Origin of the sequence: Sphingomonas sp. R-74633 (genome assembly GCF_013416555.1) — a bacterium.
In the GTDB taxonomy this organism is placed as follows: domain Bacteria; phylum Pseudomonadota; class Alphaproteobacteria; order Sphingomonadales; family Sphingomonadaceae; genus Sphingomonas.
Genome location: NZ_JACCFG010000006.1, coordinates 277056 through 330618, shown reverse-complemented (window position 1 = coordinate 330618; position 53563 = coordinate 277056). Strand labels below are relative to the sequence as shown.

General features: G+C 65.8%; 64 protein-coding genes (2 of these 64 only partly in view). 50 read left to right on the top strand and 14 right to left on the bottom strand.

What is annotated here, in order from left to right:
• The 3 genes from HZY97_RS20350 to HZY97_RS20340 form a co-directional block, all read right to left on the bottom strand.
• A protein-coding gene (locus HZY97_RS20350; protein ID WP_180147916.1) for a hypothetical protein crosses the window boundary here: on the bottom strand, positions 1-107 show its 5' end (the start). It extends 184 nt beyond the left edge of the window; 107 of the gene's 291 nt are visible here — the first part of the coding sequence; the start codon lies at positions 105-107; its stop codon lies beyond the left edge, outside the window.
• On the bottom strand, positions 107-298 hold the full coding sequence (locus tag HZY97_RS20345) for a hypothetical protein (RefSeq protein ID WP_180147915.1): 192 nt from the start codon (positions 296-298) through the stop codon (positions 107-109). The genes HZY97_RS20350 and HZY97_RS20345 overlap by 1 nt, the downstream gene beginning before the upstream one ends.
• Before the next feature lie 312 nt (positions 299-610).
• The gene (locus HZY97_RS20340; RefSeq protein WP_180147914.1) at positions 611-1414 is read right to left on the bottom strand and encodes a LexA family transcriptional regulator; all 804 of its coding nucleotides are present in this window, start codon (positions 1412-1414) and stop codon (positions 611-613) included.
• Between HZY97_RS20340 and HZY97_RS20335 the strand changes: the two genes are divergently transcribed.
• The 9 genes from HZY97_RS20335 to HZY97_RS20295 all read left to right on the top strand — a co-directional run bounded on the left by HZY97_RS20335 (position 1409) and on the right by HZY97_RS20295 (position 5594).
• Positions 1409-1645, top strand: coding sequence for an XRE family transcriptional regulator (locus HZY97_RS20335; RefSeq protein WP_180147913.1), 237 nt, complete (start codon positions 1409-1411; stop codon positions 1643-1645). The genes HZY97_RS20340 and HZY97_RS20335 overlap by 6 nt on opposite strands.
• Positions 1642-2103 carry a phage regulatory CII family protein gene (locus HZY97_RS20330; protein ID WP_180147912.1) on the top strand — a complete coding sequence of 154 codons (462 nt, stop codon included), beginning with the start codon at positions 1642-1644 and terminating at the stop codon, positions 2101-2103. The genes HZY97_RS20335 and HZY97_RS20330 overlap by 4 nt, the downstream gene beginning before the upstream one ends.
• On the top strand, positions 2103-2477 hold the full coding sequence (locus HZY97_RS20325; RefSeq protein ID WP_180147911.1) for a hypothetical protein: 375 nt from the start codon (positions 2103-2105) through the stop codon (positions 2475-2477). The genes HZY97_RS20330 and HZY97_RS20325 overlap by 1 nt, the downstream gene beginning before the upstream one ends.
• A gap of 231 nt (positions 2478-2708) precedes the next feature.
• On the top strand, positions 2709-3191 hold the full coding sequence (locus tag HZY97_RS20320; protein WP_180147910.1) for a hypothetical protein: 483 nt from the start codon (positions 2709-2711) through the stop codon (positions 3189-3191).
• Positions 3191-3715 (top strand): hypothetical protein, encoded by a 525-nt coding sequence (locus HZY97_RS20315; protein ID WP_180147909.1) that lies wholly within the window; start codon positions 3191-3193, stop codon positions 3713-3715. The genes HZY97_RS20320 and HZY97_RS20315 overlap by 1 nt, the downstream gene beginning before the upstream one ends.
• Positions 3712-3885, top strand: coding sequence for a hypothetical protein (locus HZY97_RS20310; protein ID WP_180147908.1), 174 nt, complete (start codon positions 3712-3714; stop codon positions 3883-3885). Before HZY97_RS20315 ends, HZY97_RS20310 begins: the two co-directional genes overlap by 4 nt.
• On the top strand, positions 3878-4072 hold the full coding sequence (locus HZY97_RS20305; protein ID WP_180147556.1) for a conjugal transfer protein TraR: 195 nt from the start codon (positions 3878-3880) through the stop codon (positions 4070-4072). Before HZY97_RS20310 ends, HZY97_RS20305 begins: the two co-directional genes overlap by 8 nt.
• Positions 4033-5100 carry a hypothetical protein gene (locus HZY97_RS20300; RefSeq protein ID WP_180147907.1) on the top strand — a complete coding sequence of 356 codons (1068 nt, stop codon included), beginning with the start codon at positions 4033-4035 and terminating at the stop codon, positions 5098-5100. The genes HZY97_RS20305 and HZY97_RS20300 overlap by 40 nt, the downstream gene beginning before the upstream one ends.
• Entirely contained in the window at positions 5097-5594 is a 498-nt protein-coding gene (locus HZY97_RS20295) for a hypothetical protein (protein ID WP_180147906.1), read from the top strand. Before HZY97_RS20300 ends, HZY97_RS20295 begins: the two co-directional genes overlap by 4 nt.
• Here HZY97_RS20295 and HZY97_RS20290 read toward each other — a convergent pair.
• On the bottom strand, positions 5591-5806 hold the full coding sequence (locus tag HZY97_RS20290) for a hypothetical protein (protein ID WP_180147905.1): 216 nt from the start codon (positions 5804-5806) through the stop codon (positions 5591-5593). The two genes, HZY97_RS20295 and HZY97_RS20290, sit on opposite strands and share 4 nt — an antisense overlap.
• 12 nt (positions 5807-5818) lie before the next feature.
• On the bottom strand, positions 5819-6391 hold the full coding sequence (locus tag HZY97_RS20285; RefSeq protein ID WP_180147904.1) for a hypothetical protein: 573 nt from the start codon (positions 6389-6391) through the stop codon (positions 5819-5821).
• Positions 6392-6562: 171 nt separating this feature from the next.
• Between HZY97_RS20285 and HZY97_RS20280 the strand changes: the two genes are divergently transcribed.
• The 29 genes from HZY97_RS20280 (at position 6563) to HZY97_RS20140 (ending at position 35772) form a co-directional block, all read left to right on the top strand.
• Positions 6563-9694, top strand: a complete 3132-nt coding sequence (locus HZY97_RS20280; RefSeq protein ID WP_180147903.1) for a phage/plasmid primase, P4 family — start codon at positions 6563-6565, stop codon at positions 9692-9694.
• A gap of 211 nt (positions 9695-9905) precedes the next feature.
• On the top strand, positions 9906-10430 hold the full coding sequence (locus HZY97_RS20275; RefSeq protein WP_180147902.1) for a DUF6362 family protein: 525 nt from the start codon (positions 9906-9908) through the stop codon (positions 10428-10430).
• 212 nt (positions 10431-10642) lie between these two features.
• Positions 10643-10990 (top strand): HNH endonuclease, encoded by a 348-nt coding sequence (locus HZY97_RS20270; RefSeq protein ID WP_180147901.1) that lies wholly within the window; start codon positions 10643-10645, stop codon positions 10988-10990.
• 76 nt (positions 10991-11066) lie between these two features.
• Complete coding sequence (locus tag HZY97_RS20265; RefSeq protein WP_180147900.1) at positions 11067-11531, top strand: hypothetical protein; 465 nt, start codon at positions 11067-11069, stop codon at positions 11529-11531.
• Positions 11531-13294, top strand: coding sequence for a terminase large subunit (locus tag HZY97_RS20260; protein ID WP_180147899.1), 1764 nt, complete (start codon positions 11531-11533; stop codon positions 13292-13294). The genes HZY97_RS20265 and HZY97_RS20260 overlap by 1 nt, the downstream gene beginning before the upstream one ends.
• A complete protein-coding gene (locus HZY97_RS20255; RefSeq protein WP_180147898.1) occupies positions 13294-14658 on the top strand; it encodes a phage portal protein in 1365 nt (454 codons plus the stop codon). Before HZY97_RS20260 ends, HZY97_RS20255 begins: the two co-directional genes overlap by 1 nt.
• 1 nt (position 14659) lies before the next feature.
• Positions 14660-15373: an HK97 family phage prohead protease gene (locus HZY97_RS20250; RefSeq protein ID WP_306670088.1), complete on the top strand. Its 714-nt coding sequence runs from the start codon at positions 14660-14662 to the stop codon at positions 15371-15373.
• A 13-nt stretch (positions 15374-15386) separates the two neighbouring features.
• Positions 15387-16655 (top strand): phage major capsid protein, encoded by a 1269-nt coding sequence (locus HZY97_RS20245; RefSeq protein ID WP_180147897.1) that lies wholly within the window; start codon positions 15387-15389, stop codon positions 16653-16655.
• A gap of 67 nt (positions 16656-16722) precedes the next feature.
• Positions 16723-17223: a hypothetical protein gene (locus tag HZY97_RS20240; RefSeq protein WP_180147896.1), complete on the top strand. Its 501-nt coding sequence runs from the start codon at positions 16723-16725 to the stop codon at positions 17221-17223.
• A 3-nt stretch (positions 17224-17226) separates the two neighbouring features.
• Positions 17227-17541 (top strand): hypothetical protein, encoded by a 315-nt coding sequence (locus tag HZY97_RS20235; protein ID WP_180147895.1) that lies wholly within the window; start codon positions 17227-17229, stop codon positions 17539-17541.
• Between the two features lie 4 nt (positions 17542-17545).
• The gene (locus HZY97_RS20230; RefSeq protein ID WP_180147894.1) at positions 17546-17836 is read left to right on the top strand and encodes a hypothetical protein; all 291 of its coding nucleotides are present in this window, start codon (positions 17546-17548) and stop codon (positions 17834-17836) included.
• Positions 17836-18417: a head-tail connector protein gene (locus tag HZY97_RS20225; RefSeq protein ID WP_180147893.1), complete on the top strand. Its 582-nt coding sequence runs from the start codon at positions 17836-17838 to the stop codon at positions 18415-18417. Before HZY97_RS20230 ends, HZY97_RS20225 begins: the two co-directional genes overlap by 1 nt.
• 17 nt (positions 18418-18434) lie before the next feature.
• Positions 18435-18800 carry a head-tail adaptor protein gene (locus HZY97_RS20220; RefSeq protein ID WP_257215186.1) on the top strand — a complete coding sequence of 122 codons (366 nt, stop codon included), beginning with the start codon at positions 18435-18437 and terminating at the stop codon, positions 18798-18800.
• A complete protein-coding gene (locus HZY97_RS20215) occupies positions 18800-19330 on the top strand; it encodes an HK97-gp10 family putative phage morphogenesis protein (RefSeq protein WP_180147891.1) in 531 nt (176 codons plus the stop codon). Before HZY97_RS20220 ends, HZY97_RS20215 begins: the two co-directional genes overlap by 1 nt.
• Positions 19327-19722 carry a hypothetical protein gene (locus HZY97_RS20210; RefSeq protein ID WP_180147890.1) on the top strand — a complete coding sequence of 132 codons (396 nt, stop codon included), beginning with the start codon at positions 19327-19329 and terminating at the stop codon, positions 19720-19722. The genes HZY97_RS20215 and HZY97_RS20210 overlap by 4 nt, the downstream gene beginning before the upstream one ends.
• Before the next feature lie 13 nt (positions 19723-19735).
• A complete protein-coding gene (locus HZY97_RS20205; protein WP_180147889.1) occupies positions 19736-19930 on the top strand; it encodes a hypothetical protein in 195 nt (64 codons plus the stop codon).
• Between the two features lie 67 nt (positions 19931-19997).
• A complete protein-coding gene (locus HZY97_RS20200; RefSeq protein ID WP_180147888.1) occupies positions 19998-20447 on the top strand; it encodes a hypothetical protein in 450 nt (149 codons plus the stop codon).
• A gap of 99 nt (positions 20448-20546) precedes the next feature.
• Complete coding sequence (locus tag HZY97_RS20195) at positions 20547-20987, top strand: hypothetical protein (protein WP_180147887.1); 441 nt, start codon at positions 20547-20549, stop codon at positions 20985-20987.
• Between the two features lie 35 nt (positions 20988-21022).
• The gene (locus tag HZY97_RS20190; RefSeq protein WP_257215185.1) at positions 21023-21427 is read left to right on the top strand and encodes a hypothetical protein; all 405 of its coding nucleotides are present in this window, start codon (positions 21023-21025) and stop codon (positions 21425-21427) included.
• Between the two features lie 591 nt (positions 21428-22018).
• On the top strand, positions 22019-27112 hold the full coding sequence (locus HZY97_RS20185; protein ID WP_180147886.1) for a hypothetical protein: 5094 nt from the start codon (positions 22019-22021) through the stop codon (positions 27110-27112).
• Positions 27109-27951 carry a hypothetical protein gene (locus HZY97_RS20180; RefSeq protein ID WP_180147885.1) on the top strand — a complete coding sequence of 281 codons (843 nt, stop codon included), beginning with the start codon at positions 27109-27111 and terminating at the stop codon, positions 27949-27951. Before HZY97_RS20185 ends, HZY97_RS20180 begins: the two co-directional genes overlap by 4 nt.
• On the top strand, positions 27948-32684 hold the full coding sequence (locus HZY97_RS20175; protein WP_180147884.1) for a hypothetical protein: 4737 nt from the start codon (positions 27948-27950) through the stop codon (positions 32682-32684). Before HZY97_RS20180 ends, HZY97_RS20175 begins: the two co-directional genes overlap by 4 nt.
• Before the next feature lie 9 nt (positions 32685-32693).
• The gene (locus HZY97_RS20170; RefSeq protein ID WP_180147883.1) at positions 32694-33308 is read left to right on the top strand and encodes a hypothetical protein; all 615 of its coding nucleotides are present in this window, start codon (positions 32694-32696) and stop codon (positions 33306-33308) included.
• A gap of 24 nt (positions 33309-33332) precedes the next feature.
• Positions 33333-33554 carry a hypothetical protein gene (locus HZY97_RS20165; RefSeq protein WP_180147882.1) on the top strand — a complete coding sequence of 74 codons (222 nt, stop codon included), beginning with the start codon at positions 33333-33335 and terminating at the stop codon, positions 33552-33554.
• Between the two features lie 5 nt (positions 33555-33559).
• Positions 33560-34009, top strand: a complete 450-nt coding sequence (locus HZY97_RS20160; RefSeq protein WP_180147881.1) for a hypothetical protein — start codon at positions 33560-33562, stop codon at positions 34007-34009.
• A gap of 17 nt (positions 34010-34026) precedes the next feature.
• Complete coding sequence (locus HZY97_RS20155) at positions 34027-34716, top strand: N-acetylmuramidase family protein (protein ID WP_180147880.1); 690 nt, start codon at positions 34027-34029, stop codon at positions 34714-34716.
• Complete coding sequence (locus HZY97_RS20150) at positions 34713-34952, top strand: hypothetical protein (protein WP_180147879.1); 240 nt, start codon at positions 34713-34715, stop codon at positions 34950-34952. Before HZY97_RS20155 ends, HZY97_RS20150 begins: the two co-directional genes overlap by 4 nt.
• Before the next feature lie 40 nt (positions 34953-34992).
• On the top strand, positions 34993-35352 hold the full coding sequence (locus tag HZY97_RS20145; RefSeq protein WP_180147878.1) for a hypothetical protein: 360 nt from the start codon (positions 34993-34995) through the stop codon (positions 35350-35352).
• Between the two features lie 129 nt (positions 35353-35481).
• Positions 35482-35772, top strand: a complete 291-nt coding sequence (locus HZY97_RS20140; RefSeq protein ID WP_180147877.1) for a hypothetical protein — start codon at positions 35482-35484, stop codon at positions 35770-35772.
• 11 nt (positions 35773-35783) lie between these two features.
• On the opposite strand, the gene HZY97_RS20135 is transcribed toward HZY97_RS20140, so the two are convergent.
• The 4 genes from HZY97_RS20135 to HZY97_RS20120 all read right to left on the bottom strand — a co-directional run bounded on the left by HZY97_RS20135 (position 35784) and on the right by HZY97_RS20120 (position 38620).
• Positions 35784-36011 carry a hypothetical protein gene (locus tag HZY97_RS20135; RefSeq protein ID WP_180147876.1) on the bottom strand — a complete coding sequence of 76 codons (228 nt, stop codon included), beginning with the start codon at positions 36009-36011 and terminating at the stop codon, positions 35784-35786.
• Positions 36012-36023: 12 nt separating this feature from the next.
• On the bottom strand, positions 36024-36263 hold the full coding sequence (locus HZY97_RS20130; RefSeq protein ID WP_180147875.1) for a hypothetical protein: 240 nt from the start codon (positions 36261-36263) through the stop codon (positions 36024-36026).
• 36 nt (positions 36264-36299) lie between these two features.
• Positions 36300-36494 (bottom strand): hypothetical protein, encoded by a 195-nt coding sequence (locus HZY97_RS20125; RefSeq protein ID WP_180147874.1) that lies wholly within the window; start codon positions 36492-36494, stop codon positions 36300-36302.
• Between the two features lie 170 nt (positions 36495-36664).
• Positions 36665-38620 carry an ATP-binding protein gene (locus HZY97_RS20120; RefSeq protein ID WP_180147873.1) on the bottom strand — a complete coding sequence of 652 codons (1956 nt, stop codon included), beginning with the start codon at positions 38618-38620 and terminating at the stop codon, positions 36665-36667.
• A 331-nt stretch (positions 38621-38951) separates the two neighbouring features.
• Here HZY97_RS20120 and HZY97_RS20115 point away from each other — a divergent pair, with 331 nt between their 5' ends.
• Both HZY97_RS20115 and HZY97_RS20110 read left to right on the top strand, forming a co-directional pair.
• A complete protein-coding gene (locus HZY97_RS20115; protein WP_180147872.1) occupies positions 38952-40337 on the top strand; it encodes a M20/M25/M40 family metallo-hydrolase in 1386 nt (461 codons plus the stop codon).
• An 8-nt stretch (positions 40338-40345) separates the two neighbouring features.
• Entirely contained in the window at positions 40346-40822 is a 477-nt protein-coding gene (locus HZY97_RS20110) for a cytochrome c family protein (RefSeq protein ID WP_180147871.1), read from the top strand.
• On the opposite strand, the gene HZY97_RS20105 is transcribed toward HZY97_RS20110, so the two are convergent.
• Together HZY97_RS20105 and lspA are read right to left on the bottom strand one after the other, a co-directional pair.
• Positions 40752-41114 (bottom strand): hypothetical protein, encoded by a 363-nt coding sequence (locus HZY97_RS20105; protein ID WP_180147870.1) that lies wholly within the window; start codon positions 41112-41114, stop codon positions 40752-40754. The genes HZY97_RS20110 and HZY97_RS20105 overlap by 71 nt on opposite strands.
• 90 nt (positions 41115-41204) lie before the next feature.
• Positions 41205-41705 carry a signal peptidase II gene (lspA, locus tag HZY97_RS20100; RefSeq protein WP_180147869.1) on the bottom strand — a complete coding sequence of 167 codons (501 nt, stop codon included), beginning with the start codon at positions 41703-41705 and terminating at the stop codon, positions 41205-41207.
• 96 nt (positions 41706-41801) lie between these two features.
• On the opposite strand from lspA, the gene HZY97_RS20095 reads away from it, so the two are divergent.
• From HZY97_RS20095 to HZY97_RS20080, 4 genes are all read left to right on the top strand, one after another.
• Positions 41802-42722: an ABC transporter ATP-binding protein gene (locus HZY97_RS20095; RefSeq protein WP_218943172.1), complete on the top strand. Its 921-nt coding sequence runs from the start codon at positions 41802-41804 to the stop codon at positions 42720-42722.
• Positions 42715-43560 carry an ABC transporter permease gene (locus HZY97_RS20090; protein WP_180147868.1) on the top strand — a complete coding sequence of 282 codons (846 nt, stop codon included), beginning with the start codon at positions 42715-42717 and terminating at the stop codon, positions 43558-43560. The genes HZY97_RS20095 and HZY97_RS20090 overlap by 8 nt, the downstream gene beginning before the upstream one ends.
• Positions 43561-43651: 91 nt before the next feature.
• On the top strand, positions 43652-44221 hold the full coding sequence (locus tag HZY97_RS20085; RefSeq protein WP_180147867.1) for a hypothetical protein: 570 nt from the start codon (positions 43652-43654) through the stop codon (positions 44219-44221).
• A gap of 43 nt (positions 44222-44264) precedes the next feature.
• Complete coding sequence (locus HZY97_RS20080) at positions 44265-45854, top strand: NAD(P)/FAD-dependent oxidoreductase (RefSeq protein WP_180147866.1); 1590 nt, start codon at positions 44265-44267, stop codon at positions 45852-45854.
• On the opposite strand, the gene HZY97_RS20075 is transcribed toward HZY97_RS20080, so the two are convergent.
• Both HZY97_RS20075 and HZY97_RS20070 read right to left on the bottom strand, forming a co-directional pair.
• The gene (locus HZY97_RS20075) at positions 45816-47108 is read right to left on the bottom strand and encodes an APC family permease (RefSeq protein ID WP_180147865.1); all 1293 of its coding nucleotides are present in this window, start codon (positions 47106-47108) and stop codon (positions 45816-45818) included. The genes HZY97_RS20080 and HZY97_RS20075 overlap by 39 nt on opposite strands.
• 17 nt (positions 47109-47125) lie before the next feature.
• A complete protein-coding gene (locus HZY97_RS20070; RefSeq protein ID WP_180147864.1) occupies positions 47126-47881 on the bottom strand; it encodes a molybdopterin-binding protein in 756 nt (251 codons plus the stop codon).
• Between the two features lie 83 nt (positions 47882-47964).
• On the opposite strand from HZY97_RS20070, the gene map reads away from it, so the two are divergent.
• Positions 47965-48789, top strand: a complete 825-nt coding sequence (map, locus tag HZY97_RS20065; RefSeq protein WP_180147863.1) for a type I methionyl aminopeptidase — start codon at positions 47965-47967, stop codon at positions 48787-48789.
• A gap of 323 nt (positions 48790-49112) precedes the next feature.
• Here the strand turns inward: map and HZY97_RS20060 are convergent, their stop codons facing one another.
• Complete coding sequence (locus HZY97_RS20060; protein ID WP_180147862.1) at positions 49113-49346, bottom strand: hypothetical protein; 234 nt, start codon at positions 49344-49346, stop codon at positions 49113-49115.
• 251 nt (positions 49347-49597) lie between these two features.
• Between HZY97_RS20060 and HZY97_RS20055 the strand changes: the two genes are divergently transcribed.
• From HZY97_RS20055 to HZY97_RS20035, 5 genes are all read left to right on the top strand, one after another.
• A complete protein-coding gene (locus tag HZY97_RS20055; RefSeq protein ID WP_180147861.1) occupies positions 49598-49936 on the top strand; it encodes a P-II family nitrogen regulator in 339 nt (112 codons plus the stop codon).
• Between the two features lie 93 nt (positions 49937-50029).
• Positions 50030-51442, top strand: coding sequence for a type I glutamate--ammonia ligase (glnA, locus tag HZY97_RS20050; RefSeq protein ID WP_180147860.1), 1413 nt, complete (start codon positions 50030-50032; stop codon positions 51440-51442).
• A 152-nt stretch (positions 51443-51594) separates the two neighbouring features.
• The gene (locus tag HZY97_RS20045; RefSeq protein WP_373684454.1) at positions 51595-52374 is read left to right on the top strand and encodes an SDR family NAD(P)-dependent oxidoreductase; all 780 of its coding nucleotides are present in this window, start codon (positions 51595-51597) and stop codon (positions 52372-52374) included.
• Positions 52371-53273 (top strand): glycosidase, encoded by a 903-nt coding sequence (locus HZY97_RS20040; RefSeq protein WP_180147859.1) that lies wholly within the window; start codon positions 52371-52373, stop codon positions 53271-53273. The genes HZY97_RS20045 and HZY97_RS20040 overlap by 4 nt, the downstream gene beginning before the upstream one ends.
• Before the next feature lie 65 nt (positions 53274-53338).
• Positions 53339-53563, top strand: the 5' portion of a protein-coding gene (locus tag HZY97_RS20035) for a M13 family metallopeptidase (RefSeq protein WP_180147858.1). 1803 nt of this gene lie beyond the right edge of the window; 225 of the gene's 2028 nt are visible here — the first part of the coding sequence; its start codon is at positions 53339-53341; the stop codon falls past the right edge of the window.

The following is a 53563-nucleotide window of genomic DNA, read 5'->3' as shown; positions in this document are numbered from 1 at the left end:
CGGTCTGCGGCCGGGATCTCGCCCCAGCACGGCGAGCAGACGAACTGCTTGCGCAGGCGGGTGGCTTCGCAGCCGCGCCGTTTGCAGAACTGGATCTTGCCTTTCATCAGCAGACTCTCCCGGTGAGAGCCCACGTGATGAGGGCGCCGACGATCAGGCCGAGCAGCATCATCAGGCATGCGCGGCTGGCCGAGCGCCTGGCCACCTCGGGCGCGCGCGGGTTGACCACGGCGAACGGACGACGGCGATCGGCCTCGATGTGGACGGCGCGATGATCGCGGAAGCGGCGGCCGGTCACCGGAAGACCCCCGACGTCACCTGATGCCTAGCGTTCCAGGCCGCGTCTGCCGCAAGCCATCCGGCTAGCCACCCCCGTCGAGACATGTACGGGATCACGGCGGCGTCCGTGTTGGACTGCCGCGCGGCCCAGCCTGCGTCGAAGTCGGCAGCATCGTTGCGACAGCCTAGCTCCCAAGTGGGATCGTCAGCTGCGCGGACGCGCAGTGTTAGTTTGGAGAGTTTGCGCCTGGCCATTGCTGCCTCCGTTCAGTTCGGAGGCGAGTAACACCATATTGGTGTCGGTGGTGTCAACACCAATATGGTGTTGCGGTTAGCTCAGTAGATCGGCGAAGGTCAAAACGCGATCGATCCGGAGTACCATGGAGCGGGGCAGGCGGAATGTGATGGCTGGGTTGAACTGCTCGAACTCGTAATATTCGGCGGTGCGTCGGACGAGCCGCTTGACGATTACGGCGCGGGCGCGCTCGCCATCGTCTTCCTCGTTCTCGGGCCGGAGGTAGGCGACTACGTCGTCGCCGATGCGTGCGGGCCGCTTGCCCTCGGCGACGATCGTTGAGCCCTCGGGGTAGACTGGCCACATCGAGTTGCTGACCACATAGAGCCCGTACACATCGCCACGGCCATTGAGCAGCGGCGGACGTTTCAAATAGCCGACGACGTCTCCGCTATTGAGGGTCGTCTGCTCGATCGCTTCGCCTTCGAAGAACTTCGGCGCGCCGAGGACGGTGCCGTAAATCGGCAGATCCTCATGCGGGCGATCAGCCGAAGAGCCCTCGTATCGGAATGTCTGAGCATCGGATTTCACGCGCGCGCTGGTGCCGCCCATAATATCGCTCGGGTCCACCCCGAGCGCCTCACCGGCGCGGATCATCCAGTCTTGGGTTAGCTTGCGCTGCCCCTTTTCCAGGCGCTCGACCTGCTGAGGGCTGGTGTTCATCAGCTCGGCCAGCTTGGGTCGCGACCAGCCCTTCTCTTCGCGTAGGGCAGCAAGATTGTTCGGAGCGTCCACTCCGGCATTAACACCAATACGGTGATTTGAGGCCACCCGCCAAATTGGTGTTGACACCACCAATCCGGCGACACCATTATGGTGTTGTTGGAGGTCGGAATGCATTTACGCGATTGGCTCAAGCGCGAAGAGATCAATTTCCCCGAGTTCGGGGCGAAGATCGAGCGCACGGCGCAGGCCGTACAGCGCTACGCATCGGGCGAGAGGATTCCGGATCGCGAGACGATGCCGCGCATCGTCCTGGCCACGCGTGGCGAGGTCACCGCGAACGACTTCTATGATCTCGGCTCCGTTCATGCCGATACCGTTACGACGGCACAGGCCGCACTGTCATGACGAAGTGCGGCCTGATCACGCATTCCCGTACGAAGCGGGTGACCGCCGGCGCACTCGCTGACGCGAAAACCCGGAACGACTGGTCCAACGGCGACATGGGCGATGCCATGGGCTGCGGTGAAGGCACCGTGCGCCATCGGCTGAACGCCGATGATCCCAGCCACCAGATGACCGTGCACGAGCTGCTGCGCCTGACGCAGGCCGATGGGCCGCGCGTGGCGAACGCGATCTTCGCGGACATTCAGCACGCTTTGGTGCCGGACGTGCACGACACCGTGCCGGACGCGCTTGCGGCGGCGAGCGGTGCCGCGCTCTGCGCTTCTGCGCTGATCGAAGCGGCGCCGGGTGGCATCGACCTGGTCGAATGGCGGCGCCTGCTGCCGACGCTCGAAGCCCATGACGCCGTCATTTCCAGATTGATCCAGATCGGGCGCGCAGCGCTCGCGGAGGTGCGCTGATGTCCCTGATGTACCTGATCGCCCGCGTGCCAAATGATGGCGCACACCGGCTTGCCTGGGAAATCGGCACGCGCCCGATCCCCGGCAACGCGATCCGCGAGCTGGAGCTGCTGATCGGCATCAACGCAGTCGATCGCCTGCTCGGCGGCTCGCTAACCCCGAGCCGCTCTGAGGGCGCGAAGATCGAGCGGTGGAGCGACGGCGCTGTCCGGGCCAACGACTTCTATCAGCCGACCGCATTGCGCTGGGGCGACAAGCCGTCCGAGCGCAAGCCGAGCGGCTGGCGCATGCCCATGCCAGGGCGCACGGCCCAGCGCGACGCTTCGCGCTTCCGCAGGCCGTTGCCCAGCGAGCCCCTTCCGAGGCTCGCCTGACCATGTTCGGGGGGACCGTCACCATCGACGACGCGGCCAGCGGCGGGAGCGATCCCGGCGCCTGGCTGACGCATATCGCCCACACCCCGGCACTGCGCGCGCAGTGCCGCGAAGAGTTTCCCGCGCGCTCCCCCTCGGGTCGCACTGAGCGAGCGCGCGTGTCCGGCGAGGTGCCCACGGCACCCCCCTCCGCCCCCGAAGCCTCGCCGGCGAAATCTGGAGGTGCCATCAATGCTTGACGCCCCCGCGATGTACGAATGGGTCCGTGAGGCCAAGGCCGGCGACGCCGCCGTCTATGTGCGCGGCGAAGCGCTGCCCCGTGAGATAGCGGCCATGGCGACCACACTGGCGAGCCAGGGGCTGGTAGATCTCACCCAGCGGCGCGAGGGTCGCGGCTGGTCCTACATCATCCAGCGCCGTTCCAAGCGGTTCGAGCCGATCGACGGCCGGCGGCCGGCGCGACGCTGCGCGCGCGCCACGCCTGAGACGATGATCCTGCGGATGATCCGGCACGCGATCCGCTTCAAGCAGCCGTGCCCGACGAACATCGAGTTCGCAGACGGCGCCTACCTCTCGGGCCGCGAGGCGGCCTCCTATCGGCTGCGCAAGCTCGTCGCGGCCGGCAAGATCGCGCTGATCGACCACGGGCCTTTCGAGCACCGCGTCGCGGTGGATCTTGAAACCGGGCAGGCGACGGTCAGGGCCAAGCTCTGATGGGCGCGCTCGTCACCCTGACCGACAGCACGCAGGGGCAATCGATCCGCAGCCAGCGGGCCGAGATCCGGCGACTGGAGCGCCTGGACGAAGACGGCGGACTCTCGCGCGAAGAGCGCAAGCGGCTGACCCTGCTGCGCAAGCGCGACTATGTCCGCGGTTATCACAAGGCCACCCGCAAGACGGTGCGGCGCAAGCGCAAGTCGACCCTCTCGCCCAATGCGCAGATGGCGGAAATGCTCGCGCTTCAGGCGCTGGCGGCCGAGCGCTCGCTTAGCCACGCGGAGAGCGAGCGCCTCGGCGAGCTGATCCTGCTGGAGCAGCAGCGCGCCCGGTATCGGGGCGAGAAGATGGCGCGCCTTCGGGCGCGGATCGCTCGCGCGAGCGCCGAGCTGGAGCTGCTCGAAACCCTCGAAATGGCCGAGCGCGGTGCCGTCGCCGAAGGCTGCGCCAAGGGCGCGCCCGTCGACCTGACGCCCTCGATCGACGGCACCTGGACCACAACCGAAAGGCAAGCGGCATGAGCGCCGATGGCAAGAACTGCGAGTGCGGCCGGCTGGCAATTGCGACCTTACGCCGGCGGGACGAGCGCCCCGGCGAACCGATCTGCGGGGTGTGCGTCAAGCAGCTCGCGCCCGGCTTCGTGCAGATGATGCCGCGCGACAGCGGCAAGGCGGAGGTGGCCGGTGGCTGATCAGATCGACCTTGCCCAGCACTACGAAGACATGATGCGCGCGAACGCGATCCGCGCCGCGCGCCAGCCTGTGCCCGCCGGCGTGCCCGGCGAATGCGGCGACTGCGGCGACGATAGCCCGCGCCTTGTCGGCGGCCGCTGCGCGCCGTGCCGCGAGCCCAACCCCCGCCTGCCAAGGAGGTTCTGACCATGGCTTACCATTTGCAGATGCCCCCCACGTCCGGCCCGTTGCACCTCCGCAAAGAGGCGCGGCGGGAGCTGGGCGAAGCGATCGAGCGCATGTCGCGGGACACCGGCTATAAGTTCGGGCCTCGCGGCTGGGCCTATTATGCCGAAGGCCTTGGTCTGATCACCAAGGGCGAGTTCGACCGGTTCGAGAAGCTCCTTGCCGACATGCGCAAGGAGGGCGACCTTGATCCGGACGTGATCGAGCCCGATGCGTCTCGAATGGCGACCGAGGTCGAAGACTTCGACGCGAGCCCGAACACCCCGGAACAGATGGCGCAATATGCGGTCAACGAAATCAGCGAGCGCTTACGCGAGTGGGCGGGCATCTTCCACACGCGCGGCTATTGGGATGATCTCGAATACTATGTCGAGATGATCGTTGAGAAGAAGGATCTCGTGCAGATCTTTCGGTCAATCGCTGACGAGTACAATATCCGGATCACGAACGGGAAGGGCGACACCGACATTCACACCCGGCTGGCGCTTCTCAAGCGCTTCCGGGATCGCAGCGAGGCTGGCCGGCGCTGCATCCTGCTCGCGATCGGCGATCACGATCCCAAGGGCCTGCACATCGTTGAGGGCCTGCATCGCACGATCATGTCGTGCTGCAACATCAAGGGGCTCGATTGGGACTATCCCGATTTCGAGGTGGTCAATATCGGCCTGACCGAGACGCAGATTGATGACCTTGGTCTGATGAAGATCGGCAACCTGGAAACCGGCGGCGGTCGCGACCTGTCGGACCCGCGCCACCCTGACCACAACAAGCCATACGTGCAGGATTACCTCGCGCAGTTCGGCGTGTGGAAGTGCGAGGCGAACGCGCTGGTCGGCAACCCGCGCGGCGCGAAGGATCTGCTCGAAAGCGCCATCAACCGCTTCATTCCGGCGAGCCATCCGGGCGATGTCGAGCAGGAGAATGAGCCCGGCCAGGAAGAGGTGCGGCAGGAGATCGCCCGGCTCGTGCAGGGGTGGACGTTCGAATGAGCGTGGCGAAACCGGAAGCGCGGGCGCTGGAGGCGCTGATCGGCAAGGCGACGGATGATGATCTCTCCGATGGAGGGCGGTACTTCAGTGAGAGCTGCGACGATCTCACGCGTTGCCGGCATGACGAGATCGGCGAGTATCAGCACGCGGCAGATGGCCAGCTGATCGAATGGCTTTGGAACCACCGGCGCGCCATCCTCGCCGCCCTCGATCCTTCTGCGTTGCAGCTAGGCGACGTTCGAGCTGACGCGGTGATTGCGGAGCGCTCGGGCCTGCTCGCGCAGGTCGCGCGGCACCGCGCGGGCGTGGCGATCGCCGTGCGGGCTGGCCGGCTTGCCGAGGCCGACGCGGATCTGGTCAATCGCCATGTGGCGGCATTCGCCGAGGGCTGCGCGATCGGCCTGCACGTCGACGGTGAGACTCCGGCTGCCGTGCGCGATGCCATGCGGCCGCTCGTCCAAGCGCTGAATGATGGTGGTCGAGCGTGCCGCTAGGCCAGATCTCGCCCCAGCTCGGCTATCTCAGCGCCTTCCCAACTGGCGGAGCCATCGTCCAAGCGGATGATGTAGCCGTCGCCGCGCTCGTTCGCCTGGGAGAGGGTGAAGATCACCGCGTCTCGGAGCGTGCCGGTAAAGGCGGCTCGCTGCCGATCGAGGCCAAGAACGTACAAGTCGACCGTGGCGGGTTCGTCCCAAGGCGTAGCCATGGTATGACCTTTCTAGAGCGCCGAGCGCAGGGTTGCGAGTTTCATCCGGAGGCCGTCTACGGTCGCGCCTATAACAGCTCCGCTGACCGGAACCGCCGGATTTCCGAGCTGCTCTATCAAGTCCTTCAGGCGGGGCTCTCCCTCCTTCAGCGCGGCCATGGCAGCGTTGAAGGCAATCCGCGCCCTGATGTTCTTCGAGTCGATCAGGTAGCCGATGCTCTGAAACTCGTTGATCTCGTGCGGGAGCCGATCAACCAGCGTGTTCGCGTAAGACAGATCGGCCTGGGTAAAACCGAACAGGGTATCGTTCACGGTATCGATCAGCGCGCGCGTCTCGCTCAAGTACGCCTGCCGAGTGCGACGCTCGCTCGCCCTAGCCGACAGGTTGGTCACTATCTGGGAGCCGGCGATCGTAATGGCAGCGCCCAGCGTCGCGCCGATCGTATCGGAGTTCACGAGCAAATCGCCGCCAGACCGGCCAATGAAGTTCCAGAACGCTCCCGCAAGCACTCCGCCCGCGATCGAGGTGGCGAAACAAATCGTGCCGAAGGCTGCGTAGCGCGTGATCGTAGCTCGGTTGGTCATCGACCAAATGTAACGCACGCGCATCGACTTTCAATTGTCGCCATTTCTCGAAGAAGAAGCACGCCGCCCGGCTGAACGCTGGTGCCGCCATTCAACGTTGCCGAGTTGACTTTAACCCGTGTTTTCCGGGGGGATTACGTGTCACCGCCATCTACCGCGCAGCTCTCGCCCATGGGGCAGGCTGCACTTCAATATGTTCGGCGGGGGTGGCCTGTCTTCCCGTGCCACGAGCGAGACAAGCCCTGGACGAATGCCGCCGGCAAGGAAGGTCTGAACCGCGCCAAGGCGCCGTACATCGGCAACGGGCTGAAGGATGCGACGCGCGACGAGCAGCGCGTGCTGGCGTGGTGGCGGCGCAATCCCGAGGCGATGATCGGCGTCCCGCTGGGCGTGAACGGCTGCTTCGTCGTCGACTTCGATCCGCGCTTCGAAGAGCAGTACGACGAAGCCACGGGCGAGGTGCTGCTCGATGCGGACACCGGCGCGCCTGTGCTGCGCGAGTGGACGCTTGCCGAGCTGAAGGCCGAGCTTGAGGCGATGATGGGGGTGGAGCTGCCGCCCTCGCTCACCTCGCGTACGCCCTCAGGCGGCGTGCATGTGTGGTTCCGCCAGCCCAGCGATGGCGGCCCCGAGATCCGCAACAGCGTCGGCGGCAAGCGGCTCAACGATCACGTCGATGTGCGCGGAGGCGGCGGCTACGTGATCGCGCCGCCAAGCGCTTGCCTGGATGGAAGTCTGTCGGGCGCGGCCGAGGGGCCGTATTCGTGGCTGGAGCGGCGCGGCGACTGGCGCGACGATGCCTCGATCATGGAAGCTCCCGCCGAGCTGATCGCGTTGCTGCGGGCGCCGAGGGAAAAACGCGCGGCCGAGCCCCGCGATACCATGGTCGACAATTCCGCGGTGCCCTCGCCGGCGAAGGTGGCGACCGATGTTGACGACGATATTCGCCGCTATTGCCTCCGCGCGCTCGATGGCGAGTGCAAGGAGATCCGCGACGCCCAATCCGGCAAGCGCAATCAGCAGCTGTTCACCAGCGCGCTCAAGATCTCGTCGCTCGTCGCGGCCGGCGCCCTGGACGCCGGCGTTGCGCGTGCGTCGATCGAGGCGGCCGCGCGGGCCAATCCCGGACGTGATGATGACGGCCAGTTGCTCGCCACAATTGCTTCAGGCTGGTCCGCCGGATCAGACAGCCCTCGCGATCTCTCTGAGATCGCGGCCGCATCGCGCTCCCGCAGGGAGCGCGCGTCCCAACCCTTCCGAGGTTCCGCGCCTCGCGGCGGTGGAGGCGCGCCCGCGCCGTCCGCCCCGCCCGCGCCCCCGCGCGCAGCGGCGGGCGATCACGAACCCTTCCAAGGTGGAAGGCTGGAAGGCCTATCAGCGTTGGCGGAGGGGGATGCGGCGCGATTGGTGCGGATCTCGGCGAAGTGGCTGACGCGGCGCCTGGAGAACGTCGAGCGCACCAAGGATGCGGTGACCAAGCTCGCCTTCAGCATCGGCCGCAGGATCTCGGCGGGGCTGGTCGAGGAAGGCGCGGCCAAGGAGCTGCTATGGGATGTCTATGAAGGCATCGCTGACGTGCAGCACGCCGACATCGATCGCGCGATCGCGGACGGCATCAATCGCGGGTTCGATGTAGATCCGCTGCTGCTGACCATGAAGTGCAGCCGCTATCCGCTGACCGACTTCGGGATCGCCGAGCGCTTCCGCGATCGCTTCGGCCGGGACTTCCGCTTCACCACGGCCAAGGGCTGGCTGGGCTGGGACGGGCGCCGCTGGAAGGTGCTCGATCAGGATGAAAAGACGCCGCCGAGCGAGGTGATCGCGGCCGTATTCGACACGGTGCGCGCGATCCAGGACGAAGGCCGATTTATCGCCGATACGGGCGTGAAGGTGACCGAGGACGATCTGCCGGACGGGGAACTGTTCAGCGAGCGGCTCAATCCGCACGGGCTCGACTGGACGTTCCTGAAGGGCAAGCAGCTCGTCTACTACTCCACGACGGTAAAGGCGTTCGGGCGCACTTCCGAGACCACGGGCAAGCCCGCCGCCGTCGCCCAGCTCGCGCGGCGCTGGCTGACCGTGCCGATCGGCGCGTTCGATACGGACAAGTTCGCCTTCAACGTGATGAACGGCACGCTGCGCTTCCGGCGCGAGACGATGCCCGATGGCAAGATCGTGGCCATGGTCACGCGCGGCGATCACAGCCGCGAGGATATGCTCACCAAGCTATCGCCGGTCGATTATGACCCCGCCGCGAGCTGCCCGCTTTACGACGGCATGTTCGAGTGGGCGCAGCCGGACAAGGCGATGCGGCGCTACCTGCATCAGGTCGGCGGCTACAGCCTCAGCGCGGATGCCGGCGAGCAGAAGCTCTGGTTCTGGTACGGGCGCGGCCGCAACGGCAAGGGCGTCACGATCGAGAGCTGGACGCACGTTGGCGGCGATCTGGCCGACACGGTGCCGATCGCGTCGCTGCTCGATCAGAGCGTGAAGAAGCGCGGCGATCAGGCCTCGCCGGATCTGGCGAAGCTCGCCGGCGTGCGTCTGCTGCGCTCGTCCGAGCCGGGCCGAAATCAGAAGCTCGATACTGGCCTGATCAAGCTGGTGACCGGCGGCGAGCCGGTGCCGGTGCGAATGCTCAATCGCGGGTTCTTCAACCTTGAGCCGCAGTTCAAGCTGATCATCAGCGGCAACAGCAAGTTCGAGATCCCCGACACCGATGACGGGATCTGGGATCGCCTCAAGCTCGTGTCCTGGCTGCGCCATATCGACAAGCCGCCGCCCGACGCCGTCAACTGGCCGAAGAAAGACCCGCATCTGGTCGACAAGATCAAGGCGCAGGAAGGCTCCGGCGTGCTGAACCGGCTGATCGCGGGCCTGCTCGATTGGATGGAGAACGGCCTTGTAGAGCCGGCTGCGGTGACCGAGGCCACCAGCGCCTACCGCGACGCCAGCGATCCGCTGTCGCGCTTCCTGCGCCTGTGCGCGGCCGAAGATCCGCAGAGCAAGGTCCAGTCCTCGCGCCTCTACGACGTGTTCGTCGCCTGGATGAAGGCGGCGGGTGAGCAGGGCAAGACCGAGTGGTCCAACAAGGGCTTTTCCTCGGCCATGGTCGAGAAAGGTTACGAGAAGAAAGCGTCCAACGGGATGCAGTGGCTCGGCCTCCGCCTCACCAAGGATGTGTCCGACTTCGTGGATGAACACGGCCGCGCTCGCTCGATCGGCGACGGCGATGGCGATCATGCGCGATCGCCTCCGGAAGACATCGAGCCGGGCGGGTTCGACGACGGCGTCGCGCCGTGATGCCCTGCCACCCTTCCGCCTTGGAAGGATCGCGGAAGCTTACCGGAAGGGGGAAAGCGCGGATTTCTGCGCCTTTGGAAGGGTTGGAAGGATAATCGCTGACTTTCCCCATAGGGGCGGGCGCATGCGCATGTGCGCAAGGCAATACATCTTACGATCCTTCCAATCCTTCCAACTCTTCCAAAGAGATCTAGAAAGTTAGGGTAATTCAATGGGTTCGGATTTCAGCAATGCCGGAAGGGTTCGCGGCAACGGTTCCGAGGCCGGAAGGGTGATGGCTGGCGCCGTCGAGCAGCTCGATCGCGAGTTCGCTTCCTTCGAGCTGGTGGAGGCGCGCCTTGTCGAAGCGTGGGGCTTCCTGCTGCGCATGCCGGACCGCGAGCGTGGATGGCTGCGGGTCAAGGCCTTGTGGCCGGACATCAGGCGGACGCGCGAGGACTTCCGCAACTGGGATGCGAAGCTCGATCAGGGGATCGAGCCGCGTAAGCCAGGGCTCCGCACGGCCGAGGTGGATAAGATGGAGGAAGCGTTGGGCTGGCTCCGCGTCGTCAAAGAGCGGGACCGGAAGCTGATCGGCGTCGTGCTTGGCCAGCTCCAGCGGGCAGATGATCCTGAATGGTCGGCTGTCGCGCACGCTTTTGGCGGGGAAGCCAGTTCGGACGCCTATCGCAAGCGCTATGGGCGGGCGATCACGGCGATTTGCAACAGCCTCAATACCGCAGAAATCCGAGGGTAGAGGCGGTCAAGGGGTAGAATGTGCACGCCGCGACATATTGTTTGTCCGTCTAGCGCCCCTTTTGAGCTATCTGAGCGATATCGTTGGGGCAGTCCCATGCCGATAGGCGCCGCTGCCCCTCCCCTCACCTTCGGTGACACTGCGAAACGCGATCACGGGCTGCGAAAGCCGTTCCGTCATGCGCGCTTCCTGCGAAAAGCGTTCACAGGATCATGGCGAAGCTCACGTCGATCAGGCCGCGTGTCGGCCGACTGCGGACCGCGCTGGCGAGCGTCGCGGTCAATCGGCAAGAGCGCGACCGCCAGCGCGACGAGCGGCCTTGGCGCCGCTGGTACAAGACGGCGCGGTGGCAGGCGCTGCGGTGGCAAGTGCTCGTCCGCGACCTATTCACCTGCCAGATGTGTGGGCTGCTCGTCGCCGACACGTCCAAGCTCGTCGCCGATCATCGCAAGCCGCATCGCGGGCTCGCCGCTCTGTTCTGGGACTTCGCCAACCTCTGGACGCTCTGCGACCACTGCCATTCGAGCGTGAAGCAGCGCGAGGAAGGCCGGGACGCCTGACCGGGAGGGGGGGGTCTAAAGTCGGCGGGGGTGTCAGCCCCTAGACCACCCATGCTCTCACGTAGGGATTTTTTTCTTGGGCGATTGGGATTTTGACCTGCTCGGCGATCCGATGCCGGACGGCCAGCGCGGTCGCGGGCGGCCGCCCCACGTCCCGACGCTCGAAAGTCGGCAGAAATGCGTGCTTCTGGCGGCTGTCGGCAAGTCGCCCGACGAGATCGCCGCCGCGCTGTCCATCACCGCGAAGACGCTGAGGAAGCATTATTCCCGCGAGCTGCGCGAGCATGAAGCGGCCAAATTGAAGGTCGAGGGCAAGCTGTTGGTCGGCTTGGTGCGCGAGGTCGACAAGGGTAACGTCTCGGCAAACAAGGAATTGGCGAAGCGCCTCGACAAGGCCGGGCTAAAGGCGCTGGCCGAAAAGGTCGGCGGACGAGCTGCGCCGCAGAAGGCGGCCCCATTGGGCAAGAAGGAAGCGGCGCAGATCGCGGCGAATGAAGCGGTGGATCGCTTCAAGCCGAGGCGCGGGCCGCTGATGCACTGATGGCCGCACTGACGTGGTCCACCGCCTGCCCGGACTGGCGGGAAAGGATTGTCGCAGGCGAAAGTCTTGTCCCGTTCGAGCCGCTGTTCCCGGACGAAGCGGAGCAAGCTCTTGAGATCTTCAAGGGCCTCAAGATCGTCGACGTGCCAGGCCAGCCCACGTTCGGCGAGGCGTGCGAGCAATACGTGTTCGACTTCGTCGGCGCGATCTTCGGCGCGTATGACGCCGTCCAAGGCCGGCAGCTGATCAACGAGTTCCTCCTGCTGATCAGCAAGAAGAACATCAAATCCACACTGGCGGCGGGGATCATGGTCACCGCCTTGGTGCTGAACTGGCGCCACGCCAATGAACTATTGGTGCTGGCGCCGACGAAGGAGATCGCGAACAACGTCTTCACGCCTGCCATGGGCATGGTTCGCGCCGACGAGCATCTCTCGAAGCTGCTGAAGGTCATCGAGCACCAGCGCACGATCAAGCATCTCGTGAACGAGTCCGAGCTCAAGGTTGTCGCGGCCGACAGCGAGACGCTGGGCGGCACGAAAGCCGGTTTCGTGTTGGTCGAAGAGCTGTGGCTGTTCGGCAAGAACCCGAAGGCCGCCGCGATGCTGATGGAAGCGACGGGGGGCCTGATCAGCCGTCCTGAGGGCTTCGTCGTCTATCTGACGACGCATAGCGACGAAGCGCCGCGAGGGGTGCTCAAGAGCAAGCTCGACTTGTTCCGGGGCATTCGCGACGGCCAGATCGTCGATAAGCGCAAGCTGGGGATGCTCTACGAGTTCCCCGAGGACATGGTGCTGAGCGAGGCCTATCTCGACCCGGCAAACTTCTACGTCACGAACCCGAATATCGGCCGATCCGTCGACGCGGAATGGTTGGAAGAAAAGCTGGGCGAAGCCCTGCGAGGGGATGCGGGCGAGTTGCAGATCTTCCTCGCGAAGCATCTGAACGTGGAGATCGGCACACGCTTGAGCCGCGATCGGTGGTCCGGCGCCGACTTCTGGGACCGCTGCGCCGAGCCGGTGCTTAGCCTGGAAGATCTGATCCGCCGCAGCGAGGTGATCGTTGCCGGGATCGACGGCGGCGGCCTGGATGACTTGCTCGGGCTCTGCCTGATCGGTCGCGAGAAGGGCTCGCGGCGCTGGCTGATCTGGGCGCAGGCGTGGGCCTGGGAGATCGTCTGGAAGCGGCGCACAGACATCGCGACCAAGCTCGATGAGTTCGTATCGGAAGGCTCGCTGGTCAAGCTGGCTATGCCGGACGAAGAGCAGCTGGAGCAGCTGCCCGAGGGGATCGAGGACGAGAGCGAGGATCTCACCGCCGACATTCTCGGCGTTGTCGAGGTGTTGCTGCGCGTGAAGGAAGCGGGCCTGTTCCCGGCGGCCGAGGCGATCGGCCTCGATCCGGCAGGCGTGGCGACCTTGGTCGACGAACTGGCGAAGCGCGAGTTCGCGGACGAGCAGCTCAAGGCGATCCCGCAGGGCTGGCGCCTCGCCAGCGCGATCAAGGGCATGGCCCGTAAGGCCGCCGCGCGAACGCTGCGGCACGGGGGCAGCAAGCTGATGTCGTGGTGCATCGGCAACGTGAAACAGGAACCGAAGGGAGCGAGCGGCGTGGCCATCACCAAACAGTCTCCCAGCGCGAAGATCGACCCCGTCGCGGCGATGTTCTCCGCAGGCATGCTCATGAGCCTCAATCCCGAGGCAGCGAACGACAACTCGCTCGATGAATTCATCGCGCAGATGAAAAAGAAGGCGTCCGCCTGATGGGTATGTGGAGTTGGGTCGGATCGACCGTCGCACGATTTGGGACCGGCCAGCAAGGCAAGCTCAGCGGGGCGCCCGAAGACGAGCCGACCCGCAAGGCGATCTCCTATGGGTCGCGCCTGGACTCGGCCGGGCAGACGGTTACCCAAAAGACCACGCTCGGGCTCCCCGCCGCCTGGGCGTGCGTGCGCCTGAAGTCCGATGTGGTCGGCTCAATGGGGATGGGCGTCTTCGAAAAGTCGAAGGATGGCGGCCGCGTCGATCGGGGCGACCACTGGCTTTACGATCTCGTCCACGAGCAGCCGAACCTCGATCAGACGGCCAGCGAGTTCTGGTCCGGGATGGTCGCTTGTCGAGATCTGTGGGGCAACGGGTACGCGCTGAAGGAAACGCTGGGAGGCCGGACCACCACGTTGACGCCCTTGGCGCCCGACACCACGCGGGTTTTCCGCAACAGCGACAATCAGCGCATGTATCGCTTCATGGAGCGCGGCAAGGTCGAGACCGTGCCGGCGGAGAAAATGTTCCACCTGCGCGGCCTGACGTTGGGTGGCGACGAAGGCCTGTCGGTGGTCGAATTTGGCCGGCGCACGCTTGGATCGTCGATCGCTGCGAACCGTGTTGCCGCAGACACCTTCAAGGGCGGCATGCAGCTTGCCGGCTTCATGGAAGTCGGATCGCACTCGAAGCTGTCCGCCGAGCAGCGTGCCGATCTGCTCGACATCTTCGATGCCTTCGTTGGCGACGCGATGCGGGGCCGCATCGTGCCGCTGGAAAAGGACTTCAAGTTTCAGCCGCTCAAGATGAACCCGGCTGAGGTGCAGCTCCTGGAGTCCCGTGGCTGGGATGTCGAAGAAATCTGCCGCTGGTTTGACGTGTTCCCGATCCTGATCGGGCACGCCGTCAAGGGCCAGACGATGTTCGGCAGCGGCGTCGAGCAGACCCTGCTCGGGTGGCAGACGCTGAAGCTCAACCCGCTGTGCTGCAACATCGAGCAATCGGTAAAAATGCAGCTGCTTGGCCCCGCCGAGCGCAAGCAGATCTATCCGGAGATCAATCGCTTCGCGCTAATGGCGGCGGACAGCGCCGCCCGCGCAGCGCTCTACTCAGCGTTCGGCCAGAATGGCGTGATGACGCGCGGCGAAATGCGTCGCCGTGAAAATCTGCCCTCGATGCCCGGTGACGACTTCCTGACCGTCCAGTCCAACCTCGTGCCGCTCGATCAGCTCGGCAAGCTACCGAACGCTGAGCAGGGCGCGCGATCGGCCCTTCTAAACCTGCTTGGCGGGGACATCGACGCCCTGATCGACGCCCGCCTGAAAGCTCTGAGTACCAGCCTCGGCCCCGCCAACTTCGGAGAGTGACATGGCGATGATTTCGCACTTTGGCCGCAAGCATAGCGGCGCCCTCAAGGTTCGTGACTTCGACCTGACCGTTAAGGCTGTCGGCGAAGACGGCACCTTCAACGGCTACGGCTCCGTTTGGGACGTGGTCGATAGCTATCAGGAAGTCGTCGCGCGCGGCGCCTTCACCGAGAGCCTAGCGGAGCTGGCCGCGAAGGCCCGCCCGGTGCCGGTGCTGTGGCAGCACCGTTCTTCCGAACCGATCGGCGCATGGTCGAACCTGCGCGAAGACGATCACGGCCTGGCCGGCGACGGCGAGCTGCTGATCAGCGATGTTGCGCAGGCCAAGGAAGCGCACGCGCTGATGAAGCGGCGCATCGTGACCGGCCTGTCCATCGGCTATTGGGTGCGTGAGAGCAGCTACGACGAGAAGACGGGCATCCGCACCCTGACGAAGCTGGATCTCGTCGAGATCAGCCTCGTGACCTTCCCCGCGAACGACGATGCGCGGGTTGAGGCGGTCAAGTTCAAGCTCGCGCATGGCGAGCTGCCCACGGATCGAGAGTTTGAGAAGTTCCTGCGCGAGGCAGGTTTCTCGAAAAGCCGTGCCGCTGGCCTCGTCGGCCACGGCCTCGGTGAACTGCGTCGGAGGGAGTCCGACCGCGACACGACGAGCAACACGGCCCTGAAGGGCATTTCGGACACCCTGGCCGGCTTCTCGCTGAAGTCCGCCTGACAAGGAAACCACCATGAAGACGCCTGAAATCCTGGCCGCTGCTGCGGCCAGCAGCTCCCTCGTGCCCGAGTTCGGGCGCAAGAATGCCAATGAGGGTGGCGGTGACACCAAGGATCTCGCGACGCTCCAGAAGCAGCTGGAGACGGTGCTCGGCGAGGTGAAGGAATTCGCGGTCGAATTCCGCGCGAAGAACGCCGAGGGCACCAAGGTCGACACCGATACCAAGGAAAAGGCCGACAAGGCGCTGTCCGAGCTGGGCGGCCTGCGCGGCGAAATCACCGAGCTTTCGCAGAAGCTGGCGCAGGGCCGCCGTGGCGGCGGCGATGGCGAACCCGAGATGAAGTCGCTCGGCCGTGCCGTCTCCGAGCACGACGATGTGAAGTCCTATGTCGCCGGCGGCTGCAAGGGCACGATCGGCTTCAGCGTGAAGGCGATCACCAGCGCCAATGGTTCGGCGGGCGGCCTGATCGTCCCCGATCGCCAGGCCGGCATTGTGGGCCTTCAGCGGCAGCAGCTGCGTGTGCGCGACCTGCTCACGCCGGGTCAGACCGATGGCAACTCGATCGAGTATGCGTATCAGACCACGCGCACCAACAATGCCGCGGCGACCGCCGAGGGTGCGCAGAAGCCCGAGTCCGCCTATGGCTGGGACGTGGCGAACGCGCCGGTGCGGACGATCGCGCACTGGGTGCCGATCTCGCGTCAGGCCATGGACGATGTGCCCCAGCTCGAAAGCCTCGTCGACGGCGAGCTGCGCTATGGCCTGGACGATGTGGAAGACGCCGAGCTGCTGCTCGGCGACAACACCGGCCAGCACCTCAATGGCCTCTACACGCAGGCGACCGCCTATGCGCAGCCGGCGGGCGTGGTGGTCGCGGGCGAGACCCGCATCGATCGCCTGCGCCTTGCGATCCTTCAGGTCGAGCTGGCGGACTATGCGCCCGACGCCATGGTCATCCACCCGACGCAGTGGGCCAACATCGAGCTGACCAAGGATGCTGCGAACGGCTATGTTTTCGCCAATCCTCAGGGCATGGCCGGCCCGGTGCTCTGGAGCCGCCCGGTCGTGTCGACCAAGCGCATCGGTGCCAACAACTTCCTGACCGGCGCGTTCAAGCTCGCCGGCCAGATCTTCGATCGCATGGATACCGAGGTGCGGATCTCGGATCAGGATCGCGACAACTTCATCAAGAACATGCTCACCGTCCGTGCCGAGAAGCGCCTCGCTCTCGTCGTGCGGCGTCCGGGTGCGCTCGTGAAGGGCTCGCTCGCGATCGCCTAATCGCCGCGATCCGGCGGCTGAAAACGTGGGGCGCCTTCGGGCGCTCCGCTATTCCGGGAGTAAAATCATGAAGAACGCACTCGTTTTGCACGATCATTTCGGTGACGACGGCATGGCCACCGAAGGCAAGATCCTGCGCGGCATCACCACCAAGCGCTTCGAAGCGCTGGAGAAACAGGGACTGGTGCGCGAGGCAACGGCCGATGACTTGGAGGCCGGTGACCAGCACGCCTTCGAGAAGGATACCTCCGAAGAGGACGGCGACGAGATCCGCCTGCACCTCTCGATCGACAGCGCGGCTGTGCAGGAGATCGTGACCAAGGCCAAGGAAGAGATCGACCGTATCGAGGGTCTCCGCGTCGCGGAGTCTCAGCGCGCGGATGCTGCCGAGAAGGCGCTCGAGAAGCTCACCGCCGAGCTGGGCGAGACCAAGAAGGATCTCGATGCCGCCAAGGCGGAGAGCGAGCAGCTGCGCGGTGAGCTGAAGGCCGCCCTGGCGAAGGGCGAGAAGCAGCGTCCGGCGGCGGCGAACAAGAAGGCGGCTGATCCCGCCAACAAGGGAGCCTGAGCCATGGCCCGCTCTGCAGCTCGCTCGCGCGGCTTCATGTGCGTCCCCGCCTTCACCGTGGCGCCGTCGATCGCGGGCGTCGCGCAGAGCGGGCAGATGCTTACCGGATCGCCGGGCACTGTGGTGCGCGGCGCCGTGTCGGCTCGCGAATGGCGGCGCGACGGCGTCGCGATCGCCGGCGCAACCAACGCGACCTATGTGCTCCAAGCCGCCGATGTCGGGAAGGCGATCACCTTCGCGGTGACCGCGACCAACGGCCTCAATGCCGCCAACAAGGTGACGGTCGTCTCTGCCGCCACCGCCCTGATCGCGGCATAGCGCGATGAAGATCTGCAACTTCGAGGGCGCCCGTCCGCTGGGCGCCCCTCAGGGCTGGGATCAGAGCCTGGATGGCGCCTGCGGCGTGTTGCCGATCGTCGACGCTATCGACGAGCAGAGCGGCTTCAACTTCATGTACAGCGTCTGGCGCCCGAGCGCCGAAGAGCTGGAGCTGTTGAACGCTGGCGGCGCGATCCGCTTGGGCATCATGGGCCGGGTTCACCCGGTCATCCAGATGGCGGTGCTAACGCCCGAGGTGTGCGCCGCGTCCCGCCTCACCGAGCTGGCCGACTGATGCGCGTCGTCGTCGTCACTCCGCCGGCCACCCCGGTCATCTCGCTCGAAGCCGCAAAGAAGCACCTGCGTGTGGACGGCAACGACGATGACACGCTGATCGCCGGCTACGTAGCGGCGGTCGCCAATCATCTGTCATCGGTTGATCAGGAGGTGCGCGGCGCGCTCGGCCGCTCGCTTGGCAAGCGCGAGCTGGAAGCGCGCTTCAGCGCGCCGAGGGGGCGGATCATGCTGCCATTCCCGCCGGTGATCGAGCTAATCTCGGTCAAGTATCTCGATCGCGACAACGTCGAGCAGGTTGCCGATCTCGAAGACTTCGAGCTGCTCGGCGCCGAGCTGGTCGCAGCGGGACCGCTGTTCCCTTGGGAGAACGGCAATATGCGGCGCGAGGCTATCCGGGTCCGCTACCGCGCCGGTTACGACGAGATCCCCGCCGAGATCTCCACCGCCATGCTGCTGATGGTCGGTGATCTCTACGCGAACCGTGAGAGCACGATCGCCGGCTCCAGTGCGGCCGCGATCGAGATCCCGATGTCGACCAACGTCAAGGCGCTGCTCGACCCCGTTCGGGTCTATCGCTGATGTCGCTGGCAAGCCGCATGAAAGACCGCATCCGCATCGAGCGCCCTGTCGCTGATGACAGCTTCGACGGCGCCGGTTCGGGTGGCTGGGCGCTGGTGGCCGAAGTCGCTGCCGAGGTAATCGACGCGCTGCCGAGCAGGGCCGAAAAGCTGTCCGAGGGCATCAACATCGCCTCGCGACCGTCGCGCGTCCGCATTCGTCGTCGCAAGGACATCACGGCCAGCATGCGCGTGCTGATCGGCCGCAATGTGAAGGCCGAGAGCGGCGAGCTGGAATGGCAGACTGAGCGCGTGACCCAGATCATCGCCGGGCCGGCGAAGTACGGTGCGGACGCGACCGAAATCATGGTCGAGGATTACAGCTCGGCCGGGAACCCGTCCTGATGGCCGTCGTGCGGGGCAAGGCCGAGGTCAAACGCTTCCTCGCTCAGCTCCCGCGCGAACTCGAAGAGAAGGTGCTGCGCGGGGCCGCCAAGGCGGCCGCGACCGTGGTCGCCGAAGAGGCGAAGGCGCGGGTGATCTCGGCGGCGGTGGCCGGCTCGATCAAGGTCGCCACCTCGCGCCAAGACGGCCGCCTGATCGCCAAGGTTCAGAGCAAGGGCAAAGGCTCCTATCTGGCGCCCTGGCTGGAATGGGGCACAGATCCGCATTTCATCAGCGTGGCCGAGGACCAGCGCGAGGGCCGCAGCATCGGCCGCATCAACAAGCTCCACAAGGCGGGCTCGCTGGTCATCAACGGCCAGTTCGTGGGCGACACGGTGTTCCACCCTGGCGCGCGGCCGCACCCCTTCATGCGTCCGGCGCTGGACACCAAGGAGGCCGACGCGATCGCGGCGGCGCAGAGCTACATCAATGCGCGCATCACGCGGACGGGGATCGTCGGTGGCGCCGGACCTGAGGACGAAGGTGAATGACCGGAGCCAGCATCATCGGCGAGCTGCTTCGCTCGACGGCCGCGATTACCGCCGTGGTGCCCGCCGAGCGGATCAAGGGCGGACGCTTGCCGGACGGCATAGAGTTGCCCGCCTTGCTGGTGCGTACCACCAGCTCGCTCGATCGGCAGAACCTGAAGCGGACCGCGACGACGCGCCGCAAGGATCGCGTTTCGGTCACCGTGCGAGCCGCGACCTATCGCGAGCAGGGCGCGGTGATCGAGCTGGTCCGCACCACGCTGGGCGGGCTGGTGGCCGATATCGGCGGCAAGCGCGTCCCGATCCTGACGGCGGGCACGGGGCCGGATCTGGCCGGTCCCGCAGACACCTTCGAGCAAACCCAAGATTTCCGCGTCAGTTTCGACGCGGCGTAGTGAGGAGAAGACGATGAGCACTACCAAGAAGGGGTTCGCGCTGCGGACCTTCAAGGATGCCGGCACCGAGAAGGAATTCGAGGGCGGCAAGACGCACGACTTCGAGCCCGGCGAGTTCGTCAATTTCGAAGCGGCCGGCCTGATCTGCGCGCCGGACAAGGCTCCGAAGGCCGAGCAGGCCGCGAAGACCGAGGCCGCCAAGTCCTAATCCGCTGCCCCGCTGGGGCAGCACCCACGCCGGCGCCGCCGGTCCAAAACCAAGGGAGTATTGAACGATGGCACTTCAAACTGGTGCTGGCGCGACGCTCGCGCTTTCGGCGGCGGCGCCCGCCACTCAGGATGCTGCGGGCTATGCCGCGCTGACCTTCACCGAAGTCGGCCAGATCGAAAAGATCGGCGCGATCGGCGCCACCTTCGCCAAGACGGACTTTCAGCCGCTGAAGGGGCCGAAACAGAAGCTCAAGGGCTCGCCGGACTATGGCTCGCTTCAGCCGAGCTACGCGCACGACGATAGCGACGCCGGGCAGACCCTGCTCCGCACCGCCGCGAACGACGAGACCAACAAGCTCTACTCGATGAAGGCCACCTATCAAGACGGCTCCAAGCGCTATGCGCAGGTGCGCGTCTTCAGCGCGCCGGAAACGATCGACGGTGCCGATCCCGTCGTCATGGTCACCCCGACGATTGAGATCTGCACCAAGGTCATCCCGGTCGCCGCCACCTAACCCAATTCCGGCCCACAGCCGGATAACCCGTACCGACCCGTTCGCCCGTCGCGGTCGAGCGGACGGGTCGGTGCACCTTACCGCGAAAGGTAGAATGCAATGTTCGACATCACCAGTCAGGCGGTCGCCGATACGGCCGTCATCCACGTCAAGAATGCCGCCGGCGAGCCGCTCTATGCGGATGCCGAGCGCACCAAGCCGGTTCAGATCGTGATCTACGGGCCGGGCAGCGCCGCGTTCGCGGCGATCGAGACCAAGCAGTCCGCGCGGGCCGTCAAGCGCCTGAAGGCCAACGATGGCGAGATCTCGCCGACCACGGCCGAAGATCGGACGCAGCAGACCGCTGAAGATCTCGCGGCGATCACTGTCAGCTTCGAGAACTTCACCTATCCGCCTGCCGGCGACGCGCAGGGCGCTGCCCTGTTCGAAGCTGTCTACGCAGATCCCAAGCTCGGCTTCATTCCCAAGCAGGTCTCCAAGTTCGTCACCGACTGGAGCAACTTCGCGGGAAAGCCCAAGGGCGGCTCCGGGACGAACTGACGCTCTTCGTCCGCATGTTGGCGTGGCTTCATGCCATGCCGAAACCGCCCGAGGGAAGCCGCCGGGCGGAGAGGGCGAACAAGACGGGTCAGGCGCCGAAGCATTCGCGCCTCGATCTGATGAAGAAGCGCGGCGCTGAGCCGCAGATGCCACCGAACCCGGCTCCCCATATCATCGCCTGGCTGGTCGATATGGGGATCACCGAGCCGAGGGGGATGGGTCAGGCGGTGCTGTCCTGGGGCGAAATCGACGCCTGGAGCAGGCGCACGCGCCTGGACATCGAGCCTTGGGTGGCGAGGCTGATCCGTCACCTCTCCAGCGCCTACATCGCGTTCGGTCGCCAAGCCGAATACGAGACCTGCCCGCCGCCCTGGCGGGCGAAGATCACCGCCGAGGATCGCAGCGGAGAGCAAGCTGCTCTCGAAGCGGTGCTGGGCTGACCTTGGCAACGTTCAGGCGCCGCGTGTATCGTGCTCGATGAAGGGGCATCAATATGCGCGGCGTTTTGCTTTGCTTGTTTCTGGCATCCTGCTCTCAAGAGGCAAGCAATCGCACGGCGGCCATCGCTGCATGCGAGAGGTTCGTTAAATCGGGCCTCAGCAATCCTGAAACCTACCGCCGTTCGTCGGTAGGATATCGACAGACGGCGGTCTCTGTTCCGGCGTTCAAGAAGATGTTGGGGAACGGCAAGTTCACGGCATCTGACGAACTATGGATCAATCTCTGGGCAGCGCACGGAAGCCAAGTCGGTTTTGTTACCCTCGACAGCTTCGGGGATAACCGGCTGGGAGCAGATGTCGGCGCCCGTCACATTTGCGCATTTCAGCTGTTTGACGGGAAGGTCACCGATGCAGGCGGCAGCGCTGACTTGCTAATCTCCCAGCGCGAAAACGACAGCCTACTAGGCTCTCAGTCGGGAGCGCGGAGACCGCAGTACAGTTGCTGCATCTCTCCGAGACCCGGCAACTAGCAGAATTCACAGACTGATATCGGCCCCGCTTCGGCGGGGCTTTTTTATTGGAGCAAGGCCCGTGGATGACGGCATTCCGACGCTGGAAGTAGGCTTTGCGATCGATACCGGCGGTTCGTTCGAAGAGCTGGTTCAGCTCCAGAAGGAAATGGACACCGCCGAATATAAGGCCGTGCAGAGCGCCAAGAACATCGAGCGCGCCACCAGCGGTATGCTGGATCTGGGCAGCGCCCGGGCTAGCATCACCGCGTTCGGGAGCGCCGTCACCAAGGAAGCTCAGAACTCCGCGCGCGAACTCGCGCGCGTTGAAAAGGCTGGCGAGGCCCTGTCGCGCCAGCTCGACCGCCAAGCGGCCACGTTCGGGAAGACGCGGGAAGAGATCCGCGCGACCAAGGTCGAAACGGCGGCCTTGGCTGCCGAACAGCAGGGTCTCACTGAACTGGCCGCCAGGTTGCGTGCCCAAGAGGCCGACCTGTTCGCGGCCGAGCTGGCGGCTGCGAGGCAGGCTCGGTTCGAGGCGGAAGCAGCCTCGGAGGCCAAGCAACTTGCGGCACAGCAGGCAGCTGCGGCCAGCGAGGCCGAGGCCGAGGCGGTACGCCGCGCGGCCGATGCCTATCGTCTGTTCGAAGCCGTCGCGAAGCAGAAATCCGCGGCATATCGCGAGAGCCAGGTCGCAGCAGCGGCCGAGGTCCGCGAAACGGACAATCTGGCCGCCGCCGCTGCCCGCCTCCGCGCCTCCATCGATCCCACTGTCGCGGCGCAGCAGCGTTTCGACGCGGAGATTGCCGAGGCCCGCACTCTAATCGCCGCTGGTGCGATCGGCCTGGATGACTACGCGGCCAAGCTGCGCATGGAGCGGACGGCTCTCGCAGAGGCGACCGACGCGCATGCCCGTGGCGCTGCATCCGCTGGCGCTCACCGAGCTGCCATGCAGGGGCTCTCTTTCCAAGCGCAGGACGCCTTCACCCAGATCAGTATGGGCGCGAATGTACTGTCCGTGCTCGCCATCCAAGGCGGGCAGGCGGCTGGGCAGATGGCGAACATGGAGGGGCGCCTCGGGAAGGTCGCGAGCTTCATGATCGGGCCTTGGGGGCTGGCGATCACTGGCGGCCTGTTGGTGCTCGGCGCCCTCACCGATGGCCTGTTCAAGAGCGGCGATGCCTCGGACGATCTGGGCGCGCGTCAGGCTGCTCTTGCGGCTGATCTCGATCGCACGACGGGCAAGATCAAGGAACAGGTGACCTGGCTGAGCATCCTCGCGAACTCGCGCGATGCCGAGGCGAAGCTTGATGCGGGGGCCAAGGCCTACCAGACCGCGCGGCAGCGCCTAACAACCAGCGGGCGCCTCGCCGGCGTGTCGTTCCTCCCCGATCAGACGGTCGATAGCGTCTCGGCTTCCGGACGCGCGTTCATCAACGATCAGTTGAACCGCTACACCGGCGACTATCGCACCGGCCTGACGGCCGAGCAGCTCGTGCGCAATCTGAACAAGCAGGCCGCCCAAGATCCGACGATGAAGGGCGCGGTGAAGGAGCTTGAGCGGTACGCATTCGCCGTCAACGACGCGTCCGAGAACAATCGCGGCCTGCAACTCCAGATCGCCCGCACTGCCGTGGCCATGGGCACGGCAAATGCGGAGCAGCGCAAGCTGGTTTCGACCAGCACCGAGGCAGCCGGAAGTGCATCGCAGTTGATCGACCGGCAGGTCGCGCTCGCAACCGCGACCACGCCGCTTGAGAGGGCGCGCGCGCAGCTTGCGCTCGTACAACAGCGCGGGGCGGCGGCCGATCGCGCCGGAGGCGCGGCGCTTGAGCAATATCGCAAGGATCTGACCGACGCGAGCAGCGCCGTGCATTCGGCCGAAGCTGCCGAGAAGTCGCGCAGCGCTGCGGAACGAGCAGCTCGGCGCGACGCAGCGGCCGCACGCAAAGAGCAGAACCACGCCGACGAGCTGGCCCGCGAGGCTGCTGCGCTCGAAGCGCAGGTCAAGAACCTCTACGGGCTCGCTGACGCCTACAAGCTATCCGGCGGCGCCGCGCTCGTCGCTGAGGCGCGCGTGAAGGCCGAGAGCAAGGCGATCAAGGAGCGCGGCGAGATTGACGCCGAGGTTGGTCGCCAGGTGCGCCTGGCCATCGCGCAGCGCGTGTCTGAGGGCGAGCGGAGCACGGCCGGCATGCGCGATCAGGCGGCTGCGCAGGAACGGGTGAACCAGATGGTCGCGGCCGGGCTCATTCCCGCCGAGAGGGCCAGCGAGTATCTCAAGAACCAGATCGCCGACCTTCCCCTGCTCGCCGCGATCGAGGCTGCTCAGCAGCAGGGCCTCGCTACCGAGGCTGGGCGCGCAACCAAGGCGCTTGCCGATCAACGTGCCGAACGCGAGCGGCTGGCGAAGGCGGAACGCACTGGCCAGTTCAGCGCGGCCATGGCCTCGGGCGCGGATCGCGTGGCTGAGCTGCGCGAAGAGCTGCGGCTTGTGGGCGAAACCGACGCGGTCCGCACTCATGCCCTGGCGACTATGCGGGCGACGATCGAGGCCAAGCGGATGACGGACGATCCCGCCGAGCAGCAGAAGTATATCGCGCAGCAGGTCGAAATCGCAGATCTCGAAGCTCAGCGGCAGCTTCGCGCCGAGGTCTTCAACAACAGCCTGCGGTATCAGGCGGATCTGCTCGCCGAGATCTCGGACAACGTCACCGAGGCCGCGCAAGGCCTCGCCGACGCATTTGGCGAAGGTGGTCGCGCTCTTGGTGATCTTACCGCCCGCATGGCGACCTACTTAGCCGACCAGGAGCGCCTGCGTGCCGCCCATGATCTGGAGATCAAGAAGCTCAAGGAAATCGGCGATGCCGAGGCCGAGCGCCGAGAAAACGCTCTGTTCAACACCCGCAATGCGACTGCCCAGATCGATATGTTCGGAGACATGGCCTCCGCCGCGAAAGGGTTTTTCGCGGAGGGCAGCAAGGGCTACGCCGCGCTGTCGGCGGCCGAAAAGACTTTCCGCGCGATCCAGTTCGCACTGTCGGTTCGCGCGATGATCCAAGACGCGGCGGAAACCGCCTCGAGCATCGCCAAGAGCGGCTTGCGAGCAGCTGCGAGCGCCGTTGAGGCTGTCGCCAAGGCCATTGCCTCGCTGCCCTTCCCTGCGAACCTCGTCGCGGGCGCCGCGACCGCCGCCGCGCTCGCCTCGATCGGTCTTTCCGTGGTTCGGTCGTTCAGCGGCGGCGGCACCAAACCCACGCCCGCGAATACCGGCACCGGGACGGTATTCGGCGATCCGAACGCCCAGAGCGCGAGCCTCAAGAACGCGATCGACGCGCTGAAGGAAGTCGACACGCTGACGAACAACTACGCGCGCGAGATGTCGTCGTCGCTCAAGTCGATCGACAGCCAGATCGCGAGCTTCACCGCGGTGATCCTCCGCACGGGTGACATCAACGCCTCGGCCGGCGTCACCGAAGGCTTCAAGATGGACAGCACCGGAGGCCTGCTGAAGGGGATCATCACCGGCGGCGGCATCCTGACCAAGATCCCGATCATCGGCGGGATAATCGGCGGTATCGGTAGCCTGATTGGATCGCTGTTCGGATCTAGCACCAAGGTCACCGCAAGCGGCCTGTACGGCAATTCCCAGTCGCTGGGCTCGATCCTCTCGGGAGGGTTCGACGCGTCCTATTACAGCGACATCACCAAGACGAAGAAGTTCCTCGGGATCACGACTGGCCACTCCTACTCGACGCAGTATTCGAGCGCCGACCCGGCGCTTGAGGGCCAGTTCACGCTGATCCTTCGTTCGTTCAGCGATGCGATCAAGTCGGCTGCCGGTCCGTTGGGTGAGGCGACTTCCACGATCGAGGCGCGGCTCAACAGCTTCGTCGTCACGATCGGCAAGATCGACCTGCAAGGCCTCACCGGTGATCAGATCCAAGAGAAGCTCACTGCGATCTTCGGCGCCGCCGCCGATGGCATGGCGAACGCCGCATTCCCCGGCATCGCGCAGTTCCAGAAGGTCGGCGAGGGCGCTTTCGAGACGCTGGTGCGCGTCGCCTCCACCGTCGAGCAGGTAAGCGCATCGCTCGATCTGCTCGGACGCAACGCGACGAACCTCAGCATCGCCGCGAAGCTCGGCCTGGCGGACCAGTTCGAAAGTGTCTCGGCCATGGCCGACGCTGTGAACTCCTACTTCGAGGACTATTATTCGAAGGAAGAACAGGCGGCCGCCAAGACCGCCCAGCTGGGGAGCGTGTTCGCGAGCCTCGGCCTGACCATGCCGTCGACGCTGGCGGCGTTCCGCGCGCTCGTTGAGGCGCAGGATCTGACCACAGCCGCCGGGCAGGCGACCTATGCCACGCTGCTCCAGCTGGCGCCGGCTTTCGCGGATCTCCAATCGGCACTTACCGGCGCGAAGAGCGCAGCCGATATCCTCAGCGAGCGCCAGGATCTTGAGCGCCAGTTGCTGGAGCTTCAGGGCAACACCGAGGCGATCCGGCAGCTCGATCTCGCGAAGCTCGACGAGAGCAACCGCGCGCTTCAGCTCCAGATCTGGGGGCTTCAGGATGCGCAGAAGGCGGCCGAGGCCGCCGATCAGCTGCGGCAGGCCTGGCAGTCCGTGGGCGATAGCATCATGGAGGAAGTGAAGCGCATTCGCGGTCTTTCCGATGCGACCGGCGCGACCAGCTTCGCCACGCTGATGGGGCAGTTCAACGCAGCGACTGCAATGGCACGGTCGAACGATCCGGGTGCGCAGGACGCGGCAAAGTCGTTGCCGCAGCTATCGCAGGCCCTGCTCACCGCCGCGCTCGCCTCCGCGCGCAGCGCGCAGGAATATGAGCGGGTCAAGGCACAGACCGCCGCGAGCCTCGAAGCCACCTATGGGATCGTCAACCAGCTCGGCACGAGCGCAACGGCGCTCTCGGACGCTGCGCTGCTCGCGGCCTCGGCTGATACGGCACAGGCGGCAGACGCGACCGCCAACGACAACGTCGCGAGCCTGACTGCCAAGCTTGACGAACTGCGCGAGGAAATCGCCGGCATGCGCAGCGAGAACAATCAGGGGCATGCGGCGACGGCCGGCAATACCGGTGCGATCAAGCGGACGCTCGATAACGTCACGTCGGAGAACGGCGGCAACTCGATCTCGACCGTGATCGCAGCATGAAGGTGATCGAGCGGACCAAGGTCACCGCAGCGATGATCGTGAATGTGACGGTGCCTGAAACCGACTATCCCGCTTGGGCGGCCGGCACCACGTACGCCCTCGGCGCGCGCGTGATCTCGACCGCGACACATCGCGTCTATGAGAGCGCGATCGCCGGAAACATCGGCAACGATCCCACTGCCGGGGCAACGCAGTGGCTCGACGCCGGACCCACAAACCGGTGGGCAATGTTCGACGACTCGGCAGGATCATCGACCATGGTCGTTACCAGCTTAAGCGTCACGCTGGCGCCGGCTGTCGTGATCGGCGCGCTCGCCGTGCTCGATGCCGTGGCTGCAACCGTGCGTGTCGAGGTGACCGTTGCCGGCGTGGGCGTCTACGACCGTACGGTTCAGGCGACGCGCGCCGTTCTGACCTTCCTCGATCTCCCGCAGGCGGCCAACGCTCAGATCAAGGTGACATTGACCAGCGCAGCCGGCGCGGCGGTCGGCTTGAGCACCCTGATCATCGGAAATGTGCTCGATCTGGGCACGACCGAGCAATCTCCATCCATCGGGATCACCGATTACAGCCGGCGCGAAACCGACGATTTCGGCGTGACCACCGTGGTGGAGCGCGGCTGGGCGAAGCGGATGACGCTCCGCTCCCGGATCGACACCTCGGCCGTCGCTCGGGTGCAAAAGCGCGTCGCGAGGCTGCGCGCAACGCCGGCCCTGTGGATCGGCGAGGAAGGATACGATGCGCTCTCGATCTACGGCTTTTTCAAGAGCTTCTCGGTCGACATCGCCCTGCTCACCTCAAGCTTCTGCTCGTTCGAAATCGAAGGTCTCGCCGCATGAAGGTCGTTGAACCCGTCACTATCACCGACGCGGTGCTGGTCGGCAGCAACGTCGCCGAGAACGATTATCCGGCATGGGCAGCGGGTACGACCTATGCGGTCGGTGCGCGCGTAATCCTTACCTCCACGCACCGGATCTATGAGAGCGCCGGCGCCGGCAACATCGGCAATCACCCCGCCGCCGGCGCCGCCGGCAAGTGGATCGATGTCAGCGCGACAAACCGTTGGGCGATGTTCGATCAGGCCGTAGGTTCCCTCACCGAGGCGATCGGCAATATCACCGTCACGCTGGCTCCCCCCGCCGCGATCGGCGCGTTGGCGGTGCTCGATACCAATGCGGTTTCGGTGCGCGTCAAGGTCACCTCGGGCGCGGTCACGATCTACGATCAGACGCAGGTGCCGAGCGATCCGACCGACGATGAGGCCTCGATGCTCTTCCTCGATCTGCCGCAGGTCGCGGGCGTGCAGATCGTCGTGACGGTCTCGGCGAGCGGACCGCTGGTGCCTGTCGCGGCGGGAACCCTGCTGCTCGGCAATGTGCTGGATCTCGGCCTGACCGAGGCCGGCCCGAGCGTGGGGATCGACGATTTCAGCCGGCGGGAAACAGACGATTTCGGTCTGACCACGGTGGTGGAGCGCGGCTGGGCGAAGCGGATGACGATCCGTTCGCTGATTGAAACCGGCACCGCAGACGAAGTGCAGCGACGCCTGGCCGCGCTGCGCGCGAAGCCGGCGCTTTGGATCGGAGAGGAAGGTTTCGAGAGCCTTGCCATCTATGGGTTCTTCAAGGACTTCGCGGTGGATCTCGCGCTTGAGACAGTGAGTTTCTGCTCGCTGACGATCGAGGGCCTGACTACGGCGGGGGCGCTCGAACCAAACCCCTACACACGCGCACTCGCGGAGATCGAAGCTCGGCTAGGCCAGCTCGACCAAGCGCAGGAAGATGCAAGCGAGGCGCTGGACGATCTCGCCGAGATCTTCTCGGACGGCAAGCTAACGCCGGCGGAGAAGATCCAAAAGCTCATTCCCGGCGACGCCGAGCTTGAGGCGTCCTGGGCAATTCTCGATGCGCAAGCGGGCGCAATCGCGGGGTCGGCAGCGGTCGCCGCAGCGCGCACGACGGCCGCTACCGCGCGAGGGAATTGGCAGGCCTATCGGAACACCCTCAATCCCGCCTGGAACGACACGAGCGACACGACGCCGGTAGTCCGCGGCACTTTCAACACCAAGCTCGGAGACTATCGGACCGGGATCACGGTGCTGATCGACGCCCTGAGGGCGTATGCGCAGACGCGCTCGAACTGGTCGGGCACCTCCAACGACAACGGCCAGATGCCGGCGAACAATGCGGGCACCTCGCGCACCCTCACGCCGATCGGCGCCTACACGACCGTGCAGGGCAACTCGCAGGTGAAGGCCGGCGGCACGCATGGCCTGTATCAGGGCGGCACGGTCAGCTCCGCGCTTGTCGGCACCGCGTTCGTGAGTAGCAGCCTGCTGGCTATCCAAGACGGCACCGCAGGTGGCTGGTGCACGTCACTAGCGCTGGACAGCAGCGCGACCAACTTTGTCGGGGCCTTCGGCGGCGCCGCCATCAATGTGAAGTACGAGGCGGTATTTGTCGCCAACACTCCAACCACCGGGATGATCTATCTCTACGGTAGCGGCGGCGCAGGGCTGATCGCGTCGGCGGCCGTTACGGGTCTAACCCCGGCGAGTCGCATGGCGCTGGTCTATGACGGCACCTCGATCTTTGTGCTGTTGGATGGCGGCAAGTACGTCACCACGGCCGTAGCATCGGGGCAGACCCTTTGGCCGAAGGTGCTCGACTTCTATCAGAGCGGGGCGCCTGGGTGGGCGATCAAGGATATTCAGTCCGGCCCTTGGACCGATCAGTCGCAGGCAAAGGCTGCACAGGCGGATGCTTCCAGCGGTCTGGCTCAAATCGCTGACATCCAGAGCGACTCTGTCCTTTCCCGCGTCGAGAAGCCGGAAATCATCCGACGCTGGAATGCGATTATCGGCGAGGCGAACCTCATCGGCGCTAGCGCCAATGCCTTGATCGTGGACACGACGGCGTATTCCGCCGCCTATAACGCCCTGGGCACCTACTTCGCAGGGCTCAACCCATCGTACAGTGACACGACGCAGGACACGACCATAGTGCCCGCGACGTTCAACCAGAGGTTCAAAGACTACTACGATGCCCGCCAGGCGCTCCTCAACGCAATTGACCTGAAGGCGTCGCAGGTTGCGACGTGGAGCGGCGTCACGGGCACGGGGCGCCCTTCGGACGGCGCCACCACCGATCAGCAGCTCGACGGCGTCGGCCCGATCAGCCTGGTCGGAAACAGCCTGACGCGTACGAGCGGCAGCGGTGACTATGAGGCGTACGCCTTCTCGAAGCAGCCGCTTCAGGGTGCCCAGCTGGCGGCGGTCGACGTTCACCCGACTCTTTGGACCATGGTCGCGCTTACCAAGGCGATCACCTCGTCCAACCACTATTACACCGACATGACGGTCGAGGCCCAATACAACTATGCCGGGCAAGGCCTGTCGATCTACGTGTCCGGGTCGCTGGGCTACAGCGTCAACGTGGGTTCGGTTGCTGGCAAGCTCGAAGTGCTGTTCGACGGCAAGCGCTTCACCGTGCGGCTCGGCGGCATCGTGCGCTGGCAGAGCAAGCTACTGGTCGGGGCGGCCACGTGGAGTCTCTATGGCGCCTTCCATGCGTACAACAGTGGTTCCCCCTACACCGGCCTTACCCATCGCAGCATGACGGCGCCGGTGGCCGGAACGGCGACGCTGTTCGACGCACGGAATGAAAGCGTTGTCGGATCTGGTGGATCTGTCTGGGAAATCAGCGGCGGCACGGCGATCTATCGGTCTGCATCGCAGTGGATCGGCAACGCCTACTCGCTGGAAAGCCAGACAGGCACCGCCATGGTCGCGGCGCGCTTTACCGACACCGGCTCAAACATGATCGGCCTCGCCGACAACCGGCAGTACGGCGGAGCGAACGACTACGTCTATGGCCAGTACCTCGTCTATTCGAGCGGCGGCGATCTCTACGCATATGAGAGCGGGACCGGCATCAGCCTCGGCGTCACGCACACCAATGCCTCGCCGGCTGTCGTCGTCATCACCTATGACGGGGTGAATGTCCGCTATTATGTCAACGGCGTCGAGAAGCGCGTCGTTGCCACGACGGCTGGCCGGACGTTTTATGTGTGCGTCGCGGGTGGCGGCAACGGCCAAGGCTTCACCGATGTTCAGTTCGGCGCATACAGCCAGAACGACTGGGGCTCCACCGGCGGCGCTAACCGGCCCGCCGATAACGCGACCGTAGGCGGCACGCTCGGCACCAACATTCGCGACAGCGGCAGCGTGCTGCTCAACGACGGCGACGTGCGTAACAATGTCGACAGCGTCATCCGCGCGCCTGGCGGGGCCGTATTTACGACGCAGGCTTCGGTGGTGAACGGATCGCTAAAAGTCCGGCTCCCGCAATCGTGGACCAGCACCATGATGCGCTTCACCGTCGAGATCTACGAGTACAGCTCGGGCTTCATGTGCACGCTGGAGGTGGGCGGCTACAACTATTCCGGTTCGAGCTGGCTCAATACCTCGGCCCGCGTGCTCGGCGGCTCCAACGTCGAATACCCCGTCTATTTCGGGCATGACGGCACCTGCTGTTGTGTCTGGATCGGCACGGCGGCCGAGACGTGGAGCTATCCGCAGGTGCGCGTGCGCGATTTCTTCGCCGGCTACTCGGGGTTCACGCGTGCTCTCTGGGAGAGTGGCTGGCAGCTGAGTTTCAGCACTGGTGGCCCGATCAACGTCACGTCGACCATCACCGATACTTTGCCGGGCGCCGACTGGGCGAAGATCCCGAGCCGCTCGGGACGGCCAGAGGACAATGCCGACGTTACGCTGACCTCGCAGTTCACGAGTGACATCGAGAAGTCTGTGGAGATCGCCTTCGATTACACCGGGACCACGGCGAGCGGCGTCCCGAAGATCATGCCCGTCACCGTCACTCGCGGCGGTACCAATGTGACACTTAACAGCCAGGCGAGCTACTCGGTGGGCAACTTCACGGGCGGCTGCACGAACGCGAATATCACAGTCGACAACACGACCGGCTCCACGACGAAAGGGCGGCCAACGATTGTAAGCGGCGCTGCGGCGCCGGGCACTTTCGATTGGATCGTTAGCTATAACGGCGTGCAAGTCGCGAAGGTGACGGTGCAGGTGAGTAAGAAGTTGGCGGCAGCGCCGGCTGGCTCGGGATCTGGTTCGAGTGGCTTCAGCAAGAACGGCACGTTTGATGCCGGCGGAGCGTCCCTCTCGACAACCTCTTATGCGGAGATCGGCCGCGTTTCGAACCTCGTCAAAGCTACGGGCGAGTCCATCTACGCCAGCTTCTACGGGATGTATCACGCGAGCGGCTCGGGCAATTTCGTCAGCCGCTACGGTGTTGTGAAGCTGCAATACAGCGTCGCCGGCGCGAATTCGTGGACCGACTTTGGACCGACAGTGCAAGGCGGGACTGCCACCTTCAGCAACCTGTCGGGCGATGACAACCCCGGCGATGTGACGATCTACCAATCCGTCGCGCCAGCGAACGGCAACTATGATGTCCGAGCAGTGGGGGTGATCAATAGCACCCTTCAGGGCGCTGTCCTGACATTTGAAACGCCGGCTCCGGGCTCGGTTATCGTCAAGGTCTAGGAGCACGACATGTCCGATACGTGGTGGGTCATCGAAGAGGCCGATGGCCGGCAACACGTCATTGCCGATGATCCTACGCCTGCCGAGATCGAGGAGGGCGGAGAGATCGAGTTGGTCGATCGCTACCCCGAAGCGGTGCGGCGCTCTTCCCTGCCCCGCTGCCTGGATTTGGCGCAGGAACGCTGGGACTTCGACGCGGCCGCGATCATCACGCGGTGGAGCCCTGAGCAAGCGCGCGATCTCCGTTGGGAGGAAGCCAAGCGGTATCGTGTCGAGCGGCAGACCGAGCCGCTGGCGGTTGCGGACATCGTTCCGGGCCAGGTGATCGTCGCGCAGCGGGATGAAGAAGGTCAGAAGTGGATCGACCGGTATTCGAGCGCTGCGGAGACGGCGATCCGCAAGGCCGCCGATTTCTCGATCGTGTTCACCGACGCCGCGAATAGCCTGGTGTCGATCAACGCCGACCAGATCCTGCTGCTGCGCGATGCCAGCCTGATCCAGCAAGCGCTTTGCCACGCTGCGAGCCAGGGCATTCGAGCGCAGCTCGACGCGGCGCTCGCGGCCGGCGCCACTGCGGCCGAGATCCTCTCGATCGATATCACCGAGGGTTACCCCGAGGCCTGAGCCTCAAATCACAGGAGAACGAGTATGAAGCTGATCATCAAGGCGATCCGCCTCAACGAGGCTGCCCTTGCCATCGCACCCGCCGGGATGCCGGCGAACACGGCACCGAAGTTCATCGTTGAGCTGGCCGATCCGACTGCGGCAAGCACGCCGGTTTCCTACCAACTGCCGTTCGCCGAGGTGGACGGCTTCGAGGTGGGCGGGGTGTATGACCTTAAGCTCACCGCCTCCGCTTCGGCAGCCTGACCGTCGTGAGCGATGCCGGGGGCGTCAGCGCTGGCGAAGTCGGCGGCATCATCGCGGGCGCGATCGCGATCCTCGCCGCGCTGGGCAAGGGGGCGGCCTGGCTTCTCAACTGGAAGGACGCGCGGGCGAATAGTCGATCGGCCAAATTACAGGTTTGGCACGACGAGCTGACCTCACGCGAAGCAAAGCTGGACGCCGAGATCGCGTCTAGACTCACCCGGATTGAGGAAAAGTACGAGCGGCTCGAACAGCACCACTTCGACGTGCTGATCCGTTTCGAGCGCCAGCGGAACGCCTATCGCGTACTGGCGGCGGAAGTCATTGCTGTGGCTCCGCACTCGGCCGCGTTAATCCAGGCGCAAATGATCCTCGAAGAAGCGATGCCCGTGCCGTCGATGGCCGGCGGCGCGCAGCTGCTCGACGATATCGACACGGCCGAAGGCCCGGCCACTTAACCACAGGAGTAAATGACATGGATCTAGCGACGCTTCGGCGGCGCCTGATGGCGGCTGGCTATTCGCCGGCTGCCGAGGCGGCGCCCTATGGCTCTGCCGATCGCATGGCGATCGCGCAGGCCTTGAAGGATGGCCCTGATTGGAGGCTTGACGACTCCGACGTTGAGGCCGCCGCGCACCGCCTTGGCGTGGCGGCGGCGAAGATCTTGACGGTGTGGGACGTGGAGGCGACTGCGAAGCCGTTCGTGGATGGCCTCCCGACGATCCTCTTCGAGCCGCACCGGTTCAGCAAGGCGACGGGGCACCAATACGACGCCTCGCATCCTACGCTCTCGTCGCGCGCGTGGAACCGCGCCCTGTACCCCGCATCGCAGGCGGGGCGCTGGTCGCAGCTGCTCGATGCGGTCGGGCTCGATGTCGATGCTGGCTTTGCTTCGGCGAGCTACGGCGGTTTCCAGATCCTCGGCGAGAACTACGCGGTGTGCGGTGCGCCGTCGCCCTGGGCCTTTGCCTGGCGGCAGGCGCAGACCGAGGCGGACCAGCTCGAAGCCTTCGTGCTGTTCGTAGAGTCGAACGGCCTCAAGCCCGCGCTCCAACGCGGCGACTGGGCGGCCTTCGCGCGTGGCTACAACGGCACCGCCTATCGCGAGAACAAGTACGATCAACGTCTCGCGGCCGCATTCGCGAAGCGGAGCGCGGGGGCGTGACGCCACGCGAGCAACTGATCGCCTATCTGGCGACTTTGGCGGCATTGGTGATCGTGCTGCTCGGCGCGATGATCATCGCGGCCCTCTCCGAGAACATCATCGGCAAGATGGAGGCCTTCGGGCTCGGCACTGTGACGGGCGGCCTTATCGGCGTCCTGCGCATCCCGACCAGTAGGCAGGTGACGGTCGACAATCCGCCGACAGAGCCGATCCCGGTTGAGCCCGGCGCCAACTGATCCGGGCCGCGCGGTTCAGCGGCATCACAGGAGACCAACCATGAAGAAGGTGCTAATTGCACTCGCCCTTGCGGCGAGCCTTACGGCGTGCGCGATTGGCGCGCGGCCGCCGACCGAGGCGAGTATCGCCAAGGCCGCTGACCGCGCGGTGGGTATCGAGACCGGCTATGCCGTGGCCGCTGAGATGACCACATTCGGGGCCGGGGCATTCGATGCCGTCACGCAGGCGAAGATGGCCAATGGCGACCGCGTGGCCTTCGCCGCGCTTAGCGCAGGGCGGATCACCTATCCGCTGGCGTTGTCGCTGGCGCCGGCGGACGCGGTGCGTCTTGCCGTGGCGATCGAGCGGAGCGACGCGGCTCATTCGGCGCTTCAGGCGGCCCTTGCGGCGCCTGGATGATCGAGCCTTTCGGGATACAAGGATGGCGCTCCGGGGAGGTTCTCTCCGGAGCGCTTTTTTATTTGCCCCTTCACGAATCGTTCTCAATCTGTTCACGGTGCGCGAATGGGTGTCCGCGTACCGAAAGACTTGGCCGAATATCCGCAGTTCGGGATCGACTTGGCGATCGTCTGCGAAAGCTGCGGGCGGATCGTCGTGTTCGATGCCGGCAAGGCCGCCTTGTTCTACTTTCGGAAGCGCCTGAAAACCGCGCTCCCGCTCGATACCTCAATGTTCGTCTGCAAGTGCGGATCTAAGAACGTGCGCTCGGCCGGCGTCCCCATCGAGAGCCGGCCCGACCCGCTGCCGCCAGCGCCGCCGCGTCTAGACCCGCTCTATGTGCATAGCGAGGGACGCGCCCGCCGGCGGGCACGAGGGTAGCAGTTGCGCTGTCACTGAACGGTCTGCGGCCCGCCAGCCTTGAACTCGGCGGTGTGACGCCAGAGCCCGGCTCCCAATATCACCAGTTCGCCGAAAAGATCGTCGTCTGACTGAAGGCGCTCGTCTTCCAACATGTTCGCGAAGGCGATGCAGATAGTCTCAAGGGGCACGTCCGCCCCCTTCTCAGCTAGATCCCGCATCACGGACAAGATGGCATGCGCCGGGAGAACGTCGACCATGGTCGCTCCTTTTCAAGGTGCAACATATGGATGCGCGGCGCGCACTACCGCAACCGCCTGCTCGATTGCTTTCCGCTCGGCCGGCTTGCCCTTGGGGTGCACCGCCCAGTTGCAGTGAATGTTGAGGTATGTGGGGAGTTTCTCCACGGGACCGATCGCGCGCAGCCACTCCCGGTGAGATCCGCCGGCGGCTCCTTCAAGCAGTGTCGCGAGAAGGTCTCGCATCTCGTCGGGGGTGGGAACGCTTGCCATGTTCCCTCGACTCCTTCGATGCGAGTCGGGTTCCCTTTAGCCGAGATCACCGCGCAGGCGCCGGACCTCGGCGATCAGCTTAGGGGCGCCCCAATGGGCTGCTGCGGTGTATTCCTGGCGCTCGGCCGAGGAACTGCTCGCCCGGTGCGCGGCCTCCCACTTGGCCTCTATGTCCGCGATTAGGCGGTCGACGGCGTCGCTCGGAGCGACCTGATTTTGTTTTGCGGCCATTTTCTAAGTATTTGAGGGGGAAGCGGAAGTTTTCGGCATGTTTTGCACGGAAACCCGCAGAAATCTGGGCTTCCTGTCAGCTTGGGAAGCTCCTGTGATACCATTTCACCATACCCGCTCGGGTATAGCGGGCGCTTGCCACAGCGCCCGCCATCCGGTCAACACCCGCGTCATCCAAAGCCGATCGGCGATGCCGCCCCCGGCCGGGCAGCAGCCTCGCCCCGCAACCGCGCCACGATGTCCGCCGCGCCGCTTGCCGGGCGATGCCGAAGCTGCCGCGCCACAACCGCGAAGTCGCCGGGCGTCAGCCCCTCGAGCCGCGCGGGCGCTTCCATCTCGAAGAAGCGCGCAAAGGCCCGCCCCGCCGCTTCGTGCCCCAGCGGGCGCAACCCCAGCTTGAACACGAACCGCCGCAGCGTCGCCGGGTCGAGCTTCCCCGGATGGTTGGTCGCCGCCACCACCGGCAGCGGGTGCCGGTCGAGCCAGGTGAGCAGTTCGTTGACCTGCCCGACTTCCCAGCTCGTCTGCGCCGTCGTCCGGTCGAAGAGCAGCGAGTCCGCTTCGTCGAACAACAGCACGCCGCCGCGCCGCCGCGCCTCGGCAAAGGCGTCGGCGATATTCGCCTCGGTCTCGCCGACCCATTTGGACAGCAGGTCCGACGCGCGCTTGACCACCAACGGCCGGTCGAGCCGCTGCGCGAGATGCCAGGCGAGCGCGGTCTTGCCCGTGCCCGGCGGTCCGGTGAGCAGCAGCGAGACGTCGTCTGCCCCCGACGCCGCGATGCCGTCGATCAGGTCCGCCACCGGCGGATCGCTCTCATACAGCGTCGGGTCGAGCGCACCCGGTCCTACCATCGGCAGTTCGCCGCCCCGGAGCGCCTTGACCAACGCCTCGGCCGACCGGACGCCGCCATCGACCTCGCCCGCCAGCCGCCCGGCCCGCGTCGCCACGCGCAGCACGGTCGCGGCTTCGGGCGCTGCATCGAGCAGACGCTCGAAGCCGTCACCCGGCGCCACGCCCTCATCGGCCGCCACACGCGCCAGCATCCGCTGGCCGGCGCCGCGCGAGGGCAGCCCCAGTTTCAGCACGTGACTCATCCGCCGCAGGATCGCGCCGTCCATGTTGCCGATTGCATTGGTCGTCCAGATCACCGGCACCTTGTTGGCCTCCAGCATCCGGTTGACGAACACCTTGCTGCCCGTCCGCTTCTGGAACCAGTCGCCGCCACTCGGGGAAGCGTCGCCGATCAAATCCTCCATCTCGTCGAACAGCAGCACGGCACCGCCCTGCCCATCCAGCACCCGCTGGCTGAGCTGGTACGCCGCGATCCGCTCGCGCCGTACCGGTTCGTCGCCATCGTCATCGGCCTCGCCCACCGCGTGCAGCCGCGCGCCCGCGGCCACCGCCAGCGTCCGGGCGAACTCGGTTTTGCCCGTACCAGGCGGACCGTGGATCAGCAGGTTGATCCCCGCCGCCCCTTCGGCAAGCGCACCCTTGAGCAGCCGCACGAGATAGTCCGCCTCCGCCACCGCGAAGTCGTCCAGTCCCAGCCGCGCCACCTGACAAGGCCCCGCCAGCGCCTCGAGCAACGGCCGGCCGGGCCGCGGCGCATGGTCGAGCAGGCGCTGGAGCGACCAGCTCAGGTCGATCTCGATCCGCCCCTGATAGTCATGGCCGAAGCTGACCAGCCCGAGCATCACCGCCGCCGAGCGCCGCGCCAGCCGCCCGGCATCCACCGGCTCGGCGCCCCCGACTTCGCCGAGCAGAGCCGCCAGGTCGACCCCGGCATAACGCAGCACATTGGCCAGTTCGGCCACGCGCGGCACTCGCTCGAAGCCGATGAACAGCTCGAGCAGCGCATGGTCGAGCGGGCCGAAGCCGAGCATCCCGGCGAGCTCGTCGGCGATCTGGAGCACCTGCGGGCGCACCTCGCCGAGCGCCCGCCACCGGGCAGTCGCCGCCAGCATCGCCTCCCAGTTCAGCCGCTCGCTTTCCACCGGCGAGCCGGTGAGCCAGTCGATATGCGGCAATGCCCATTCGTGCACCGCCCTGGCGAGCGGTGCGGTGGCCGGAACGTTCCGGCCGATCCGGCGGAGCATCCGCCGGACGATCTGATGTTCGTGCATAAATTCCCGTGTCGCCCGGGCAGGCTGGCGGCACGCGCACAGGCGCGCCGCGGCCTTGGCCGGGACGTATCTCTGATTAGATTGTCGAGACGGATGCTGCTGCGGGGCGCCGCTAGGTGCCCGCAGCGCTCACACGGGCACTACGAGAACGAAGCGACGCTGGGCAGAAGGCCGTTTCGGGCGTTCGCGACCAACACGTCATTTCTCCTTCGCCGGGCGGAAAGGGTCCCCCGGCTGCGGCGGGCTCCTACCCGCACGCCCGGCCAAATTCAAGTTGGTCCCGGTCGAACGCGGCGCTAGCGTTGCACGAAGGTAACAGGAGATACGAGTAATGCGGGTTCTTGCAGGTGCGGCGCTGGTCGCAATGGCGTTCTCCGGCACCGCCGCGAGCGCGCAGCAGAACCCCCAGGCCGAAGCCCAGGCGCTCGAGCTCCTCAAGCGCGGTATCGCCTTCCGCACCGTCGCCGGCCCCGGCAACCAGACCCCCGATTACGCCGCCTATCTGAAGCAGCAGCTCGTCGCCGGCGGCTTCGACGCCGCCGACATCCGCATCGAGAAGGTCGGCGACACGGCCTGGATGGCCGTCCGCTATCCGGGCACCGACAAGGCCGCCAAGCCGATCTACATTTCCGGGCATATGGATGTGGTCGAGGCCAGACCCGAGGACTGGACCCGCGATCCGTTCACTCCGATCGTCGAGAACGGCTATATCTTCGGCCGCGGCGCGACCGACATGAAGTACGACCTCTCGACGATGGTCGCCACGCTGATCCAGCTCAAGCGCGAGGGCTATAAGCCTGCCCGCGACATCCTCCTCCTCGCTTCGGGCGACGAGGAGACCAGCATGAAGACCACCATGCAGATGGCCGAGCAATATCACGATGCCGAGATGCTGCTGAACATCGATGGTGGCGGCGGCGGGCTCGACGAGAATGGCCAGCCCGAGATCTTCGGCCTGCAGGGCGCGGAGAAGACCTATGCCGATTACGAGCTGACCTTCACCAACCCCGGCGGCCATTCGAGCGCGCCGGGCAAGAGCAACGCGATCTACTCGCTCGCCCACGCGCTGGCGAAGGTCGAGGCCTATCAGTTCCCCGGCGAGATCAACGACATCACCCGCGCCGGCTTTGTCCAGGGTGCCAAGACCGCCGACCCGGCGATGGCCGCAGCGATGCGCGCCTTCCTCGCCAACCAGCAGGACCCCAAGGCACTCGCCACGCTGCGCTCGGAGCCCGGCCTGATCGGCCAGACCGGCACGACCTGCGTCGCCACGATGGTCACCGCCGGCCACGCCACCAACGCCCTGCCCCAGCGCGCCACCGCCAACATCAATTGCCGCATCTTCCCCGGCACCTCGGTCGAGAGCGTCGCGGGCACGCTCACCAAGGTCGTCGGCGATCCCGATCTCAAGCTGAAGACGCTCGACAGCGGCACCGTCGCCAGCCCCGCCTCGCCGCTCCGCCCCGATCTGCTCAAGCTCGTGTCGGACGGCATCCACGCCCGCTTCCCCGGCGTGCCGATCGTCCCCGCAATGTCAGCCGGCGCCAGCGATTCGATGTGGTTTCGCGCGCGCGGCGTGCCGAGCTACGGCGTCAGCCCGATCTTCATGAAGGGCTCGGACAGCTTCGCGCACGGCCTCAACGAGCGCACCCCACTCAGCGAAATCGCGCCGTCGATCACCTACTACAAGGCGCTGCTCAAGGGCCTGACCAAATAGGCGCCGCAATGCGGATTACATCTGCGATTGCCCTGATGGCGCTGGCCCTGCTCGCCGGCTGCAGCGACGACCGGCATGACGAGCGCCTGCGCCAGGCCGGGCCCAGACCATCGCTGGCGGCACTCCTCAAGGTCGCGGATGTCGGGCTGGGTGAACGCAAGTTCGGCCGGTGCGCAGGCTGCCACAAGAACAACCCGAACGCGCCCGACTTTGGCGGCCCCAATCTCTACGGCATCTACGGGCGGCCCATGGGCCAGAGCAGCCCGACCTTCGGCTACACCGCGGCGCTCAGGAACGCCGGCGGCAAATGGGATGCCGCAACGCTCGACGCGTGGATCGACAATCCCAGGGCAGTGGTGCCGGGCACCAGCATGCAGTTCGCCGGCGTGCCCGACCCGCTCGATCGCGCGGACATCATCGCCTATCTGAAGAGCCGCTCACCGACAGCCGAAACAGCCACGCCGAGGCCAGCCAAAGCGCGGTAAAGAAGCCGCCGAACACCAGCGCCCTGAACACGCCGTCCGGCGCCTGGGCAGTCACCGGCGCGGTCGCGATGGCGATGCCTAGCAATGCCTGCAATATTGCCACGCCCAGCATCGTCCGCGCCATGCCCGCGGCCTGAAACCACGCCGCGAACGCGCCCACCGCCGCCGCCAGGATCACCAGGAAGAAGGGCATCCCCATGCCGTCGTCGCGGACGATCGTGGTCCAAACGATCAGGATCGACGCCACCAGCGCAACGGCGACGCCTATCCGATAGCTGCCTGTTCCAGTCATCTGTGCGCCTCCGATATCTTGGTCGTTCTCAACCCGATCTAGCACCGCCACATGCGCGACCTGTGCAGGGACGAAGGAGAAACCAAGGAATCAAGCAGCCGCCCGGGCGGCGCCTTCCCTGACCAGCAGCGCCCGCGCCAGCAGGATCACGACCCCGATCGAGATCGCGCAGTCGGCAGTGTTGAAGATCAGGAACGGTCGCCACGCGCCGAAGTGCAGGTCGAGAAAGTCGACGACATAGCCGAAGCGCAGCCGGTCGGAGATGTTGCCCAGCGCCCCGCCCAGGATCAGTCCCAGCGCTATCGCGTCCGGCCGCTGCGGATTGCGCCACAGCCACACCCCGACGCCCAGTGCGATCGCACCGGTCAGCGCGACGAGAAGCCAGCGGCCGAGCGGCCCGTCGGCGGTGAGAAAGCTCATCGAGACGCCGAAATTCTGCTCCCAGCGCAGATTGAAGACCGGCAGGACCTCGATGACCCCCCGCGCGCGCAACCCCAGCGGATAGGCCACCAACCATTTGGCCAGTTGGTCGACGCCTAACGCGGCCGCCGCAGCGATCAGTCCGGCGGCGCGCGCATTAATCCCGGTCATCGTCACCCTCCGCTTGCGTATTAGCTTGATAACACACGGCGGCTTGTGCACAACCGTCGCCAGCACCATCAACCTGGCGCCGGGGGAAAGATCATAGTGCCCATAACCGAAGCTGGCGGCACGCCCGCGCTCGAACTGCGCGCGCTCGGCAAGACCTATGGCCGCGGCGGCGGCGCCAAGCGCGCGGTCGATGACGTGTCGCTCAGCGTGCGGAGCGGCGAAGTCTATGGCTTTCTCGGCCCCAATGGCGCGGGCAAGAGCACGACGATCCGCATGGCGCTGGGCCTGATCCGCCCGAGCGACGGCGAAGTCCTGCTCTATGGCGAGCCGGTCTCCGCCAAGGCGCTGCGCCGCGTCGGCTCGCTGGTCGATGGCGGCACCTTCTACCCCTTCCTCTCCGGCCGCGACAATCTGCGCGTGCTGGCGCGCACCCAGGGCAGCGACGGTTCGCGCATCGACGCGGTGCTCGAGCGCGTCGACCTGGCGCGCGATGCCAAGCGCAAGGTGAAGGGCTATTCGACCGGCATGAAGCAGCGCCTCGGCGTTGCCGCCGCGCTGCTCGACGATCCTCAGCTGGTGATCCTCGACGAGCCAGCCAACGGCCTCGACGCCGCCGGCATCCAGGATATGCGCAGCCTGCTGCGCGGCCTGGCGGCGGATGGCAAGGCGGTGTTCCTCTCCAGCCACCTCCTCCACGAAGTCGAGCAGATCTGCGACCGCGTCGCGATCGTCCACAAGGGCAAGCTGCTGCGCGAAGCGACGGTGCGCGAGATGCTCGACCAAGGCGAAGCGCTGCGCGTCGAAGCCGAGCCGCTCGATGCCGCCGCCGCCGCGCTCGAGGGCAAATGGCCATTCGAACGCGGGGCTGACAGCCTCAAGGTACAGGCGCCCCGCGCCGCCGCGCCGGAGATCGTGCGCGCACTGGTCGAGGCCAAAGCGGACGTGTTCCGCGTCGGCCCCGACGACCAGAGCCTCGAGGAAATCTTCCTGACCATGACGAGGGACACCGATGCTTGATGCCGTCCTTGCCGAGGCACTGAAGCTTCGCCGCCACCGCGCGACCTGGATGATGGTGTGGATCTATCCGATCGCCATCGCTGCGATCATCATCGGCGTGCTCCTCTATGGCGCGCTCGCCAAGCATGGCGCCGCCGGGAATCCCCAGTCCGCCGCCGGCTGGATCAAGGACAGCGCGATCCTGTGGAAGGTCCCGACCTCGCCGCCGGGGCGCTTCCTGATCGCGGGCTTCGCCGCGGTGGTCTTCGCCGGCGAATATGGCTGGAACACCTGGAAGCTCATCATCCCGGCGCGGGCGCGCTGGCAGCTGATCGTCGCGAAATGGGTGGTCGCGCTCGGCCTGCTGGTGATCGCGCTGGTCGCCGCCGACCTGATCATGCTGCTCGGCAGCTGGATCGAATCGTTCCAGGGCGACAAGATCCCTGACGGCGTGACGCTCGCCGCGGTCGCCAAGGCGCATTGGCAGGCAGGCGCGCACGCCCTGCTTCCCATCGTCTATACGATTGCCTTCGCCAGCCTGTTCGCGATCCTCACCCAATCGATCCTCGCCACGGTGATCCTGTCGATCGCGCTCGTCGTGCTGGAGGGGATGCTGCCACTGCTCGGCTTCTTCTTCTACCAATACGCGCCGACGCTGACTGCGTGGCTGGTCAAGGTGCTGCCGCTCTACCACATGGCCAATCTGCTCGCCTGGGCGAAGGGCGGCGCGGCGATGCCGCTGGCACCGGGCACGATCATCTCGATGAGCTGGGCGACGTCGTTCTGGGTGCTGATGGCCTGGATCGCGGCAGCGGGCGCAGCGACGCAATTCCGCTTCATCCGCCAGGATCTTAATTGACGGCGGCGTGAGGCAATCGAACCTCTGTCTTCGACCCATTGCGGACATCGCCTCGTAGGATACTCTCCCGGCATTCGGGAGGGGCGCGACGATGGACATGTTCAATTATGTGATGGTGCTCGCCTCCGTCATCGTTGGCCTGGGCGTCACGCATCTGCTGCAAGGCATTGTCGACATCGTCCAGCACCCGGGACGCGAAAGGGTGTACTGGGTCCATCTAATATGGGTCGCCGCCACTTTCCTTCGGGCGATCTTCTGGTGGTGGTTCGAGTTCCGGCTGTCGCATACCAGCGAGTGGACGTTCACTCTCTATTGCTTCGTCCTAACCTACGCCTTCCTGATCTATCTGTGGTGCGCTTTGCTCTTTCCGCGCGATCTCGCCGGGTATGACGGCTACCGCGACTATTTTTATTCGCGCAAAGCCTGGTTCTTCGCCGTGGGGATTGCCGGCGTAGCGATCGATGTGGTCGATACGCTGCTCAAGGGGATCGCGCACTTCCAGTCGCTCGGCCTCCTGTATCCCGTGGCGATGGCAGCGCTCGCGATCCTGTTCGTGGTCGCCATCCTTACAAGGAACGAGCGTTATCACGGCGCGCTCGCGATTTTCTCCGTCGTGTATCTCGTGGTCTATCCGTTGACGAACCTGCCGACAGTGCAGTGATGCCGCAGATCCATGGAAGACAAGCCGGCGAAAGGACTAGCCAATGACCGCCAGATACGACGCCCTGATCATCGGCGGCGGGCATAACGGCCTGGTCTGCGCCTTCTACCTCGCCCGCGCCGGGCTGAAGGTCCGCGTGCTTGAGCGCCGCCATATCGTCGGCGGCGCGGCGGTTACCGAGGAGTTCCACCCCGGCTTTCGCAACTCGACCGCCAGCTACACGGTCAGCCTGCTTCGCCCCAAGGTGATCGCGGACATGAAGCTCCACGCCCGCGGCTGGCGCGTGGTCGAGCGGCAGATTTCCAACTTCCTGCCGCATGACGGCGGCTATCTGAAGCTCGGCGGCGGGCACGAACGCACCCGTGCGGAGTTCGCCCGTTTCTCGGCGAAGGACGCCGAAGCCTTCTCCCGCTACGAAGAAGCGCTGGAGCGCGTCGCTGAAGTGCTGCGCGACATGGCGCTCAGGACCCCGCCCAACGCCGGCGGCGGCATCCGCGCGCTGCTCGCCGCCGCCGCGCAGGGCCGCAAGCTGGCCGGCATGGGGATCGAGGCGCAGCGCGACACGATGGACCTGTTCGTCAAGTCGGCGCGCGACTTCCTCGGTGGCTGGTTCGACAACGACTATATCAAGGCCGCGTTCGGCTTCGATGCGGTGGTCGGCAACTATGCCAGCCCCGATACGCCCGGCAGCGCCTATGTCCTGCTCCACCACGTCTTCGGCGAAGTGAACGGCAAGAAAGGCGCCTGGGGCCATTCTATCGGCGGCATGGGCGCGATCACGCAGCTGATGGCCGAGGCATGTGTCGAGGCCGGCGTCGAGATCAGCCTTGAGGCGCCGGTCGCGAAGCTGCTCGTGGACGGCGGCAAGGTCGCCGGCGTTCGCCTGGAGAGCGGCGAGGAGATCGCGGCCAAGATAGTCGCCGCCAATGTCGGCCCCGCTTTGCTCTACCGCCAGCTCATCGAGCGCAGCGACATGCCCGCCGACTTCGCCCGCCGCATGGACCACTATAAGGCTGGCTCAGGCACCTTCCGGATGAATGTCGCGCTCTCCGAGCTGCCCGACTTCACTGTGCTCCCCGGCACCGGCGAGCATCACACCGCCGGCATCATGATCTGTCCGACGCTCGATTACATGGACCGCGCCTATACGAGCGCGAAGGCACACGGCATGTCCGACGAACCGATCGTCGAGATGACCATTCCCTCGACAGTCGACGACAGCCTTGCCCCGCCCGGCCAGCACGTCGCCGCGCTGTTCTGCCAGCAATTCGCCCCCGGCCTCGACTGGGACGCGCACCGCGACGCCGCCGCCGACCGCATCATCGATACCGTCACCAAGCACGCCCCCAACTTCAAATCATCGGTGATCGCCCGCCAGATCCATTCCCCGCTTGATCTCGAGCGCAAGTTCGGGCTGGTCGGCGGCGACATCATGCACGGGCATATGTCGCTCGATCAGCTCTGGGCTGCGCGACCGGTGCTCGGGCATGGCGACTATCGCGGGCCGATCGAGGGGCTGTACATGTGCGGCGCCGGCACCCATCCCGGCGGCGGCGTCACCGGCGCGCCGGGGCACAATGCCGCGCACGAAATCCTACGTGACCGGAGCCTCTTCGGCCGGTTGCTGCGCTGATCCGCGCATCAGATAGAGCGGGATCGCGGTCACCATCAGCAACAGGCTGAGCCCGATCGCCTCATAGCCCGCGCCCCATATCGCCCAGAGTGCGAAGACCAGCCCGATCGCCGCGGCGGGCCGCAGCACGCCCAGCACCAACGCGGACAGGCAGGCACCGGCGTAGAACCACAAGGTCGCCGCCGTCGTCACCCGCAGCATGAAGTCATAGATCGCCGCGGTGTCGCGCGAGGCGTTGCTAAGCACGAGCACGGTGGCCAGCACGCTCGATGCGAGCAGCGCCGCCGCCGGCACGTCGCGCGCATTGGTCCGCCCCACGCGCGCCGGGATCACCCCTGCCCGCGCCATGCCGAGCGGCACCTCGCCCTGCAGCAGCACCCAGCCGTTGAGCGCCCCGATCGCTGCCACCGCCGCGAACCCCGCCACCGCCAGCCCGGCCCAGCGCCCCCAGAACGCCTCGACGAACAAGGCCACCGGCGCATTGGCGCCCGCCACCGTCTCCTGCGGCATCGCCAGGATGATCCCCGACCAGGCGATCAGATAAAGCAGCCCGGTCAGCCCCACGCCGACCAATGTGGCGCGCGGGATCGTCCGCCCCGGATCGCGCACCCGCTCGGCGGCAACCCCCGCGCACTCGAACCCGACCATCGCGAAAAAGGCGAACGTCACCGCCGATGCCAGTTGCCCGGGCACGAATGGCGTATGCGGATGCGCATCGAGCGCGAGCCCGCCGCTCGCGCCCAGCTGGGCGAGCAGCAGCACGATCGCGGCGAGCGGCACCAACTTGATCAGCGTCGTCGCGACCTGGAATTCGCCTGCCGCCCGCGCCCCGCGCAGGTTGAGCAAGGTGATCCCCCAGAGCAGCCCCACCGCCGCCAGCACCAAAGTCAGCGAAGACGAAGCCAGCGGCGGCCAGAACACGGCGAGATAGCGCACCGCCGTCAGCGCGATAAAGGCATTGGCCGACCAGACGCCCACCCAGAAGCTCCAGGCGATCAGCACGCCCGGCAGCGGTCCCAGCGCGGTCGCGCAGATCGCCAGCGTTCCCGTCGCTTCGGGCACCCGGCGCGCCAGTCCGGCGATTACCCAGGCGATCACCATCGCGCCCGCGATTGCCGCGATCCACGCCGCGACACTGGTAAAGCCGAAGGGAGCGAGTTGGGCGGGGAGGGCGAAGAAGCCCGATCCGATCATGTTGCCGATCACCAGTGCGGTGGCCGTCCAGAAGCCGAATGGCCGCTTCGTCTCGCTCATGCCCGTCCCCCGATCGTTCAGATCCCGCCTTCGACTGCCTCCAGCCCCAGCTTACGCAAACCGGTCGCGAGTGCCTCGGCACAAGCGTCAAGCACCGTCTGGTCGGTCGCCCGGACCACGAAATTCGCACCCGTCTTCCCGTCGCGGAAGAAAGGATAGGAGCCGATTGCCACGCCTTCGAAGGCGCGCTCGGTCGCGCCCAGGAAGTCGGCGATCTCGCTCTCCGCCGCCCAGGATCCGATCGTGCGCGACAGCACCGGGCGGCCGCCCTCCAGCGTGCCGGTCAGCGCATCGAGCATGCCCGCGGTGATGTGCGGCACGCCGGCCAGGATGAAGAGATTGCCCACGCGGATGCCCGGCGCGCCCGACATGCGGTTGGGGATCAGCTCGGCGCCCTCGGGCACCCGTGCCATGCGCAGCCGCGCCTCGGTCAGCCCGCCGCGCGTCTCGTAATAGCGCTCCATCACCGCGCGCGCCTCGGGGTGGATCACCACCTCCACGCCCAGCGCCACCGCGATCGCATCGACGGTGATGTCGTCATGCGTCGGCCCGATGCCGCCGGTGGTGAAGCAATAGTCATAGCCGGTGCGGAGCGCGTTCACCCCCTCGACGATCCGCGCCTCGACATCGGGCACCACGCGCACTTCGGAAAGCCGGATGCCCTGCACGTTCAGCCAGGTCGCGATCTGGGCGATATTCTTGTCCTGCGTGCGGCCCGAGAGGATCTCGTCGCCGATCACCACCAGCCCAGCCGTCCAGATGCGTTCGCCCATGGCATCGGCATACCGACAAGCTGCGCCCGCGCCTAGCGTTTCTGCCTCTCGAAAAACCGCGCCAACCGGCCTATATCGCCCGGATGACCGAATATGTGACCGTTACCGCCGACAGCCCCAAGGCCCGCGATGGCGCAATCAAGCTCCACGGGCCCGAGGGTTTTGAGGGCATGCGCCGCGCCGGCCGCCTTGGCGCCGAGATCCTCGACGCACTCGTCCCCCATGTCGTGCCGGGCGTCACCACTGCCGAGCTCGACGACATCGTCCGCCAGATGAGCGTCGCCGGCGGCGGCGTGCCCGCCACGCTCGGCTATCGCGGCTACACGCATAGCTGCTGCATCTCGATCAACCATGTCGTCTGCCACGGCATCCCGAGCGAGAAGACGCTCAAGGACGGCGACATCGTCAATATCGACGTCACGCCGATGCTCGATGGTTGGCACGGCGATACCAGCCGCATGTTCCTGGTCGGCGACGTGCCGATCAAGGCGCGTCGCCTGGTCGACGTGACCTATGAATGCCTGATGCTCGGGCTCGAGCAGGCGAAGCCCGGCAACCACATGGGCGACGTTGCCAACGCGATCCAGCGCCATGCCGAGAAGCATCGCTACGGCGTGGTCCGCGATTTCTGCGGGCACGGCCTCGGCCAGATTTTCCACGACGCACCCGAAGTCGTCCATGTCGGCCGTCCGGGCACCGGCCCCGAGCTGCGCCCGGGCATGTTCTTCACCGTCGAGCCGATGATCAATATCGGCCGCGCCGATGTGAAGCTGCTCGAGGACGGCTGGACGGCCGTGACGCGAGACCGCTCGCTCTCCGCGCAGTTCGAGCATTCGATCGGCATCACCGAGACCGGCTGCGAGATCTTCACCAAGAGCCCCAAGGGTCTCGACCACCCGCCTTATTGAGGGCTTCCCTCCCCGCCCACTCCCGCGCCTGCAGCCGTCCGGGCCGCCCGGACACGGGTGCGCCCGCCAGCGGCGATGGGGAGCCGGGCGGGCGCGAGCGGCGGGTGGAGGAAGTTGGGCCTTGCCGCCGCCGGGGGTTCATTCGCCTGCCGTCTTCGCAGTTGAGCGGGGACGATTCGAGCAAGCACCTCGAAGAACTACACTATACCCTGCCCAGTCAATCGGACTCTTCGACATATTATCCCGTTTCAGATACTATTTGCCGCGCGTAATATTACAGAAATAATCTGTACATTACGCGTTTTACTGTCGCGATTGACCAATCAATGCGGCAATTGCGACCATCCCGCGAGCTGCTCCTCGGCTTCGGCTGCATCGAGGTCGCCCGCCTCGCTATGGATCCAGAACGCCGCGCGTTCCTCGGGGGCAAGCGCCAGCAGGCCGTGCGCCATGATGACGAGCGGCCCCGTGGCAACGATCACGTCACCTTCAGGCACGTCACTGCTCCGCCTGTGCAGTTCGGCGGGCAGGTCCATCGGCAAAACCTGCATGCTCACCCCGCATTTGCTGGCGCATGCAACGCATGGGGTTCGTTCCGGTTCCCAAACAGACTGATCGGTCGATCGTTACGCTCTCGCAACATGTGCCACTGCCCCCAAATCCGGCACCGTGCAGCGCACTGCCCAAATGATAGGCACTTGTGAAAGCCCTGTGCCGCGTGCATCCGAGAGGGCACGCCGAGTCTGCACGTGGCACGAACCTTGCCAGACGCGCGGATAGGCAAGCCTCATGTGCCTCGGGGGAAACCGTGAAAAAGATCGAAGCGATCATCAAGCCGTTCAAGCTCGACGAAGTGAAGGAAGCGCTCCACGAAGTGGGCGTCTCCGGCATCACCGTCACCGAAGCCAAGGGTTTCGGCCGTCAGAAGGGTCATACCGAGCTCTATCGCGGAGCCGAGTACGTCGTGGACTTCCTGCCCAAGGTGAAGCTCGAAGTAGTGGTCGAGGACGCGCTTGCCGATCGCGTGGTCGAAGCGGTTGCTGCTGCGGCACAGACCGGCCGGATCGGCGACGGCAAGATCTTCGTGATCCCCGTCGAGACCGCGCTGCGCATCCGCACCGGCGAGCGCAACGAAAACGCGATTTGACGCGGCGCAACATCACGACGATGTAGCGCCCAAATGGGCAACATTATTTCCCGATTCGTCGGGTAAAACGAAGAGAGCGAAAGGGCTTACACAATGGCGAATTCGGCCAGCGACGTTCTGAAGATGGTCAAGGAGAACGAGATCGAGTGGATCGATCTGCGTTTCACCGACCCCAAGGGCAAGTGGCAGCACCTCACCATGGTCGCTTCGGTGATCGGTGACGACGAGCTGACCGACGGCCTGATGTTCGACGGTTCGTCGATCGAGGGCTGGAAGGCGATCAACGAGTCCGACATGATCCTCAAGCCGGATCTCGACGCCGTCTGGATCGATCCGTTCTCGGCCACGCCGATGCTGATCCTGGTCTGCGACATCGTCGAGCCATCGACCGGCGAGCTCTATTCGCGCGATCCGCGCTCGACCGCGAAGCGCTCGGAAGCGTATCTCAAGTCGCTCGGCATCGGCGACACTGTCTATGTCGGCCCCGAAGCCGAGTTCTTCATGTTCGACGACGTCCGCTTCGAGAACAGCTACTCGACCTCGTACTACGCGATCGACGACATCGAGCTGCCGGGCAATTCGGGCAAGGAATATGAGGCCGGCAACCTCGGCCACCGTCCGCGCGCCAAGGGCGGCTATTTCCCCGTCGCACCGGTCGACTCGGCCGTCGACATCCGCGGCGAGATGGTCGCGACGATGCTCGAAATGGGCCTGCCCTGCGACAAGCATCACCACGAAGTCGCCGCCGCGCAGCACGAGCTCGGCCTGACCTATGGCACGCTGGTCCAGACCGCCGACCGCATGCAGATCTACAAGTATGTCGTGCACCAGGTCGCGCATGCCTATGGCAAGACCGCGACCTTCATGCCGAAGCCGATCAAGGAAGATAACGGCTCGGGCATGCACACCCACATCTCGATCTGGGAAAAGGGCGCCAACACCTTCGCGGGCAATGGCTATGCCGGCCTGTCGGACGCGTGCCTCTATTTCATCGGCGGCGTGATCAAGCATGCCAAGGCGCTCAACGCCTTCACCAACCCGACCACCAACAGCTACAAGCGCCTGGTGCCGGGCTATGAGGCGCCGGTGCTCCTCGCTTATTCGTCGCGCAACCGCTCGGCCTCGTGCCGCATCCCCTATGGTGCGGGCACCAAGGCGAAGCGCGTCGAGTTCCGCTTCCCGGACGCGCTGGCCAATCCGTATCTCTGCTACGCAGCGCTGCTGATGGCCGGCCTCGACGGCATCCAGAACAAGATTCACCCGGGCGACCCGATGGACAAGAACCTGTACGACCTGCCGCCGGCAGAGCTCGAGCAGGTCCCGACCGTCTGCGGTTCGCTCCGCGAGGCGCTCGACAGCCTGGAAGCCGATATGGACTTCCTGCTCAAGGGCGACGTGTTCACCAAGGACCAGATCGCGGCCTATGTCGAGATCAAGCGCGGCGATGTCGCCCGCTGGGAAATGACCCCGTCGCCGGTCGAGTACGACATGTACTACAGCGCCTAAGCGCACCGACCTTCGGGCAAAGAAAAGGGGCGTCCGGGGAAACCCGGGCGCCCTTTTCGCGTCCGGGGAACAACGCCGAGCGACGCGCAGGCTCGGCCCAGCGTGAACTATTTGTAACGGAGCCAATCGCCGGCGCGCCGGTTTAGCGGTGCGTGGAAGTATCGAGCATCTCCCGAGCGGCATTGGTGACGGGCGGCGAATCCGGGATAGGCCGGGCGAGCGCCATTGCGCTGGCCCGGGCCGGCTGGGATGTCGCCATCCTCTATTATCACGACGCCGCCGCGGCGGCGGAAACCGCCAAAGGCGTGACCGACGCCGGGCGCCGCGCCGCGCAGGTCCAGGCCGATGTCGGCAGCGAAGCCGCTGTCGAGGCTGCGTTCGACGCCGCCGTGGCGGCGCTCGGCCCGATCACCTGCCTGGTCAATTCGGCAGGGCTCAACATGGTCGGCAAGCCCGTCGCGGAAATGGGCCTCGACCAGTGGCACCGCATGTTCGCCACCGATCTCGACGGCGTGTTCCTCACCTCGCGGCGCTTCGTCCGCGATGCGCATGCGCAGGGCAAGGGCGGCAGCATCGTCAACATCTCCTCGATCCACGCGGTCGACGTCCGCGCCGGCGGGGCGGACTATTGCGCGGCCAAGGCCGGAGTGAAGTCGCTCACCGAGACAATGGCGCTCGAGGAGGCGCCGCATGGGATCACCGTCAACAGCGTCGCGCCAGGCATGATCCTCACCCCGATGAACGCCCGCGCGGTCGAGGATACCGCCTATCGCCGCTCGGTCGAGGCGAACGTCCCCGCCGGCCGCGCCGGCACTGCCGAGGAAGTCGCCGCACTCGTCGCCTTCCTCGCCTCGCCCGACGCGCGCTACATCAACGGCGCCACGCTCACCATCGACGGCGCCTTGTCGCTCCTGCTCGCCCAGGGCGCATGACGCAGCTCGATTTCACGGTCGAGAAGATCGAGGCCGTGACGGTCGACCTGCCCCACGCGCTCGCCGGCAGCGCGCTGATGAGCCCCTATGTCTGGCAGCTGGACGACGGCCGGTACGGCATGCTCGCGCGCATCGTGCCTCCGCCCGGCGCACCGCACCCGACCACCGGCAGCATCTGGTATGCCGAGAGCCCCGACGGGCTGCACTTCACGCTCGGCGAGGCGCCGGTGATCGCCCCCGGCACGGGCGGCCTCGACCCGGGCGGTTGCGAAGACCCTACCTTGCTGACCGACGGTGATCGCACCCTCGTCTATTATACCGGCGTCGATGCCGACGGCTCGACCGGCCGGCTGATGCTCGCCGACGGCCCCGATATGCATCATCTCGAGAAGCGCGGCATCGCGCTCGCCTCGACCAAGACCAGCGGCAACACCAAGGAAGCGACGATCGACCGCACCGCCGATGGCGGCTGGCGGCTATTCTACGAATATGCCTATCGCGACGCCTCGCGGATCGGCCTCGCCATCGGCGACGGCGCCTGCGGGCCATGGCACGAGCAGCCGCACCCGTTCAGCGTGCGCGAACATGCGTGGGACAGCTGGCACCTTTCCACCGGCCCGCTGCTCACCACCGACAAGGAGCGGCCGGTGATGTTCTACAATGGCGCGACGCGCGATGCGCGCTGGCGGATCGGCTGGGTCGCGTTCGACGCCGACTATGACCGCGTCGTCGATCGCTGCATCGAGCCGCTGATCGTCCCGCCGCCCCAGCCCGAGCGCGGGATGACCGACATCGCCTTCGCCGCCTCGATCATCGCGACGGGCGATCTCCTCTACCTCTATTATTCGGTCGCCGACGCGCGGCTGGCGCGCGCGCATATTCGCCGGTTCGCCTTCTAGCCGCTCGGATTGCAGCCCCCTCCCCCGGCGTGTTAGCCCAGCGTATCACCCGGAGGTTTCCCCACATGCGACTCACTCGTCTCGCCGCCGCCGCGCTGCTGCTCGGCACCTCGCTTCCCGCCCTGGCCCAGACCACGGCGCCCAAGCCCAAATACGGCAGCTGGGGCGTCGATAATGCGACGATGGACAAGACCGTGAAGCCCGGCGACGACTTCTTCCGCTTCGCCGAGGGGACCTGGCTGCGCGACGCCGCGATCGCGCCCGACAAGTCGCGCGCCGGCTATAATTAC

Bases quoted from the DNA above. Each gene is read 5' to 3' on its own strand.
- HZY97_RS20335 (WP_180147913.1), top strand. From the start codon at position 1,409: ATGCATTTACGCGATTGGCTCAAGCGCGAAGAGATCAATTTCCCCGAG.
- HZY97_RS20340 (WP_180147914.1), bottom strand. From the start codon at position 1,414: ATGCATTCCGACCTCCAACAACACCATAATGGTGTCGCCGGATTGGTG.
- HZY97_RS20330 (WP_180147912.1), top strand. From the start codon at position 1,642: ATGACGAAGTGCGGCCTGATCACGCATTCCCGTACGAAGCGGGTGACC.
- HZY97_RS20325 (WP_180147911.1), top strand. From the start codon at position 2,103: ATGTCCCTGATGTACCTGATCGCCCGCGTGCCAAATGATGGCGCACAC.
- HZY97_RS20320 (WP_180147910.1), top strand. From the start codon at position 2,709: ATGCTTGACGCCCCCGCGATGTACGAATGGGTCCGTGAGGCCAAGGCC.
- HZY97_RS20315 (WP_180147909.1), top strand. From the start codon at position 3,191: ATGGGCGCGCTCGTCACCCTGACCGACAGCACGCAGGGGCAATCGATC.
- HZY97_RS20310 (WP_180147908.1), top strand. From the start codon at position 3,712: ATGAGCGCCGATGGCAAGAACTGCGAGTGCGGCCGGCTGGCAATTGCG.
- HZY97_RS20295 (WP_180147906.1), top strand. From the start codon at position 5,097: ATGAGCGTGGCGAAACCGGAAGCGCGGGCGCTGGAGGCGCTGATCGGC.
- HZY97_RS20290 (WP_180147905.1), bottom strand. From the start codon at position 5,806: ATGGCTACGCCTTGGGACGAACCCGCCACGGTCGACTTGTACGTTCTT.
- HZY97_RS20285 (WP_180147904.1), bottom strand. From the start codon at position 6,391: ATGACCAACCGAGCTACGATCACGCGCTACGCAGCCTTCGGCACGATT.
- HZY97_RS20280 (WP_180147903.1), top strand. From the start codon at position 6,563: ATGGGGCAGGCTGCACTTCAATATGTTCGGCGGGGGTGGCCTGTCTTC.
- HZY97_RS20275 (WP_180147902.1), top strand. From the start codon at position 9,906: ATGGGTTCGGATTTCAGCAATGCCGGAAGGGTTCGCGGCAACGGTTCC.
- HZY97_RS20270 (WP_180147901.1), top strand. From the start codon at position 10,643: ATGGCGAAGCTCACGTCGATCAGGCCGCGTGTCGGCCGACTGCGGACC.
- HZY97_RS20260 (WP_180147899.1), top strand. From the start codon at position 11,531: ATGGCCGCACTGACGTGGTCCACCGCCTGCCCGGACTGGCGGGAAAGG.
- HZY97_RS20255 (WP_180147898.1), top strand. From the start codon at position 13,294: ATGGGTATGTGGAGTTGGGTCGGATCGACCGTCGCACGATTTGGGACC.
- HZY97_RS20250 (WP_306670088.1), top strand. From the start codon at position 14,660: ATGGCGATGATTTCGCACTTTGGCCGCAAGCATAGCGGCGCCCTCAAG.
- HZY97_RS20245 (WP_180147897.1), top strand. From the start codon at position 15,387: ATGAAGACGCCTGAAATCCTGGCCGCTGCTGCGGCCAGCAGCTCCCTC.
- HZY97_RS20240 (WP_180147896.1), top strand. From the start codon at position 16,723: ATGAAGAACGCACTCGTTTTGCACGATCATTTCGGTGACGACGGCATG.
- HZY97_RS20235 (WP_180147895.1), top strand. From the start codon at position 17,227: ATGGCCCGCTCTGCAGCTCGCTCGCGCGGCTTCATGTGCGTCCCCGCC.
- HZY97_RS20230 (WP_180147894.1), top strand. From the start codon at position 17,546: ATGAAGATCTGCAACTTCGAGGGCGCCCGTCCGCTGGGCGCCCCTCAG.
- HZY97_RS20225 (WP_180147893.1), top strand. From the start codon at position 17,836: ATGCGCGTCGTCGTCGTCACTCCGCCGGCCACCCCGGTCATCTCGCTC.
- HZY97_RS20220 (WP_257215186.1), top strand. From the start codon at position 18,435: ATGAAAGACCGCATCCGCATCGAGCGCCCTGTCGCTGATGACAGCTTC.
- HZY97_RS20215 (WP_180147891.1), top strand. From the start codon at position 18,800: ATGGCCGTCGTGCGGGGCAAGGCCGAGGTCAAACGCTTCCTCGCTCAG.
- HZY97_RS20210 (WP_180147890.1), top strand. From the start codon at position 19,327: ATGACCGGAGCCAGCATCATCGGCGAGCTGCTTCGCTCGACGGCCGCG.
- HZY97_RS20205 (WP_180147889.1), top strand. From the start codon at position 19,736: ATGAGCACTACCAAGAAGGGGTTCGCGCTGCGGACCTTCAAGGATGCC.
- HZY97_RS20200 (WP_180147888.1), top strand. From the start codon at position 19,998: ATGGCACTTCAAACTGGTGCTGGCGCGACGCTCGCGCTTTCGGCGGCG.
- HZY97_RS20195 (WP_180147887.1), top strand. From the start codon at position 20,547: ATGTTCGACATCACCAGTCAGGCGGTCGCCGATACGGCCGTCATCCAC.
- HZY97_RS20190 (WP_257215185.1), top strand. From the start codon at position 21,023: ATGCCGAAACCGCCCGAGGGAAGCCGCCGGGCGGAGAGGGCGAACAAG.
- HZY97_RS20180 (WP_180147885.1), top strand. From the start codon at position 27,109: ATGAAGGTGATCGAGCGGACCAAGGTCACCGCAGCGATGATCGTGAAT.
- HZY97_RS20175 (WP_180147884.1), top strand. From the start codon at position 27,948: ATGAAGGTCGTTGAACCCGTCACTATCACCGACGCGGTGCTGGTCGGC.
- HZY97_RS20170 (WP_180147883.1), top strand. From the start codon at position 32,694: ATGTCCGATACGTGGTGGGTCATCGAAGAGGCCGATGGCCGGCAACAC.
- HZY97_RS20165 (WP_180147882.1), top strand. From the start codon at position 33,333: ATGAAGCTGATCATCAAGGCGATCCGCCTCAACGAGGCTGCCCTTGCC.
- HZY97_RS20155 (WP_180147880.1), top strand. From the start codon at position 34,027: ATGGATCTAGCGACGCTTCGGCGGCGCCTGATGGCGGCTGGCTATTCG.
- HZY97_RS20145 (WP_180147878.1), top strand. From the start codon at position 34,993: ATGAAGAAGGTGCTAATTGCACTCGCCCTTGCGGCGAGCCTTACGGCG.
- HZY97_RS20135 (WP_180147876.1), bottom strand. From the start codon at position 36,011: ATGGTCGACGTTCTCCCGGCGCATGCCATCTTGTCCGTGATGCGGGAT.
- HZY97_RS20130 (WP_180147875.1), bottom strand. From the start codon at position 36,263: ATGGCAAGCGTTCCCACCCCCGACGAGATGCGAGACCTTCTCGCGACA.
- HZY97_RS20125 (WP_180147874.1), bottom strand. From the start codon at position 36,494: ATGGCCGCAAAACAAAATCAGGTCGCTCCGAGCGACGCCGTCGACCGC.
- HZY97_RS20120 (WP_180147873.1), bottom strand. From the start codon at position 38,620: ATGCACGAACATCAGATCGTCCGGCGGATGCTCCGCCGGATCGGCCGG.
- HZY97_RS20115 (WP_180147872.1), top strand. From the start codon at position 38,952: ATGCGGGTTCTTGCAGGTGCGGCGCTGGTCGCAATGGCGTTCTCCGGC.
- HZY97_RS20110 (WP_180147871.1), top strand. From the start codon at position 40,346: ATGCGGATTACATCTGCGATTGCCCTGATGGCGCTGGCCCTGCTCGCC.
- HZY97_RS20105 (WP_180147870.1), bottom strand. From the start codon at position 41,114: ATGACTGGAACAGGCAGCTATCGGATAGGCGTCGCCGTTGCGCTGGTG.
- lspA (WP_180147869.1), bottom strand. From the start codon at position 41,705: ATGACCGGGATTAATGCGCGCGCCGCCGGACTGATCGCTGCGGCGGCC.
- HZY97_RS20090 (WP_180147868.1), top strand. From the start codon at position 42,715: ATGCTTGATGCCGTCCTTGCCGAGGCACTGAAGCTTCGCCGCCACCGC.
- HZY97_RS20085 (WP_180147867.1), top strand. From the start codon at position 43,652: ATGGACATGTTCAATTATGTGATGGTGCTCGCCTCCGTCATCGTTGGC.
- HZY97_RS20080 (WP_180147866.1), top strand. From the start codon at position 44,265: ATGACCGCCAGATACGACGCCCTGATCATCGGCGGCGGGCATAACGGC.
- HZY97_RS20075 (WP_180147865.1), bottom strand. From the start codon at position 47,108: ATGAGCGAGACGAAGCGGCCATTCGGCTTCTGGACGGCCACCGCACTG.
- HZY97_RS20070 (WP_180147864.1), bottom strand. From the start codon at position 47,881: ATGGGCGAACGCATCTGGACGGCTGGGCTGGTGGTGATCGGCGACGAG.
- map (WP_180147863.1), top strand. From the start codon at position 47,965: ATGACCGAATATGTGACCGTTACCGCCGACAGCCCCAAGGCCCGCGAT.
- glnA (WP_180147860.1), top strand. From the start codon at position 50,030: ATGGCGAATTCGGCCAGCGACGTTCTGAAGATGGTCAAGGAGAACGAG.
- HZY97_RS20040 (WP_180147859.1), top strand. From the start codon at position 52,371: ATGACGCAGCTCGATTTCACGGTCGAGAAGATCGAGGCCGTGACGGTC.